Here is a 57,671-nt window from a genome sequence, read left to right as displayed (position 1 = left end):
TTGTTTTTATCCCGGAATATACGGCTTTTCTATAAACTTTTACTTTTCGTTGCTTCCTGGTACGGTTGATGTTCTGTTAGTGTACTTTCGTGCAGTGTACTTTCGCACGGCTAGTGCTTTCGCTTTTGTCTGTTGTGCAGGCAAGCTCACCTCACAGAGCATACGGAAAAAAAGAACGATTATGACTTTTAAGGTCTGCCTGCTTCAAAAATCTGAAAATTGCTTTAAAAAACCTGAAGCTCACTCTAGAAGCTTCAGGTATTTTTCCCTGAACTCGGGGTTTCTCATAAGGCAGCATTTTGCGTTATATGCCGGATCGTCCCTTATTTTTTTCCAGACATCCTTTATTTTATCCCTGTGGACATTTCCATAGGGAATGGGGATACAGGCACAGGGGTGAATATTTCCTTCAGGCGTGATGTGCAGCCATTTTCTGCCTGCCATACAGCCTGTGGTCTTCATAACCTGTGGAATTGGAAAAACTCTGGGTCCTTCCTTTTCCCTGGTCTGGGACACAAAATTGTCAAATTTCCTGAGGTCTTTTGGGGTCATGATCTCGGAAGCATGGTCCATCCACCTGCCTGTTGGCACTATCTCATAGAAAGAGAGTTCATGGATTCCAAGATCCGTTGCAAGGGTATAGAGTTCATCAAGCTCATTGACATTGTCCCTTGAAAGCACCACATATATGTTTACAAGCAGCCCAGCCGCAAGTCCGTTTTTGACTGCTTCAACTGCACTTTTGAAAACTCCTTTCCTGCCCCTTACATAATCATGCTTTTCCTCATATGCGCTGTCAAAACTAACTGTAAGGGAATACAGCCCTGCAGCTTTAAGGCTCCGTGCGCGTTCTTCTGTTAGTCCGACTCCTGAGGTGAACATCCCGGTAATAGCTTTTTCAGGGGCAACGTAGCTTATCAGGGCTTCCAGACCAGGGTAGGTCAGGGGTTCTCCCCCATCAAAAATCACAAAGGTTGTGCCCATTTCGAGCACCTGATCAATTACATCTTTAATGGTTTCGGGTGCAAGTTTTGCCCTGTTCTTTGTATCGGGGAGGGCACAGTGGATGCAGTTGTTGGGGCAGTCCTCGGTAATTGAGATTGTTACCTGGTCAGGCATATTTTTTCCGAACATTGATGACAACTGGCTCTTCACAAGCCGGTCAAAGCCCGGACTTGGAATCGGAGGCATCCAGGTAGAATAGATCAGGCGGTCAGCTTCTACATTCGCAGGCTTTTCGCCGTCAAAGATCGAGATGTTTGCCGCAAGGGCTTTTTTCATGAGTGGAGAGGCTACTCCACCGGTTTTCATCTTCAAGCACCCATCTTCAATTTCGGCATAAACCCTGAAAAGGGGATTTTTATAAAACTCGTACTGCATATTTTCCCTGCATCTGGCTTTCTGGTAGTTTTTTCTTTTCTTTATTTTCCTTTCTTTATTTTCCGTTCTATTTTTCCGTTCTATTTTTTCTGGTTTTGTCTTTCTTTTTTATCTTATCCCTTTTTCAGTCCTATTTTTTCCAGCTTGCCTTTCGTCTCCAGTTTACTTGTCCCTCAGGAATGCTCTGTATTTTAGCATAGCTGAAGGTTTTTTCTTCAACGTGAAGATAAATACCTGCATAGCCTGTTCAAAGGCGCTGCCGTGGATAAAGGACAGGTCTTCTTTTTCAAACACCCTTACCATTTCATCGATTTCTCTGTCCGTCATCTTCCTGAGGGTCTCAAGCCCTATACGGCCCAGGTAATGCTCGACCTTAAACTCCTTTTCCCAGGTTTTCCGGTATTCCGAAAGAGTACTTTTTGAGACGTCTCCCTTTTTTACAGCATCTGCCGCCACGTCTCCGCATATCTGACCTGCCCTCATTGCATAGCCTATCCCGGACTGGCCTGCAGCTCCTCCAGCTACCATTATCCCATCAGTTATGTACTCACCTGGGATAGTAACAATAGGGTCCCCCCCGGAAAGTTTTCTTACAACTTCAAGTTCTTCGAGCCCTTTAAGCTTTTTGAAACGCTCCACCCAGGCGTTCAGGTAAGGAGTGGCATCCTTCCCACATCTGCGCACATAAGCCCCAATCGCAGCATTATCGCCTCCTCTGGGTGCATATGTGGTCTTCCAGCCGGGAGCATGGTTTCCTACATAGTACTCAAACATTTCAGGCTTCCCGAGCCCAGGAGCCCTGACGTCCAGCTCAATTCCCCAGGCAATATCCTCGGGGTGTTTCATTGTTTTCAGACCTAGAAGGGATGCCATTTTTGAATTGATGCCGTCGGAAATTACTACAAGTCTCGACCTGAACACCCCTGCCGAAGTACTGATCGCAAATTCTCCCCCTTCCTTCCGGATACTGTTTACTCCTATCCCTGTTCTGAGATCAACACCGGTTTTTATTACCTTTTCAGTATAAAACCGGTCAAATCTCGTTTTATCGATAGAATAACCAGGTGTTTCTACTATAACTTCGCGTCCTTCCGGGGAGATAATCTTCATTCCCTTGAGGTAATGCACAACATAAGACGGGTCTACCTTTTCTCCGCACCTGTCAAGCATCCCCTTAAAAAAAGAGTTTGCAGGGTGTGGCGGATTCCCGATCTCTTCCTTTTTTTCCAACAAAAGGACATCCGCACCCTTTTCACAGGCATTTCTGGCAGCCATGAGCCCTGCAGGGGACGCCCCGATTACAATAATGTCCGCATCCATTTTTTTCTATCCTTTTTTCACCAGATAATGGAGGTATAAGATCCAAGATATATGCAGAGCACCACGTCCAGGATCATTGACCCGAACATTATTGCTCTGTAGTTTGAGCCGTTAAGGAAAAGCGCGCCGCCCCTCTCAGGAGTTGGATGTTTGATAAAATCAAAACACTGGGCAAGCATCCAGAGCCCTGAGGCAAGAGCGCCTGCAAAAAATACCGGGCCGAGTCTGGCTGACCAGCCTATTATAACTGAAGCAATAACTCCGACAATCCACCAGAATGTCACAAACCTGGCGGTAAAGGGAATTCCAAAGGTTACGGGCAGTGTAGGGGCCCCTTTTAGCCGGTCTCCTTCCACATCTCTGGCAACGCCTCCCAGAGTAAAAGCCCAGTCCGTAACGCACATCATGAGCCCGAAACAGATTGCCGGAAGGGGTAAAATCACTCCGTCGCTGCCTTTCAGGATTCCTGCGGGGTCAAATGCAAGCCATACCCCGATAGGTACGAGTCCGTAGGAGATGCCGACAGGCAGGAAGCTCAGGAAGGTGCTGCGCTTTGCAAAGATTGAGTAAATGGTGATAGTTGCAGCTGCGACAAATAGGACTGCAAGGGATTCCGGGTTCAAGTACGTGGCTGCGGCACCTGCGATAAGTAAAAGCAAGAGAGCGTACATCATTGCCGAGTTCTTTGAGACCCTCGACGCAGGCAGGGGGCGGTCCGGGATATTTATGGTGTCTATATCGACATCGCAGCAGTCATTGAAAACATATGAACTGGTTATGGCCGCAAAGCCTCCTATCACGGCAATCAAGAAGGGGACAAGTAAGGGCAGCCCTCCGGTTGCCAGGTAGGAAGCAAGGATCGCGCTTGCGGCGGGGAGGGTCAGGTCCATGTAGTAGAGTTCGGGTCTCAGCAATCGGAGGTAGGGGCTGAGCTCCCCGATTCTTGCTGTAAGGGACAATCTTTTCACCTGTGCTTTTCTGGTTTGTATTGGGGGTTGGTTATATTTCGGGAATTGTCAGGTTTTTAGTGTTATCAGGGATTTTTACAGTTAGTCCTATAAACATTGGCATCTCAAAAAAGTTTCCTTTTTCTCTTTTTCAGGAGAATCCTGCCATGAAAAGGTAACTGAGGGGTTTACGAGATGCATGAGAACCCCTGGAACAATTAAAGAATCCATGAAAAATCCAGGCCCCTTTAAGGGGCTATGAGATGCTTATTCTTTTTTCCAGGCATCCCTGTAGACCAGTTCAGCCTTTTCTTTTATTTTTTCGAGCAGGGGATGCTCGAACGCCCGCTCACAGACAAAGGTAAACTTCGCTTTCGGGTTAAGCTCTATCAGTTTAAGGGTATTTGAAAGGGCGGTGCTGAGAGCTTCGTAATCCGGAAACTTTGAGACCTCGGCATTGAATGGGTATACCTCTTCCATTTCTGCAGGGAATGCCCCGAAAGGTGCTTTGAAGATAAGGAGCTGGTCATAGCTTCTTTCCCCTTTCACTGGAGTTGTGCGGATAATTGCCGAACCTTCAAGGCTGAACCTTTCCAGCCGCTTTCCGAAGCGCAGGACTTCTGGGCGGGAGGCGGATTCGGGTCCGCAGTAGAAATAGGTGCCTTTGGTGGCAGGGTCTAACTGTTCCAGCCAGGGAGAATGGGTGTAGAGCTTTTTCAGCCCGTCAAGAAGTTTCGGGTGGGCACGGCAGCGTTGTTCAACAAGCTCGAGCAGTTTTCCGTCCTTTATGCACTGCTTGATCAGCCGGATTTCCGCAAAGGTTGCGTAGAGGTTGTGCCTTCCCAGGAGTTCGTCCCGGTTTTTGGCTTTTCTCAACTCATCTGCAGTATATTTAGAACAGATAGGGCAGGAGCAGGGCAGGTAGTTCAGTTTTTCTATGTGATAAGTCCCGTTTACAGTAATATAACGCCCGTCCTTGGCATAGAGGGCATAAGCCGCCGAGTCAAAAAGGTCACAGCCAAGCGCGACTGCAAGAGCAAACATCATAGGGTGCCCTGCCCCGAAAAGGTGTACTGGTGAGGTCGGAGACAGACCTTTTTTGGCTGCGGCAATTACATCCACAAGCTCTGCGTAACGATAGGATTCCATTAGCGGGACAACGGCTCCCAGGGGATAAACATCAAAGTTCAGGTCTTTCAGGTGGGATGCAGCCTTTTCCCTGAGTTCGGGATAGGTCGATCCCTGGACCGGGCCTGCAAGGAGCTGTTCGCCCTGAATGAATTTGCGGGCAGCTTCCAGGCGTTCGGTAGTGATTACAAGTTCTTCTTCCGCCCTCCTGTAGTGAACGTCCGGAGGAGTCGGGATATCAAGTGGGACTATGATGTCGCTCCCGATTTTCTGCTGGAAAGCGAGGATCTCTTCGTTTGTAACTTCCACTGACCCGTATACTGAAAGTTGAAAAGAGCCCGAGTCTGTCATAATTGGCCCGTCAAAGCCAAGGAGCCCGTGCAGCCCTTTTTCAAGGGCGACACTTCGCAGTTCTTCCTTCCGGTAAATGATATAGGAATTGGTGATCAGAATCTCTGCCCCGAAGCTTTTCATCTCTTTCGGGGAGATAAGCTGGATGTTCGGATTTACTACAGGCATGACAGTAGGTGTCTCAACAGTCCCGTGAGGGGTCTTGAGTTTACCTATCCTGCCGCCTGCGTCCTTGTCGAGAATTTCAAATGTCGCTGACATGCCGGGGGTATAGATGCCTCTCAGATATATTTATCTTTGGGGGCTTACAGGAGTCCGGGGTGGGGCGAATTTGACAGGATTTTTTTCAAAGGGGCCCTGTACTTTTTTTCAGTTTTCCTCTTTGCCTTTAGTTTTTCCGGGATATTTTGGTTTCTTTTCGCATGTGACGTTCTCTGTTTTGGATAGTTTTGTATCACTCATGCACAACCGTTATATATCTCAAGAATTCATGGTTATATACAAGATACATACAGGTGATTACATGACTGAAGACCCGAAAAAATTGTTATTTGATTTTACGGCCGGACTTGGTGAGTTTGCTTCCGAAACCGAAGTTCAGGGAAAGCAGGCTGCAGCGTTTATAGGCATGGTCGGAGCAAGCTTTGAAACTTCGGTTCTTGACTTCAAAACCAAGGAATTGATTGCTATAGGTGTTGCCCTCTACCACCGCTGCCCTTACTGTATCTCTCTGCACGCCTTCAATGCCCTTGAGGCCGGAGCAACAAAAGAGGAAATTATGCAGGCTGCCATGGTTTCAGTTTCTTTTGGCGGCGGACCTTCGATGTCCTTTGCAGTGACCCTCCTGAAGAACGCGGTTGAGACCTTCCAGGGCGAGTCCTTCACCAAAGAAGACCGGATGGAGATTCTCAAAAGGCTTGGGATGGCTTAATTTTTTTAAAATAGAAATGGACTGGCTTTTTGAGGCCGGGGTCCATACTCTTTTTATTTTCTGTGCTCTTCTATTTCTTCTCTTTTCAGTCTTCTTTTGCTCTCGGCATTGCAATTATTTCCCTTACCTGAAGGGAGAAGAAATCATTGCTGTGAGCCGGCCTTAGTACAAGAGCCACATCTGCACCCCACCTTGTGCCTCCTATGGCTATGATTTCAGTATCGTTTGAGACCGGGATATGGCCTGAGTCTGCTGCCATAATGGCAACCTCTATCGCTACCTTGAAGCCTTTTCCGAAAAGGGAACGCAGGGTATCTGCAATTACTTCGATCCTTGAATAGCCTCCGAACTTCTTTGTGACCGAACGCTCTATTCCGGAAAACATATGTGATTGGGTAGTGATTACTGCTCCAAGTTCTTCGAGCTTCTTTTTGTATTCTTCTTCTACTTCCCACTCGCCTTTCTCTTTCTGCCCGTACTGGTGGCTTACTCCAATTACTTTTATGGCGCTGCCCTTTACTGCCTCTGCCATTTTAAGAGCAGTTTTCCCGCTGGTACTGGCAACTACAATGTGGGATATTCCAAGTTCTGCTGCCCTTTTTGCTGCAGCTTCAATAACAGCTTCCGTGTTTGCTTCCCCTACGCTGTCCAGATAAAGAATTGGTTTTTCCATAAATTACTTCCTCCTATGTTTGATTTTAATTTTCTTTTACGAACTTCTTTCATTAATTATTTTATCAACTTTTTAAGTTTATTTCTGTCCGCTTTTCCGTCTTTTTTCTGGTATCTTCTTTCTTTTCTATGAAACTTTTTTCCCTCTCTTTTTCTTACCTTCATCAACACAGTTTGCATTCAGCAAACATTTAGCGGAGAAGGCATCGTAATTAGAATAAACGCTTCTGATCTGAATTATTTTTTCTCTGTCATGAGAAAAGATATATATTAAAAGGATTCTCTTTTAATAAAAAAGAGGGTTATGGCATTCGGAATCCCGGATTCGTCGATATTTTTTTTATTGATGTCTGTGCAGAAGGTCACGCAGACCCGGGCTGGCGAGAAACTTGTTTATTTAGGATTAGCAGATATAATCATAGGGGTTTTATTTCATTGAGGTGGTTTTTTTGTCAACTACTACAGACTATGACAACAACGACGTGAAGATTATTACCAAACCTGTGCAGTCAAAAAACCCTGTTTTGATTGAAGGTTTTCCCGGAATCGGGCTTGTGGGGAATATAGCAAGTCAGCACATGATCGAAGAGATGAATATGGAGTATATAGGCTCCATTGAGTCCAGGTATTTCCCTTCAATTGCGGTGCTTTATGAGGGGCTTATAAACATGCCTGTAAGGATCTACGAAAACGTGGAGCACAACCTCATTATAGTCATCTCCGATATTCCGATCAGTCACTCGGTCTCATACGATGTAAGCAACGCTCTCGTGGACTGGGCTGAGTCTATCAATGTTAGGGAGGTTGCTTCCATTGCAGGAATTGCCATTATGGACGGGGGACATAAGGTTTTCGGGGCAGCAACCACGTCGGAAATGCTGGATAAAATCAGGGACAAGGTAGAAATTTTCCAGATGGGGACTATTTCCGGGATTTCAGGCAGCGTAATGGCCGAATGCCTGTTGCGCGGGATTCCTGCAATTAGTCTACTCGGGGCTACAAAAACCCAGAACCCTGATCCGAGAGCCGCTTCTGCCGTGATTGGAGTCCTTAATGAACTGTACGGGCTTTCGGTCAGCACTGATAGGCTTATAGAACAGGCTGAGCGCATAGAAATCGAGCTCCATAAGCTTGCTGAAGACGTTCAGACTACCGAGCAGAAAGGAGAAGTAAAGAAGGAATTCCCAATGTACGGGTGATTCCATGGAGTACATCGCGTTAACAGGAATTGCTGATTCCGTGATTGAGGTCCTGAAGAAACACGAGCTCAGGACTCTTGAGATCCGGACTCCGCAGAACTTCTTCGGAGTACTCGGGCTCAATGCAGGAGATAATGTTCTCCTTACTTCTGCGAGCCTTCAGGACCTTACAGATGGAACTTCAGCTCTTATAGCAAAGATTGTGCAGATGCAGATCTCTGTTCATTCTATTGTCAGCTCAAACGATATCTATTGTGAAGAACGAGAAGCCATGTCAGCTCGTATTCAGCTTGAGTGCAGGTGCATGGCACGGGTGAAAAGCGTCGTTTCAAACGAACTCGGAAAACCAGTGAGAGTCGACGCAAGAGAACTTTCCTGCTACGAAGCCAGGTAATAATTTCGTTAATTACGTTAGTTATTTAAAAACGGCTCCAAAAACGGCTTTTCTTATTCTCCTGGCATTCCAATGTCAGACGATACCTATGTGTTTTAAAGAGACTATTATTTTCTGGCCTTTGATGCTTCTTTTCTAGAAAAGGATTCTTTTCCTCTGAAATAAATGCCACTGTTCTGAAAAACACCAATGCTCTGAAAAATACTTCTACTCTGAAAGAAGACTCTTTTGAAAATTGGAAAAACGAACGGAAAAGAAAGGTTCCGGAAAGTTGGAATTCTCTCCGGTAACCCTGGATTCATATTTTTGAATTATTTACATATCTTCTGGCATTTCGCCGCCCGGACCTGCGCCTGGACCTGCTCTCATGCCTGAGGATGCGATTACGTCGTCAATCCTGAGGATCATGATTGCAGCTTCGGTAGCAGCGTTGATTGCCTGGGTCTTGATCCTGAGGGGTTCGACAACGTTGTTTTCGAACATATCCTCGATCTTTCCGCTGTAGACGTTGAGCCCTGCACGCTTGTTGCCTTTCTCGTGCTGGGAGCGCATTTCCACGAGCATGTCGATTGGGTCAAGCCCTGCGTTTTCTGCAAGGGTTTTCGGAATGACTTCGAGAGCTTCGGCATAGACCTTAACTGCAAGCTGTTCTCTGCCTTTAAGGGTTGCTGCGTATTCCTGGAGTCTGAGGGATAATTCGATTTCAGGTGAGCCGCCGCCCACAACAATCTTCTGGTCTTCGAGAGCAACGCCCACAACTCTGAGGGCATCTTCAAGGGCTCTCTCAATTCCTTCAACTACATGCTCGGTTCCGCCGCGAAGCAGAATTGAGGTGGTCTTACTGTCCTTGCAGCCTGTGACGAAGGTCATTCTGGAACCTGTGACGTCCTTCTCTTCCACAAGGCCTGCATAGCCGAGGTCGGACTCCTCGATTTCATCCATGCTTGTGATTACCTTTGCACCTGTTGCCCTGGAGAGTTTGTCCATGTCACTCTTCTTGATTCTGCGGATCGCGAAAATGCCTGCCTTTGTCATGTAGTACTGGGCAAGGTCGTCAATGCCCTTCTGGCAGAAGACTACATTTGCACCTGTCCTGATTACTTTTTCCACAATTTCCTTGAGCATGGCTTCTTCCTGGTCAAGGAAAAGCTGCATCTGGTCAGGGGCGGTGATCTTTATCTCGGCTTTTGTTTCGGTTTTCTTGAGTTCAATGGGCACGCTCAAGAGCAGGACTTTTGCATCTTTCACTATTTCCGGCATTCCGGTGTGGACACGTTCTTTATCAATGATTACGCCTTCGATAATCTCGGAGTCTTTGATGCTTCCGCCGGGCCTCTTTTCGATCTTGATGTCCTCGATGTCCACTGTGATCTTCCCATCTTCACTTACCTCAACAACTGATTTAACGGCCTTGACTGCAAGTTTGGAAAGGTGATCCTTTTGAGCCTCTGCGCCTTTTCCTGTAATGGCTGTGCCTGCTATTTTCACAAGAGTCTCGGTGTCTTCCGGAGATGCACTGACAGTGATGGTCTCCAGGATCTTTGTAGCCTGGTCTGCTGCAAGCCTGTAGCCGCTTGCGATCACGGTGGGGTGAACGCCGCTTTCAAGCAGGTCTTCTGCCTTTGTCAGGAATTCTCCTGCGAGCACGGCTGCGGTGGTTGTCCCGTCGCCTACTTCGGCATCCTGGGTCTTGGCGACTTCTACGATCATCTTTGCACCTGGGTGCTCGATGTCCATTTCTTTGAGGATTGTTGCTCCGTCGTTGGTGATGACGACGTCTCCCATGGAGTCTACAAGCATCTTGTCCATACCCTTCGGTCCAAGAGTGGTCCTTACTGCCTCAGCTACTGCCTTTGCGGCCATGATGTTGTTGTGCTGGGCGTCGGAACCGTGGGTTCTCTTGCTGCCTTCTCTCAAAATAAAAATCGGTTGTGCTGCCAAAATTTAATCTCCTTTATAATGATATGAATTTCTATGAATTTTTATCAGTAGTATTTCTGAGCACGTTATCTTTGTGCGTAATTTTTCATATTCTTAATGCAAGCACTTCTATATAAGAATTCCTCTGGATGTCAGGTTTTGAATCTTTAAAATGGGGTCTTCTGGTCCTTTTAATACCTTTTTTTTGGTTGGTTTTGAAGGTATCTTAAATCCGGGTGTATTTCTTAGAGTATTTTATTTTCTTCCGGCTTTCAAGGCTTTTTTGCTATCATTCTTTGCTTTTTCTGACTCAACTATTCTTTTTTATTGAAAGAGCCTCCCCTGACGGAACCTATTCTTTTTTCTTCATTCCGATATTTTTTAACTATTGGTTGAAAAAAGAGTTTCTAGAAGCCAAGTTTATAGGTATGAATTTTTTTTTCCCTTGCATGAGGACGATTTTTATTTTTTTAAATACAGGGAGCTTTGTATTTTTCAAAAAAAGGCAGTATGCTAATGGCAGTATGCTAATAATTCTCTTAAAAAAGGTTGGATCGAAGGAATCCCGAAACTTTTCCTCCGATTTTTTGTGTACAGGGTTTTGTACGTTGAATTCTCACTGCTTTTTTGATTCTTTTTTAATGCGTTTTTATGTACTCGATCATCCGCGGAGTAAGCAATGGAATTATCTCGGGCAGCATGTTAGGCATCAGGTTTTCCATGGCTTTTGGCATGAGGTCCGGGAGCTGCTCTCTCATGTAATCAGGCATCGGGACCCGTCTCTCAACAGCCTTAAGCATATCAGGCATGACCTTCGGCATGACAGAAGGCATGAGCATAGGCATCATTATGGGCATCATGGGCTTCATCATGGCGTCCATTCCGGGCACATACTTGACCATCTTCATCATGGCCTGAAGGGGAGCTGGCATTGCGGCCATCATCTGGGGCAGGAGTTCTACCATCAGGTCGGTCATGTTTTCGGGCTGCATGAGGGCGATCATCTTCTCAAAGGGCATCCATGACTGCAGGGCGTAGTTTGTCGTGTCCGGGATGTCATAGCCGAGGCTTCTTGCCACAAGGGCGCCGAGGTCCTGGGATTCTATGTTCATGTTGTTTTTCTCGGCGGCGACACGGAACTGGACCGTACAGCAGGGACACAGGGCCGCAATGATGTCTGCGTTTACATCTACAGCTTCCTGAAGCCTCATGCCTCCAAGTTTATATGCAACCGGTGGCTCGGCAATAAGGCTCACCACTGATCCACAGCAGTGGGCCTGTTCCCTGTTGTGTTCAAGTTCTCTGAACTGGATGCCGGGGATAGCTTTCAAAAGTTCCCTTGGGGGTTCGTATACCTTGCCCCCGGCTCTTCCCAGGTGGCAGGAGTCATGCCAGGCAACCACTTTATTCAGAGGTTTCTTGAATTTGGGCTTCAGAACGTCCAGGCGCTCCACCAGGACTTCGGAATAGTGCTTTGTCTCAAGCCCGTATTCAATGCCCAGTTTTTCCGCCCACTGTGGATAGACCGTGTGCCACATGAGCCAGCAGGCAGGGCAGGAAGTGATCACGGTTTTTACGCCTTTCTTTTTCATGTTCGAGACGTTCATCCGCATGATCTTTTCAAATACATCCCACTTCCCGGCAACGAGCATGGGAATTCCACAGCAGGCCTCCTTGTCTCCCAGCCCTGTGAACTCGATTCCTGCATCGTCGAGCATACGCACAGCCCCGACAGCTACGTCTTTTTCCACAAAGGACGCCGTACAGCCTGCAAAGTAGGCATACTCGGCTTTGTCTTTCATTTTTGCCCTGATGTCGTCAGGAATCCATTTGTCCCTGTCTTTGCTGAGGTTTGCCCAGATGTTTCTCTCCTTCAGAAGGCTTGCAGCCATGATCTCAAAGGGTGGGAAGGTCATCTTTTTCTCTTCATCAACCAGCTTTCCGCGCATTGTCATCCAGGCATGTTCGATTGGCATGTCCAGCTCACAGCGGGCGTCGCACATCTGGCAGGTGGTGCAGGCGAGGAAGGTGTTCGTTTGCCTCTGGTCAAGCTTTTCCCGACCAGCCAGGTATTCCTTGATGAAGAACCATTTTCCCCGGGGCGACTGAGCCTCCCAGCCCCTGCCGTAGTACTGGTCGCACTCGCTCACACAGTATCCGCACTGGGAACAGGAGTAGGCAAGTTCGACAATGTCTGCCGGGATGTCCTTTTCGTCTTTGAAGGAAACTTCTCCGATCCCGGACATATTTCCAACAAGCCTTCCCATGGGTTCGAAGGAAGAGCCGAGGGACACGGCGGTGTTCAGGAGCCCTTTCCCGTCCAGGGTCTCAGGGTTCATGATTCCGTTGGGGTCGAATTCTTTCCTGAGGGCTTCTATTTCCGAAAGCCGGTCTCCAAAGACACTCTTTTTCTTCGAGGCAAAGAATAGGCCGGAAGAATAGGCCCTGCCTCCGTTTTCTTCTGCAATTTTCAGGATGCTCAGGGAAAGGGCAAAGGCCGTATTGAAGAGTAAGGAGCGTTCGGAGTGGCGCATGAAGCAGAGGAGTACAACGTTTCCGTCACTGATAACCATCCCTTCGGTGAGCACCGGGAGTTTTATCCTCTTTTCAATTTCTTCAAAAGCACTATCCATCTTTTCAAGCGGCACCAGGATCTCAGCAGGGATGAAGGAGGGGCCGAGCCTTTTAACCTTCATGGACTTGAACCATTCCTCGGTCTCGTGCTTTGCAATCTCTTCGGGAAGGACCGTTCCACCTGCACTCTCGATTGCTTCTTTGAGGCCGGAGACGTTCCTGGAGGCAGGGTACATGAAGGTACAGACGTAAGCAACAGGCAACACTGGCCTGTGTTTGTCCACGATTTCCCCATAGTGGAGTTTTTGGGGCGATTTGTTTTTCATGTCCGCCCATTCGGGGTTCAGGAATGAGATGGACCAGAGGGGTATGTTCTTTTTCCTTATGGTTTCTACCGCTTTTTTCATGGCTGAAGCGTCGGGGAAGCTGGCGGAAACAGCTTTTCTCTCTTCGAGCTTCTGGACTTTCAGGGTAATTTCGGTGATAATACCCGTGGTCCCCATTGTCCCTATTAACTTCTTGAGTTCGGGGCCGGAAAAGTCCCTTATTTTTGCATTGGGGAGTACAACCCGGGCTTTTTCCATGCTCTCGTAGCCCCAGCCGAATTCATAACTTCCATATCCGGCTCCGCTCTGAGCCAGCCAGCCCCCTACGGTCGAGGATGGAGCGCTTGAAGGGATCGCCCTGACAGAAAGCCCTTTCTCTTTCAGCTTCCTATCTAAATTTTCCCAGATAAGCCCGCTCTGCACCACTGCTTTCTGCCCTTCGGGGTCGATGCTTATGATCTTATTCAGTAATGTGACATCGGCAACTATGCCTCCCTTTGTAGGGATCACTCCGCCATACCCGGAGGACGCCCCTGCACGGGGAACAACCGGAATCTGGTGCCTGTTTGCAAATTCCAGAAGTTTTACTGCATCTTCTTCCGTCCGGATTTTTACAACAGCTGCAGGGTCAGTGTTCCCTATTACTTTCTTGACAAGTGGGGGTAAGGCTCCTATATCGTGGTTATAATAGTGGCGATCGCGTTTGTCAAGATTGACGCATTCCCCGAAGAGTTCGGAGAGTTCTGTTTTCTGGGTTGCTGAAAGTTCAGGTACACTTCTTGCTGTCATATTCTTCTCCTCCTGAATTATGGCCTATTTGTGGACACTGATTTGTGGACACTTTACAGTATGCGCAGATGGTTGCATTAAAGCCAGATTCTGAAAATGTTTTTTGGCTCCCCTATAGTCTATATTATATAATTATAAAATAAAAATATTCGTTTTGTGAGATATGCCGTTTTACCGTTTTTGCGGAAAATAAAAAATACTAAATAAAAAAATAAAAAATATAAATCAGAACTTCAGGGCATCTTTGGGACAGACACTCACACAACGCCCGCATTTGATACAGTCGGGTTTTGTCTCGATCTGGCAGACCTTTAGCTGCATGGGACAGACTTTTTCGCATTTCTTGCAGCTGATGCATTTGTCTTTTTCAAGCTGAAGCTGGTACCTCTTTCCTCCTAGCAGGTTCTGGGCTGTTCCCATTGGACAGAAGGAACACCAGGTCCTCGGGCTCAGGTAGCTGCCGAGAAGGACTGCAATTGCAGTTGTTACAAGGCATATGGTGACAAAGATCATCCCTATCTTTTCAAAGGCGTTCAGGGTTCCGATGACACTTGAAATCCTGTAGCCCATAACGCCCATCATCAGGAGAAAGATAGGAATGCGCACCCACAGGCTCCTTAAGATGCCTGGGATCTTCTTTTTACTTGAAATTTTACTGATCCAGAAATCAGCAAGGCTTCCCCGGGGGCAGAGGTTTCCGCAGAACCATCTGCCTCTGAAGGGGCTGATAAGGAAGATTGCTGCAAAGATAAGCAACATGAAATATCCGAGTGGGGGGTACCAGAGCCCTCCTATGGAAACAATAAGTACAAGGATTCCCAGATAGGGAGTGATTTTGAGCATTTTAAATTAACCTCCGTTTTCCCATTGTTCAAGTTCCTGTCCGAGTCTGTCGGCCCAGGATTGTACAATTTTTAGAATGACATTTTTAATCTGGTTTCTTGAATGGATTTTATAAATGAATACATAGCCTCCTCCGTCAAGGTTCTGCTGTGACCTCTGGAGGATCCCTTTTTCGTGCAGCTTTTTCACGGAACGCTGGACCGTAGAAATATCCAGGTCCAGAGATCTTGAAAGAGTGTCAGTATCAACCCATTTTTCGGGTTCATTTAAGAAGTGCTTCATAACATTCAGATCAGCTTTTGTAAGGCTGAGAGCGCACTTGATCACATCTTCTACTTTGAATTCCTTGCAGGCAAAGTCTATTATTCCAATCCCTCCTCTCTTCTACAGTACTGTAATATTATATCCGGAGTATATATATACTGGCAAGTACGGCATACTACAGGCAAAAATACGAAGTACCGGAATTTCTTTTATCTATTCGCTCTTTTTCAGAGGTTTCCAGTCAATTAAGCTTATGTTCCCAGCATAAGCCATATGCCTTAAATAAAACAAATTTACCTGATTAAAAATAATCCTATTTCTATTTCATTTCTGGTTGTGTTTAGAGAACATTCCTTTCATATAATATTCCGTTTTCCAGAATATTTATGTTTTTTCCTTTTTGTAGAATTTTCTCTTTTTTTCCAGGGTATTTTCTCTAATCTGTCTGGTAATGTATCCGCCCCCTGCCCCCTAGAGATAGATTTTTATACTCCTTTTACAATCTGCAAATTACGGTTTAATGAGCTTGTTTGATTTGAGGTTTTTTTTCCACAAAGAAATCCGGTCTAAAATACGTTTTCTGCTCATTAATATCCACATATACTCCACAAAAAACCGGCAGGTTTCTCCTTTTATCCTGCCGGATACAAACACCTCTTTTAATTAAAGTATACTTGATTCAAAAAAATTTGTATTCTTCTCCATACCTTTTCCACAGGCTCCCTACTTTTCCTTCTGCAGGCAGATCTTTTCCTTATCAGTTTACAGGGGAAACTCGGGAGTTTCCCCGACTGCCAGCACTTACATCCCAAGAGCCGTCTGTGTAATCGTATTTTCTATTTCGTTCTTCAGTTCTTCCGGGATTCCCCTTATCCCAACATCCAGGAAGCCCCTTATGATCATTCCAATGGCTTCTTCTTCGGTAAGCCCTCTTGCCATCAGGTACTCTACCTGGTCTTTGGCAATTTTCCCCACGGCTGCCTCATGAGTAAGCTCTATATCATCTACATTTGCCTCAAGGATGGGGATTGCTAGCTGACTTCCTTTGTCGGTAAGGACAAGCCCTTTGCATTCCAGGTGCCCTTTTGCACCCTTTGCATTGCCTATCATTTCTCCCCGTGCAATTAGTCTCCCGCCGATTGTGATTGTTCTCGATATCAGCTCCGCTCTCGTATCCGGGGCGTTGAAAATTGCCCTGCTTCCAAGGTCAAGTTCGGAACCCAGGTGGGCAATTGCTATGGTGTTGAGCCTTGTCACCGCTCCTTTCCCTTCGAGCATTACAGTTGGGTAGGTCTGTACGGAACGTACGGGTTTCAGGCAAATGTAATTGCTTATGTAAGTCCCACCCTCTTCGACGTGCACAACAGTTCTCGGGCGGACTCCTATCTGTTCAGCCCAGTTATGGATCATTGTGAAATTCAGAGTGGCGCCTTTTTTTACATACATCTCGGATATTCCAAGGTGCAGGCCTTCTTCAACTCCCTTTTTGGCGGTACAGCCTGTGATAATATCAAGACTTGCTCCTTCCTCGACGACTATGATATTATGCACTGTCTGGGATACCTTTTTGCTTCCCAGCATAAGGCAGGTCTGGACAGGCATGGAAGATTTTTTTCCTGCAGGCGCACGGATAAAGTAACCATCCGCATTTTCAAGGTAGGTTTTTGCCGTGTACTTGTCAGCATCCACCTGCACGAGTTTCCAGGAGTAATCTTTGAGCCATTCATACTTTTCAAGGGCTTCATGCGTGGACATTAGTTCCACATTCTCATCTTTCATAGAAGAGTGTGAGACTGCATTATCCAGTACCAGAAAACTGCCGGATCTGCCTTCTTCGCTTGGGATTACCCCTACCTGAAGCAGGGTTCTTTTGCTTTCCTCGTCAAGAGTTTGAAGATCTTCAATAGGCTTGCTGACCTTAGAGCCGTCCTCATATTTTGCCAGTTCAAAATCCTCTCCAAAAGTCGCCTTTTTCTCAGTTGCGCTCTCAGCTCTCTTTTTCAGGCTCACTTCATCAGTCTGCATGTTATACACTCCTGATACCCTTTGTTTTTTATTTCTTCCAGCATTTTCAGGGGATTTCCTGAACACATGACCGTTCCATTACAGAGAATATACCCTTTGTCTGCCTGCACATAATCCAGAATCTGGCCTGTATGAGTAATGATAAGGGCGGATTTTCCCTTTTTGCATCTCTCACCCGGGCAGTCCATACCTTCTTCGAGAAGTCCTTTTATTGTCATTCCGACCTGTTCGATGCTTACAAGATCCACCCCGGACTCAGGCTCGTCCAGAAGGTAGAGGCTCGGATTCTGGGCTGCAAGCTGCAGAAGCTCAGAGCGTTTGATCTCTCCGCCTGAAAAACCCACATTTACATCCCTGTCCAGAAAGCGCTTCATATCAAGGTTTTCGGCAAGTTTTTCAGGATCCTTTTTTCCTTTCGATGCTACTTTTACAAGGTCCCTCAGTTTAATTCCTGACATGTCCGGAGGACGCTGCATCATGATACCCAGTCCGCGGCGGGCTCTTTCATCCACTGGAAGATTGGTAATATCTTCTCCATTGAACAGTATCCTGCCTTTCACAATCCTGTACTCGCTAAAGCCCATGATTGTCCTCATAAGGGCTGACTTTCCGGCTCCGTTTGGCCCGAAAAGTACATTTGTATACCCTTTTTCAACCTCGAGGTTCACGTCATGAAGCAAAATTTTTCCGTTGACCTCTACAGTCAGGTCTTCTATTTTCAGCATCGATGTTTCTCCCTTAATCTCATTTTAGATACGGTTTCCCCGATTTCTTTTTCCGTATCTCAAGAAGTAGCCGTTCAAAGTGCGTTTATTTGAATTATATTATGTATGGCAGAAATAACCATAAAATCAGACTGTTCTGGCAGTCCTGTCTGATTTCCAGTTCTCTGCATAAAGTCCTTTATTCCTGTTGGAGGACATTGTATTTCTAACCATATGTTTTCTCAGTGTCTCCTTAACCTATTTTTAAATTAAAGTGCTAAGGTTAGGGGGGCGTGGGGTTCAGTCACTGAACATCGCAAGCAAGGGGGGCGGTTCTCAAATCTGGACAAAGACGGTAGATGTTTCCGTTTTTCCAGATTTAATCAATAACTCACGGACACTGCCAGTTAGGGATCATGTAATAAATTGAGATTACTATAGGATTAAAACGAAAGTAATTTCTCTTAAGCAGAAATGGTTTTTTGAAAAGAAAGTAATTGTTTGAAAAGAAAGTAATTGTTTGAATAAGAAGTAATTGTTTGAAAAGAAAGTAATTGTTTGAAAAGAAAGTATGTTCCTTTTAATTCGCATTTACTGAAGTTCAAAGCGCATGCCAGCTCGAGTTTCCATATATTTTGAGGGAAAAGCATCTTTTATTTTTTCCTTATGGGTTGTGCAGTGCCCTGCTGCTATCAATTCCATCTCTTTAAGCCTCTCGAACCTATCGCTATCATGCAGCCCTCCAATAATTCCTTTAATATCCCCATAATAAAGGGCAGCATCCATAATTGCATCAATTCCCGGATGAGCACAGCCTGTAAGTACATAGGAACCGTTTTCTGTGCCCAGGACAAGGGACTGTTCTTTGATTTTATCTCCCAGTTCTCCTGTGCTCCAGATCCCATTAGATATCTCTAAGGCTTCCTTTACCTCTACAAGGTCAGCCCTCTTCTTAATTTCCCTTTTGAGTTTCTCTGAAAAAGATGAAGGTACATAAACAGTGAGTCCGGGATTTGCATGAAGGATCTCGGGCAGACCCCCTATATGGTCCCAGTGCTGATGGGAAAGGACCAGTTTACTTATACAGGCAGGACTGATGCCAATTTTCTCCATATGCTTGAGAAGCAGAGTTCCGTCCCATCCAGTATCGAAAAGGAGGATTTCTCTGCCTGTTTCAAGTAGAGCCGAAAATCCCCAGCTTCCTGTAAAACTAGGGTATGCTTCATTATCATACAGCACTGTTAGCCTGAGCATCTGCCTGCCTCAAATTTTGAATATTCTTATTATTATGTTTCTAAACGTATCCGGTCATATTTCTGACATTGTTCGGTAATCCAGTACAGTGGAAATCGGGTTTGTTTCAATTTCAATTCCCGTTTCCTCAAGGGCACAGATCCCGTTAATACCTCCCACTACTGCAACCCCGAACTTTCCTGTTTCAACCGGAGCTCCAAGTAGAAACTCATCAATTTCTCCTGTAGTGATACATCCTGCCAAACCCACCTTTGCTGCCCTTTTCATAATTTCTCCTGCCTTCTCATAGGCCGAAGAATTTATCTGCCGCATATTGGCAAGGATTTTTCCTTCTCCTTTTTCAAGCACCTCAAGGACTGAAGTAGGAGCTCTATTCATGAAAATCTTTATCGGGTCAATGGAAGTCCCGCTGTAGGAGATCAGTTCCAGAAAACGTGCTGGTTTCCTGTTTTCTATCTGGAGGATCCCTCCATAGGCGGGTTCTACAGGAATTCCTGCTTTCAGGAGAAGCCCATCAAAAGTGACGCTACATACGGTAGCTATTCCTATTTTCCCCGGAGGGAGAGGTATTTCAGGTCCTGAATCCTCTTCGAAGATTCTGACCCTCGGGCTTATCATGTACCCGGAGTGGGCTGTATACGAAATCAAATCAATAACCGTTTCGAAATCGTCTTTGTCAAAATAAGAAATATTTGCCACTACATCCCCTGTATCTGTTTCGGGGTTATAAGTGGTCCTGAATGCCATTTCTTCGATCCTGGAGATTACAAAACCAAAACGATCCCCTATGAGGGCATCATTCATCTCATTTTCTCCAAGGTCCGTAAGTGTACGCCCGGCATATCCGTGTTTGTGTGTAAACCCTCTCTCATCCAGGATCCTCAGGTGGTAGCGGACAGCCCGTTCTCCTATATCATAGCCCCGGTTGTTCAGTTCGTCAGCTATGGCCCGGGCACCTATGGGTTTGTCACTTTCGTGAATCACCCTCATGATTTCAATGAGTTTTCGCTCTATTTGCGGATCCATCATGTCTATAACACCGTTATACCCTGTATCAATTCCGTGAACTTTACGGATAATCGTGATAAAACCACAAAGACCACACATTGAATCATTTTGTGAGTGGTCTCAATGAGTAAATTTAAGTGGTTTCAGTAGAAGTTTCAGTAAGTAGTTTTCCGGGACGCCTCAATGAGTTTTTCAGTGAGTTCCGGTTCAGTATAATTATTTTTGAATATAATTGGCTATTTCTTGCTTGCTCCAAACGGATTCAATCCTGCTTTTAAATACTCAATTATAGTAAATCTTTTCGTACTTAATATAAGTTTGTCTTATTCAACTTCATAAAACCTCAGCAGGAAACCCGTTAAATCCTTTGATTTAGCGGGTAGTTGACAATAACTGCTGCTGAAAATCTCGGAAAAGATCATTTTCCAGACAACAAAAAGTTCTTTAACAATCTCTTTATTAACTTTTTCTTTTATCTCTAAGGTGGGAAGACCCCTTTTCCTCAGCATATCCGGTTTACTGGATATGACAGGTAGGGGATGAGCCTGGGGATTTACTGGCAATTGGCCGGAAGTATGAATCCGGAAGCCCGTTAAATCTTTAGATTTAGCGGGTAGTTCACACCAGCTTTACAATTCCAGGTTCGGGAGAATAAAGCTCTCCTGTTTCCAGAAGTTTCTTCAAAATTAAATCAAATTTCTCCTGACTTATCCCTTTTTCCATAGCTTTCTCACAAAACTCTTCAATTCCGATTTTCCCATCCGAAACCTTAAGGATCTCATTGAGGATCGATTTCTGGTCTTTTTTCGCGGCTGTGCTTCCAGAAGAAGTTCCGGGTCCCGGTTGAGCTGTTCCTTTCAGGGCCTGGTCTCCGGGGTTTGAGTTTCCGGCTTCTTTCGGAAAGGTTTTCAGGGAAAAAGTTTCTTTTCCGTTTCCGGAAAGTTCAGCCTGCAAGCGAGTTCTGAAGTCCACAGCTTCGGACAATTCTTCGAAAGAGCCGAATATTCTGAGTTTTCGCGCCTGCAGGAGGGCTCCGCAGTGCTGGCATCTAAGGGTTTTCTTCCCGGTCTCTGTTATTTGGGCCTGCTGCCTGCATTTAGGGCACACTACCACAACATAACGTGAGTCTCCGGGGTTTTCTCCAAACTCCATCTCTTCTCACCTTCCGTACCTTCTCTGCCTTTTCTGAAAATCCCTTATCACTCTCATAAGGTCTATTTTTCGTACATCTTCCCAGTTGACATCCGTAAAATAGAGTTCCGAATATACGGATTGCCAGACAAGGAAATCCGAAAGTTTCTGCCCTCCCGAACGGATCATTATATCAGGTTCATGCTTGACAAGGAGGTGTGATTCAAGCATTTTTTCGTCTACTTCTTCCGGTCTGATACTTCCCGCCTTGATCTCCTCAAGTATAGAAAGTACAGACCTGGTGATTTCCCCTCTTCCTCCAAAACCAAGTGATACATATACAAAAAAATCCCTGCCCCGCCGGCTGCTCTGTATTTCCCCTTCAAGGCCATATATTTCATAACCTGTTCCGGAAAGAAGATCTATGAAACTTTCTTCCAATCTGGTTCCAAGTGTTGACGCAAGCTCGGTTTTCACCGGTTGATCAGTCTTAAGAATATCAACATAAATGCTCACGAGTTCTACCTTAAACTTTTTAAACGTGAGAAGCGCGGCCAGAAGTTTTTCCATTCCTTTAGGGTCAAGGAGATCGGTTTCCTTGAGTATGATAGCCACATGCGCCGGGGTCTTTGTAGTTGACCTCGTTATTTGCCAGGCCAGGTACCTCTCATAGAGGGGATAACCAAAAGAAAGCAGATCCATCGAGTATTCATCCTAAAAAAGCCTTAAATGGCCTGGTATTTATTTCTCATTGTTTTTATCCGGTTTCAGGTTTTTCTCAGGTATGCAGTTTTTTAGGCTCGTTTTACAACCAGTTATTTTGCAGTAGAGACGATTTTGATTACATCCCCATTTTTCAGCTCGTGTTTTTCACCAAGTCTGAGTCTCGTCCTTGCATCCACAGCATACAGGAAACGATCTCCTATCTCGGTATGGATCTGGTATGCAAGGTCATGGCAGGTAGAACCTCTTTTCATAAGGTAAGCATCTGGCAGCATATTCCCTACTTTGTCGGACCATTTTCCTTCGTCTTCTACGGGATATACTACAATAAGGTCCAGAAGTTCAAAGACAGTCCTGTTTATGCACTCCTGAACCCCGGTGGTGCCAAGCCGTTCAACTACTTTATGGATGGCTTCAAGCCCTTTCTTCTGGGCATTTGTAAGATCTTCCGTAAGCACCTCGAAGTCTCCATTTCCTGGCGTGTACTTGATTATTCCACTTTTTGCAGCGGATTTCAAAGCCAGTTCGGCTGCTGCACTCGTAGGTACTACTATCCTGTCAAGTTCTTTGAGTTTTTTCAGGTTTTCTCCTGGGGCAATATCTGCCTTATTTGCAGCGATAAGGAGAGGTTTACTGAACTCTCTCATAGTATCACAGAGCCGGATCATGTCTTCTTCAGTCCATTTTATATGATCCACCCTTGCAAGCCCTGTGTCAATTAAGGCAGCATTTACGTGAGATTCCTTTATCCCTGCCCCCGCAAGCTGTTCTGAAATTACGATTTCAAGCTTTAACCCTTCTGCCTGGATCTTCCTGGAAAGCTTCACCCAGTTCCTTTCCAGAATTCCATAGAGCCACATGGTAATTTCCCTGTTCAGGAAAGCTACATCCTCAAGAGGGTCATGGTCTCCTATTTCTACAGGGTTGCCCTCAGCGTCTGTCCCGCCCGAGGCATCTACAACATGAATGATTGCCTGAGCCTGCCGGAGCTCGTCCAGGAAAGTGTTTCCAAGTCCTCTCCCTTTGCATGCGTCCGGCACAAGCCCTGCAACGTCAATGATATCAATCGGAACATGTCTGATTCCGTCCACACACTTTCCGCATGTTTTTTCCTTCTCTTTACAGGGGCACTCAGCCTGAACATATGTGACACCGTGGTTGGCGTTTATAGTTGTGAAGGGATAATTTGCAATCTCAACATCTGCGAGGGTAGCTGCTTTGAAGACGGTGGACTTGCCCGCATTGGGCTTTCCTGCAAGGCCTATGGTCATCGACATAAATTATAAAAACGAACTTGTTGCATTTAATCTTTATTGATATTGAAGCCTTAGAAACAGGGTTTTTTCCTCAATTTTCAGGGAAAACGGACAGATGCATTGCAGATTCAGCCGTATCTTGAGTAACAAAGTTTATATGCTAGAATGTGCTTATCAATGGTACTCGCTTGCGTCCCGATAGGGTAGTGGATATCCTTGAGGCCTGCGGAGCCTTAGACCTGAGTTCAAGTCTCAGTCGGGACGTAAATTCTTATTTTCATTTATTCTTCTTTGATTATTCACCGCATGTTCATCTGGATTTTTGTCTCTTATGACTTTTTGTACCCTGCTATTCTTTTTACTACTTTTTTACCGGATCTTTTGATTTGGTCGTCTTCGCTATGTAGTTGATATCTCGGTATTAAAGCTCCCAGCAAGATTATTGAGTTTTTTTTCAACTGTACGCAGGCGAGGGAAACCTTGCGCTGAGGGCGAGATAAAACGTGAGATCATATTTGCAGTCATTTCGGAATAGTACCTGCCAATTAATCAGGGAGTTCCTTAAGATTATATGTGCATGGATTTCGAAATGATTTACGGTTTGAATTTAAAATCAACGTCACCAGTTATTCAATTGTAAAATTTGTTTGAATTTTAAGACGGTATTTACTTCTATTTATCTAAGTATTTATCTTTTTTGAACAAATCCGTGTTATTTTTTTATAAGAATTGCTTAAATGGTAATTATTTTTCTTTTTATTAACAAAAACTATTTTTATTTAAAATATCTTACGATACTTTTTATGCTTAAAACATATAAAACTTTTCGAGATTTGATGTAAATTTCATAAAACAGTCTCTGCAGCAGTTCTCAATACTATAAGATTTTTTTGTATAACCGGAGCAACAAGAATGAAACCCAATGCGTTCTCTGCGCTGGCACTAGCAGCGATAATAATGGTTTCTATTTTCAGTCCCGCAGTAATGGCTTCAACAGTCTACGGGCCTGCACAATTTGAACGAGAGGATGGAAAACCCGTTAGAGTAAACGATAGTTTTTCACTGGATCATGTTCATGAGAATTATACCCTCTGTATCAGAAACGGTGACGGAGCAATAAATACAAGCAGCAGTTCTTTTATTTTTTTGAACGGGGTCCCCGTAGTCGGGCCGGCAGACTTCAACCAGAACGTAGACTTGATCCAGAAGAGTATATCTCTTGAACCTGAAAACGACATTAATATTGAAGTTGAAATGCGGAGTGTTCCCGGAAGCCAGATTACGCTCTGGATAGAAGACGAATCTCCTTTTATTACGATTAATTCTCCTTCCGATGACACGTTTTCCTCCGGAACTGTTGATGTTTCGGGTTTTGTTGACACTCTAATAACTTCCGATATCAGTCTTACCTTCAATGGAATAACTTCTGTTCTTCCTCTGGAAAACGGGAATTTCTCTACCGAACTGAACCTTACAGGCCCCGCTAATATTACTGTTTCAGGAAGCGATCTCGCTGGCCGGGTGCACTCGGCAACTCTCCTGCTGGACGGGGACATGCTGCCGGAATCTTATGAATACCTGCTGGGCTTTGACCCCCCTGAACCCCGACTCCGACTCAACCATGACCCCTGAAAACGAGGCCGGAAACGGGATTTCTGACGGGATGGAAATGCTTGGTGGCCAGCTACCTGCGTTTGTAAAGTCCCGTATAGGAGCTTCCCCCTTTGAAGAGGATACGGACTCCGACGGGCTTTCAGATTATTTCGAACTTATGAAACTGGGTCTCCTGACAGATGTAAATTTAGGGGACTCAAACGGAGACGGAGTGTCTGATGCGCAGGAAGACCCTGATTCGGACGGCCTTACTAACCTGGAAGAGCAGGAGTACGGAACCGATCCCCTGAACCCGGACAGCGACGAAGACACGCTTTCCGACGGCTTTGAGATAAATTCCTCGGGTACAGATCCGCTTTTACCGGATACTGACAACGACGGGCTTTCCGACGACAGTGAATTGCGCCTCGGGACCGATCCCCTGAACCCTGACAGCGATGGGGATGGGATACCTGACGGGAATGAAACTTATGTCTCCTCCCTGACTGATGACGAACTCGGAGTCATGGTCGAAATAGAGGGCACTGGAGACCTTGCAAAAGAAGTTGTCATATACGAGGAAACCTCGGAACTGTTTACCAACGTTTCGGCACTTGTGAGCCCTGTTGTGGACTTGAGCCTGGAGAACAGGACTTTTGAGAATGCACAGGTAACAATCCCCTACGACCCTGCAAAAGTGCCTGACCCGGCAAACCTGTCCGTATTTTATTTCAATGAGAGTGCCGGCACTTTCGAGCCCGTGGAATCCACTGTTGACCCGGCAAACCATACCGTAACAGGCCTCACGTCCCACTTCTCGACCTTTGCGATCTTCTATGTCCCTACCTGGAACGCCCTTTTCGACGCCGAGATGAACCTTGGCAGGGGAGGAGGCGGTGGAGTCGATGTGGTCTATGTGGACGTCATGTTTGCAATGGACAGTTCGGGCAGCATGAGCTGGAACGACCCCTACGGTTACCGGAAAACCGCTGCAAAGAACTTCGTTGGGGCTCTCCTCCCCGGGGACCGGGCAGGAGTCGTCGACTTTGACTCTTATTCAAGGCTTATCCGTCCCCTTACCAGCGACTTCGATGCCGTAAATTCTTCCATAAACAGCCTTGATGCCTCCGGCGGAACGAACATCGGCGCCGGTATGAACACCGCAAACAGCCACCTTATCAATTCCGGGGATTCCGAACACGCCTGGATGGTAATCCTGCTCACCGACGGTCAGGGCACCTACAGCAATACCTACACCCAGCAGGCAATAAACAACAACATCACCGTCTACACCGTCGGCCTTGGTAGCGATGTGGACACCGCTCTGCTCACAGGTATTGCAACTGCCACAGGTGGCCAGTATTTCTCCGTTTCAACTGCCGAAGACCTTCCTGATGTCTTCCGGACGATCTCTGAAGAAATCGAGCCAACCGACACCGACGGAGACGGCATCCCCGATATCACCGAAACCACCGGTTTCAGGGACGGCTTTGGTAATTGGTACACCACTGATCCTGAGAATCCTGATACTGACGGGGACGGACTGCTTGACGGGGAGGAAGCCGGTAAACTCGCCAATTGTGACGGCAAACAATACTTCCAACTATTCAGTGATCCGACTACAGAACATAGCGATGGTGATTTCCTTGACGACCTGGAAGAATATGAACTAGGTACGAACCCCTTCTCTGAAGATACGGATGGGGACGGGCTTTCCGACTCTGAAGACGAGTATCCCCTCTCCCCTACCAGCATCGAACCCGAAATCGGAGTTCTTGAAATCGGCCGCGCAATCGTTCTTGGCGCAGTCTTCGGGGAATGCGGCATTGAAGGCGGAAGTTTAGCTGGGTTTGTTGATAGTGAGATCGCATCTTCTGCATACTACCTTGTGGGCTGGATTGGCTTTTCACTGGTTCCGGTTGCCGGGGCTGTAGCTGATGCAAGAGATGCTGTGCAGGCTCTCATCAACGGTGACGAATTGGGCGCTGCCCTGAATGCCGCAGGTGCATTGTCAGGTGTAGGAGACGGGGTGAAAACAGGTGCAGCCATCAGTCTCTTCGTTTCTAAATATCCCACAAAAATCTTTGAGGTCTGTAAAGTACTGAGTAAAGTTCTTGATGATTTGCCGCCCTATACTGCATTAAAAGTAATGGATTCCCTGTGTGATGATGCAGCTTCTGCTTTGCATACTGCTCACAGCGTTTCAGTCGATACGCTCATAAAACTTTTCGATAAAGGCGTGGACCTGAATAAAGTCCGAACTTTACTGGAAAAAGTGTATACAGGTGTTTGGTCACCTGGAAATATAGGATCAGCTGCGAATCTGGATTATCATTTTGCAAAACATGGGCAAAAACTCAGTTTAAGCGGAAATCCGTCTGATCTAGTTGGGAAACAACAGTATGTTGATATGGCGATGGCACTGATCAATGAACAAGTCGGTGTGGAAAAATACTATGATACTTTGCATGGCACATTAGGGGTGTACGAACGTTCCACGGGAAAATTCGTAGCAGGAAATAAAGACGGCCAGATTGCAACCCTGTTTATAAGAGCTGCCAAGGAAATAGATAACAATCCAAACAGATTTATTCGGCTTATATGAAGGTGAATAAATGGACAAAAAGTATCTCTTAGATGCGCTTAGACGATATCTAGAGTATTATCGGGATTCTATAACTGAAATGAAAACAGATCCAAAAAAAGTGGGACCCTATGGAGTTAAAACTCCATTTTTTCCATTATACAATAGAAAAGGAATATTCTGGATATTAGATTCTCTTGGGAAAATAGGATGTAACACAAGCCAATTTGAGAGAGAAGTATCAAAAATAGATGAAGAGTTTAAGGCTTATGAGAAAGACTATAAAGAGGATTTTTTAAATCCTCTTTACAATGATTTAAAGGGCTTAATTGGTACGTACGAAGAATATTTCTCGGATTTTCAAAAATATAAAGATATTTTTAGGGCAAACGAAGAACTCGATCCATTATATAAAGAATATTTTCTCAATAGGAATAAAGGACTATTTTTTGCTGATGAGTATGAATTTGACATACTAATTAGCGTTAGAACGTATATAGAAATATTATTTGAATATTTGGATGGAAAACTCAACATTGAAGGATTAAAGAACAAAGTCCAAGAAATGGATAATATTTTCAAAAAGGACCTTGATGACATTTTAAAATGTATGGGTCTTGACGAATACCCTTCTTATGAACCATTTGCCCCTGCCAAATATTGGTGGCTGCATATAAATTGATGATTGTGGGTTACAGAAAATATTCTGTTTACCCTTACCCGGTGTATATCATTTTATTAAAAGTACGCTACGGGATGCGGTACAGGCTCTAATTAATGGTGACGAGCTTGGTGCAGCCCTGAATGCGGCAGGTGCTTTATCAGGTATAGGAGATGGAGTAAAAACAGGGGCAGCACTCACTCTTTTCCTCGGGAAGTATTCTTCGAAGCTCAATGACGTCCAGAAAGTAGTGGTCCCACTTCTTAAGTATGTGCCACTGAATCAGGCGAAAAAGGTTATTCTTGATGTTCTGTTTGACAATGCAGCTACGAGATTACTGAATTTGAACCTTGGGGCACATGTAGATGATTTGATAGTATTAGCTGAACGAGGAGTCGACTTACAAAAAACTATGGGTGTTTTGAGGGCTTGCGATGGAAGACTTGCATGGCTTGGAGAAGGACTTGAAAATTCATGGGGGTGGTTGCATATTATTAGAGAGAAACGATTGCAGCAAATAAGAGATAAATTTGGACCAGTACCACTAGAAAAGGTTGAACAAATGATTTATGAGACAATGAAAGATGGGCAGGTCACCAAATATGTCCCCGGAGATCGCATAACATATACAAAAGAATTCCCCGATAAAAATGGAGTATTAGCACCGTTTAGTGTAGGTGTAAGTGATAGGTCAACTGGTATAAGCCCTGGTAGAGTAATGACTGCGCACGCAGATGATTAATTACACGATAAACCTAACTTCTGCCCCTTTTTAGGTGCAAAAATTCTATTGACATCGAGTTAATATGCTTATAGAATAGATACATGCGCTTAAATTTTGGGAATCCAGGAAGAAAATATGGTGGATAATTACTATGAAACAATATGGAGTGAATGTAAAAATTCTTCAAGTAGATAAAAATGAAGAAACCTATGAAGAGGAAATCGTAATTGGAATAAATACCTTTAAACTGAATTGTTTCATTTCTGATTACCTTACTGAAGGAGATTTTGTGAAAGGAGAAATGATGGAGATACAATTGTCATTAATGACAACTGAACTTGATATAATAAATTGTGGAGAAAAAAATATTGTTTCTACAGAGCATTTTGAAGCTCATTGCAGGTTGTCAGGAGAAATAAAGGAGTTTTTCCCAATAATTTACAAGTATTATAAGGACGGTATTTGGTACGATGAAGAGGCAACAGGTTACAAGCATGGAATCGTCGATTGCGGGATTTTTGTCGCAGTACAAATCCCCAAAAAATCGGATCTCAAAATTGGTGACTATGTAAAAGCTGAAGGGCGTCTGGATGCTCGTAAAGTCAAAAAGGAAAACTGATATTTTGATTTAAAAAAGAGTTTTGTAAGGACCTTCGGATTTCAGGCACTTTCGGGCCAACTTCACGACTAAAAGCCTATGTATTGCAAATTGAACAAACAGATTCAACTTCAATTGAAATTGGATCTGCAATCTCTTTTTTATTCACACCAGATAAGTAGTGCTCCTACAGTGATTCCTACACCCAGCAGGCAATCGCTAACAACATCACCGTCTACACCGTCGGCCTTGGTAGCGATGTGGACACCGCTTTACTCACAGGCATTGCAACGGCCACAGGCGGACAGTATTTCTCCGTTTCGACTGCCGAAGACCTGCCTGACGTCTTCCGGACGATCTCTGAAGAAATCGAGCCAACAGATACAGATGATGATGGCATTCCCGACATCACGGAAACCACCGGTTTCAGGGACGGGCTTGGCAACTGGTACTATACCGACTCCAATAATTCGGATACTGATGGGGACGGGCTGCTTGACGGGGAAGAAGCCGGCAAACTCGTCGAGTATAACGGCAAACAATACTTCCAACTATTCAGCGATCCGACCACAGAACATAGCGATGATGATTTCCTTGACGACCTGGAAGAATATGAACTTGGCACGAACCCCTTCTCTGAAGATACTGACGGGGACGGGCTTTCCGACTCCGAAGACGAGTATCTCCTCTCTCCTACCAGCATCGAACCCGAATCCGGTACCCTTGAAATCGGTCGTGCAATTGTTCTTGGCGCAGTCTTTGGGGAATGTGGTATTGAAGGTGGGAGCCCTGCACCCTGTATTTTTTCTTTTATCTTTTGTACCGAATTTTTTGGTTTAAAACTCCTGAAATTCCCTTACTTTCTATCTAATTTTTGATCTTATTCCTTGTTTTTCCCGCTTCTTTCTCACTAATTTCTTAAGTCTATCAAAAAGATAATGAATATCAGTTCCCTTATAAATAAAGGCTAAAAGATGGTGATATTCATGAAAGGAAAAATTCTGGTTTTACTTCTGGTGTTTGTGTTCTTATTTTCCTCAGGTTGTTCTGGGAAAGATACGGGACCTGTGACTGATGAATCCAATACTCCGGCTCCGGAAGCCGGTGTAACGGAGCAGGAAGAAAATGTGCCCTTAGGGGCTGGAGAGGAGCATATTGTCCGCCTTGAGTATTATAAAGTAATAAGGCCTTCAGAACTGGATGTCCAGGCAGGGGACACAGTTTCCTGGTGGAGCGGCAAAAGGCAGGGGACCTATGTCCTTGTAAGTGAAGAAGGACTCTTTTCTGATCAGGAAATGGCTTACAGTGTTCCTTATAGCTATACTTTTAACACTCCCGGGACCTACCTTTTCACTATAAAAGACACTCCGGAAATGAACGTAACTATCAGGGTGAACTGAGAACCTCTTTTCTCCCTTATTTTAAAAACACCGCTTTTTTTCTATTGATATCCGTCTTCTGCGCGGTCGGGCAAAGTTTTATGAGGCAGAGTTTCAGGATTAACCAGTAATGATTACAGATGAATGACCGTCATACTACCCGTTCACAGGCCGAAGTATCAGGCTTTTTATGAACCCATATGAAAAAAAAAGCATTACAGGATTGTTTTAAGAAAGCTCTCTTAAAGCTCTCTTCGGAAAAGGAGCCTTCTACTGCTTGCGGGGGCAGTACCTTTTAAGAGCTGATCTGTTTAAACGCTGATCTGTTTAAAGAGTTATTTAATCTGGAATTTTAATGGAGGTGAGATTCCTCTCAGACCCTTGTAATCGGCCTTGCCATGCCTTTATAATGGTCAAAAAGTTCTTTTCCCCATTTAAGTGCGCTGTCGTCAAAACTTACCAGGTTATGGTTGTAATAGATCCCGCTATTGCAAAAGAGGGATAGGGCCATAAATTTCTCTGTAACTATGCTTGATGCGATTTTCATATTATTGTTGTTGCAGACATAGAGTTTAGTGTATTTTAAGTTCAGGAAATGTTCAAGCTCTTTTTTGTAGTCGTTGAGCATCCTGTCATAAACATACTCCGTGAATACAAGTGTAATATCCGTACCCTTTGCTGCAAGCTCTATACAGAGCGAAGGATAAATCGGAAGGAAAAATGAAGATGAGATCATTACCTTCTCGGATTCGGAAAGGTGTTTTACGACTTCTTTTGGGTACTCGAACACATGGTTTCGGTCAGGGTTTACTTCACTATAGTCTCCAAGCTTTCCGATACTATCCAGGAATTCAGGAGGAATTGACGTCATATCCTGGTTTATCCAGTAATCGTGGTTTTTATCGAAGACATTAAAAGTTTCAAGGATTGCTCTCATCTTGGGGACAAGAATCTCTCCGATACTGGAAAGTTTGTAGAGCCGGTCGTTTTCGACAATTAAGTCCTGCTTCATCAGGATCTTTATCTGGGTCATTATGGGGCTTGAGCGCACATCGAGTGTATTTTTAATCTCTTCGATGTTCTTTGGTCCGTCCAGAAGCAGTAGAAGGAGGTTTTTCCTTTTTTCTGAAAGAAAGAGAACATCCAGTAATGATGACTCCATCTAATTCCCTCTCTTATTTTTCATCTTATTATATCTAACATTGTATATATCTCTATACCCAGAATCTGTGCACCTGTCATGCTTTACTCGCAAAATTGATATTCTTTCCATAGATTGGCTTTCAGAGCATGAGCGCGGGGACAGATCGAAAATTGCCATTTTTTTATGCAACGGATTACTAATATAATTATTTTTCATTATCTTTATTAGTTGTAGGGTTCATCTGCATATTTTCTCTTTTATGGGTCTTCTTCAGATCAGATCTCTTTTACCTGCCTGGAAAGCCTTTTGAAATAATCGAATAATTCCTGGCCCCACCGAAGAGCGCTGGGCTCAAAGCTCATAATAAATTGCTGGTCAAATTTCCCATTCTTATCGAAGAGCCCCAGGAGCATTATTCTGTCAGTTACTGTAATTTCTGTAATTTTTACTCCTTCTTTGGAAACATACAGACTTACATTATCCATGCCCATTACTTCTTTTATCATATTTGAGTGCTCGTTTGAGAGATGGTCCCAGACTGACTGTGTGAAATTCAGAGAAATCTCGGCATCTTTTCTTCCGAGTTCAACATACAGAGGTAGATAGGCAGGATTGAAATAAGAAGCAAGGGTCGAAGCTCGCTTTGCATTGACCATACTGTCTATTATTTTTGGAGATGGTTCATATATGTGATTCAGGTCGGGTTCGACAAGGGTACAGTCTCCAAGCTCGGATATTCGCTCCAGAAGATGGCGGGGAATTGAGTTCAGGTCGTGGTTTGTCCAGTAACAGTTATTTTTTTCCACGACTTCAAGGGCACTTATCAGTGGCTTTACCTTCTTGATGATAAACTCTCCCAGCACTGTGAGTTTGTACATCCTGTCTTCCTGCACTATAAGGTCACTGTCTATGAGTTTCTTTATCTGTGGAAGAATCGACGTGGCGGTAACATCAAGTTCTGTCCTGACCTCATCAATGCTTTTTGAGCCTCCATCCAGCAGTATAAGAAGGTTTTTTCTTTTATCGGAGCGGAAAACAAGATCAATAAGTGAAGATTCCATATCTCCTTACTTCCTGTGGTGTACTATCTTGCTATATGCCGCCGATCCTTTTTCCCGGCAGGCTGCTTCTTGGCTGTTCAATGTCAACTTCCGCATTTCTCCGGAGTTTTTCAAGTCAATCATTTTTACACGGGGATACAGAATTGTCAATTTTAATCCTTTGAAAAACCAGGTGCACAGACTCCTACAAAGGTCATCTTTGTCTCCATTGGCGTATGCTTCCAGCCGGGTGGAGAGAGATACTCTATGCTGGTGTCTATCTTTATTGAGCTGGCCGGAAGCCCGAAATCTTTCATTGAATCCAGAATAAGTTCTTCTCCGACCTTGTGAGCGTATTCCACTGCTCCCCTGTACTGCTCGAATTTTTTCCTTCCAGCCGGGGTAAACACCAGAAAATTCTGGTCCGGATTTTCCATTAAATTGGGCCTTATAGTTATTTCAATTCTTTTGATTCCTTTTCCCACAAGGGCTCCAACCGCATTGCCTACTCTAGCCTGTTCAGGGACTATGATTTCTGCATCAATCAGAGCCTTCAGTTCTTCATGATAGGCTTTTACCGGCCCTCCCAGCAGGACGATGGGGATATTTATCTTATACTGGGCGGGGACTTCTCCCTCCAGCATCTTCTTTATTCCGTCTTTTCCCCTTCCTTCCATAATAAAGGACATCAGGCTGTAAGCCATGTTTCTGGCAACCTGCTGCTTCACTTTTTTGCAGAAGGCATGGACCCCCATCTGAGTAAAGCGGGAAAGTTTTTTGGCTCCTATCTGTGCGGTTTCGACATCCCATTCCGTATATTCCCCAAGGACATGGAGGGCATCCGTAGGTGTGAAGCCTATTGCATGGATCAGCCGCTGTTGCATCAGTGAGTCGAGAACTGCAGGAGAGGGGAAACGTTTCATTTTATTTAGGATATCATGAATGGAAAGAGGTTCGTTTCCTATAACTTCCAGTAATTTCTTCTCACTTTCGGTGGGGTTGATGGGTGTAACACCAGTGCTGACAAAGAACTTTGTTGGCTGGATATGCTCATTGAGCATGGTTCTAAGGGGTACCGGGTTTTTTTCAAGTTTCTCCTTGAAATTGGGGTACTTTACTGCAGCAAAGCAGAGGGGCATGACTCTCCTTGGGCCTATCCTCACGCACTTCTTGAACCATACATGGCTGTCTCCCCCGTTTGCAGAGCTTTCCATTTTGATAGCCTTTACCCGGGTCTGCCAGCCTCCCACGATAGCGCCTCTCTCACAAAGTTTAGGGATTCCGTTTTCTATTATAGATACATCGGTGCTTGTCCCGCCTACATCGATTACGGCACATGTGTCAAGTCCTGAAAGGTGTGAGGCTCCCATAATACTTGCAGCAGGGCCTGAAAATATCGTTTCGATGGGGCGCAGTTTTGCTCCTTTTATGTCTATGACTGAGCCGTCACATTTCAGCATGAGGACCTTCGCATCAAGATCTCTTTCCTTTACTTCGGCGATAATTGAATGGATAAACTGATAGGTTATGGGAATTAACTGGGCGTTCAGGACCGCGGTTGCTGCCCTTTCGTAGGCTCCCAGTTCCTGGGATAGGTCATGCCCGCAGACCACAGGATGCCCTGTCAGTTTAAGGATTACATTCTTTATCTTGAGCTCATGTTCCGGGTTTCTGGTACTGAAATAGGAAGAAACGGCAAATGCAGAGACTTTCTTTTTCATACTCACAGCAAACTGTTCTACCGCAGTTATGTCAAGCGGGTGGAGTTCCTCTCCGTTGCTATCATGTCCGCCTCTCACCGTAATGCAGTAGTCGGCTGGGAGTTCCTTGGGGATTGTGTAATCTCCTACAAGGATCAGGCCCACAGGATACCCTGTCCTTTCCAGGATGGTATTTGTTGAAAGAGTTGTGGAAACCGACACAAGTTTTACTTTCTTCAGGTATTCCGGATTCAACTTATCCATTGCATTTCGAATTCCGGTCATAAGGTCCGGATAGGTGGTAACCGCTTTGCTTGTATCAAGGATCCGGCTGTCCGAATCCCTTAAGATAACTGCATCAGTGTATGTTCCACCTGCGTCAATACCCAGACTATATTGCATTGTCAAAACAGCCCCATTTTTTACTCTATTTTAAGTAATCTATATCTTTTTTTAGCTGTATTCATTTCTCTTTTTAGCCGGATGTATTAAGATATTGCTTCAGATATATATATCCCTGCTTATAAATTTCTATCACGAAAGTTTGTTTTATTCTTTTCCTTTCAGCCTGTTACTGTGTTTTTCGGAACGCCGACCCCTACAAAAACAAGTTTTGTTTCCAGAGGCACATCTGTCCAGCCGCTGGGCGCCAGGTGCTTCCTGCTGACATCTATCTTTATGTCCTCTTTTTCAAGCCCTGCACTGATCATGTAATCCATGACAAGCTGTCTCCCCAGCTTTTCTGCATATTCCAGAGCTTCGCCGTATATTTCAAATTTCTTCCTTTCTGAAGGGGAAAATACAATAAACTCGTTTTTCTTTTCTTGCCGAAGAGCACTTTCTATAATTTCACTCTCCGGAGCTATGCCGTATTCCTCATCATCTTCAGGTTTTTCTTCCCCTGACCTGGAAACAAGTCTTGTTTTTATGAGAATCTCTGCCCTTTTGATTCCTTTCCCAACAAGGGCGCCAACTGCATTGCCAACATCAGCGTGTTCGGGAACTATGAACCCGGCATTAATCAGTCTACTCAGTTCTTCCACATATGCCCATGCAGGCCCTCCTAGAAGGACCACAGGAATTTCTATTCTAAACCGCGTAAAGTTCTTTCCCATAAGTACTCTGTCAATCTCGGACCTGGGCATTCCTTCTATCAGATATGCGATAAGATCTTCGGCAATGTTGTGCGCAACTCTGCGCTTTACTTCAGCACTGAAAGCCTCCGGGCTTAGCTTCAGCGGCCTTCCGAGCATGTAAGCCCCTATCCTTGCAGTTTCTACATCCCATTCGGTATATTCCCCAAGGACATGCAGGGCATCGGTGGGTGTAAAACCTATAGCCTGAATCAGCCTTTTCTGTATAAGTGAATCGAGCATTGAAGGCGAGGGGCGTTTTTTCAGTGCTATTAGCAGGTCTCCGAAGGAAACAGGCTCTTTTCCGATATGCCTGTATATCTCCCGTTCTCCTGCTTTCAGCTCAATAGGCCTGAAATCCGTACGAACAAAAAATTTCGTTACCTGGATGTTTTCACAGAGATAACCTTTTGCTACCCTGTTATGCTTAAGTTTCTCCCTGAATTCGGGATATATAGCAGAAGCCCTGCAGAGAGGAATAACCCGGCGGGGGCCTAAGTTTATCCGGTCGCCCTTAAGCCATATATGGCTGTCTCCTCCGGTTGCTGAGGTCTCCATACGGATAGCTTTTACACGGGTCTGCCAGCCTCCGACTACCGCACCTGCGCTGCTGAGTTGTGGGAGCCCGTTCTGCATCATGGCTACGTCCGTACTCGTGCCCCCAACATCAATAACAGCGCATGTGTCAAGCCTGCTGAGGTGAGAGGCCCCCACAAGGCTCGCGGCAGGCCCTGAAAAGATAGTTTCAATGGGTTTTTCCAGAGCCTCTTCGATTCCAACTACTGACCCGTCGCATTTTAGCATCAGCATGTTTGCGCTGATCCCGCGGCTTTCAAATTCTTTGATTATTGACTGGATAAACTTATGGGTAATCGGGATTAGCTGAGCGTTTAGAAAAGCAGTTATGGCCCTTTCATAGGCTCCAAGATCCTGGGACAACTCATGGCCGCAAACAACCGGGTGCCTGGTAAGTTCCTTTACAGCTTTTTTGACGGCAAGCTCGTGCTCGGGATTTCGGTTGCTGAAATACGAAGAAACCGCAAAAGCAGAAACTTTATTCTGTACTTTGAGGGCGAATTCTTCTACTGAATCAAGGTCCAGGGTTTTTAGTTCTTCTCCATCGCTGTTATGCCCGCCTGAGACTGCTACCCAGTAGTCTGTTGGAAGTTTCTCCGGGATCACATAGTCTCCGATCATGATCAGCCCTACCGGAAATCCGGTGTTTTCCAGAATCGTATTTGTGGACAGGGTGGTGGAGACGGATACGAGCTTTATGTCTTTAAGATAGCCGGGGTCCAGTCTGTCGATTGCATTTTTCATTCCCGGCAGGGGGTCGGGGTAGGTCGTCAGAGCTTTGCTCGCCTCAACTACTTCTCCATCAGAATCCCTTATGATAACGGCATCAGTATAGGTGCCCCCTGCATCGATTCCAAGACTGAAGTGCATTTTCTTACTTACCTCTTTTGTGAATTGGATAGCGGCTTCTTCAGGCGTTTCGGAAAGTTATTAGTTTCTAGTAATGTTTCTGTTAAGATACTATTAAACAACCTGGCCAGTTTTCGGGCTCTGGCTCATGGTCAGATTCCGGCTGGTTAAAGCTTGTTATTATTATTTTAATCTGAATAGTTGTTAAACATGTAGTAGCTAAATGGATATCCGATTTCAGAACTTCTTATCTTTTTCTGGAAAAAACAATTTCTCTCAAGGGCAGGTTCTGCTTTTATAAGGGTATATATGCCCTACCCATAGGCTGTTTTCAGTCTCGTTTCCACCAGGTCTGCAATCTCTGCAACTTCCTGAATGTTCAGAGAGTTATTTACAGTAATACAAGCATTAATTGCTATCCCGTTTCCTATCCTCCTTGTTTTAAGCTCGCCGGAATCCAGTACTCCTTCGGTTCTGTTTATTATCTCCCTGATCTTCCGATTGTTTTCTTCATCAAGGGAAGCTTCTATGAGTTCGTTGGCAGTACCATAGAGGAGCTTGCTCGAGGTTCCGAGAAGGTAAAGGCTTAAAAGAACTGCAATAAGAGATTCAGCTATAGCCCAATTTTTTCCGGGGAGAAACGTGCATCCTATGCCCAGAGTAACAAAACATGAAAAAAATAGACTTCTGATGTGAGTTTTTCTGGTATAAGAGTCAATTTCTGAGGAAATACCCTCAGTTTGCTTTCCGGCTCTCCTATTAAAAAAATGAATAATTTCTTTTGATACAAGGGTAAAAGCAGTTGCGTAGAGTGCAAACATTTCAGGGGTTTCTGTCCCTCTTCCCTGTATAAACATAAGTAGCTCTCCTGAAGCTAGAGTTAATGATTGTACTCCAGCAAAAAGAAGCACACATGCTCCTGCTCCCGTAAAGAGGGTCGTAATTTTTCCATATCCATAATTATGGTTCCAGTCTTCGGGTTTGCTGGTAATAAAATGGTCCAGAAGTTTTACGGATTCGCCGATTAACTCTGAAAAGGAACGGATTGCATCCGCAAGAAGTGCTGTGCTGTTTCCCAACAGTCCTGCAATCAATTTAACAAAAGTTAGTACGAGACTAAAAAAAAGGCCGGTATATGATCTGTTCCGGAGGTTATTCAAATTTTTGTCCGCTTTCATCCGAAATTCCCCTTAATGATTGTTTTAATCCTCCTTTATAAAGCGGGCCCATTTGACCGGGTTGAAAAGAGATTGCTTTATTATTGAAATAATTTTAAAAATTTATAAGACCTCGAAGGCCTACATTTTCCCTGCCGCGGTACATAACGCAGCATTTTCAGCCACTAAAATCCAGATATCTCGGAGAGGGTGAGTATATTGAAAACACAGATTTATAACCTGTGTCTTCAAGGGTTGAGAACTTTTTCGGGTTTTCGGTCCTGTTTTTGCCCTGTCGTTTTTGTGGGTTTTGTAGGCCGTCGAGGTTGGTGTAGGTATTCCTCAGATACCTTTTTTTACTGAGGGTTTTATGCTGTCATTACTTTATCTTCAGAGTGGAGCAACTGTCTTTCCATGAACTTCATTCATTACCATGGCAAGAGCCGTATACAGAGATCCAAGACCCATAATAAGTCCAACGTATCCAGCCACTACAAGCAGCCCGGTACTTCCGGTTGCGTTTACAACGGCAAGCAGCATAAATAGTATAAATAATGTCACAAATACAAACTGAAGGGCTCTGACTCCGATCTTCATTGTAATGATCAACATAACAAAGGTGTACACACCCCAGATGAAGAGATATGCGGCCATAGCGGTTCCAGAAGAGGCTTCCGCCCAGCCCATTGCAGGCATTACAAGCAGTCCGGCCAGTGAGAACCAGAAAAGGCCGAATGCCGAAAATGCAGTTCCTGCAAAAATATCTCCTTTCTTCCAGGACATGATTCCTGCAAACACCTGGGCAAATCCTCCCAGGAATATTGCCATGGAGACAATCATTGACTCCACAGGGTATACGCCGATGTAGCTCAGACTCAACAGGACTGCAGCGAGGCCCAGGCCGGTAAAGCCGAGAGGGGCGGCATTTGCAGTTTTGTCGATTATTATGGTAGAAGTTCCTACGTTTTCGCTCATGATCATTCCCCTGAAGCCATTTTTTAAAAAATTAAAAAAAGAAGTTTAGGGCTTAGAGCCCATAGTTTTCAGGTCTGAAAACTGCAACTTCCTGTTTGTATTTAGTCAGGCTTTCACTCATGAACTTTTCAGCATCATCGGTAAGGGCTACAAGGTCGGCTTTAACCTTTGCAAGAGCATTGGTTTCGAACCTTGTAAGTCTGAGCTTGCCGGAGTTGATGCCTTCTTCTACAATGTTACAGCACTCAATTGCAGCATTCTTGGAACGGAGGTAGTTGTTGTTTCCGTCCTTTGCAATTGCCTGGCCTACCTTGTAGGCGTTGTCATAGGCGAGGACATATCCCTGTGGGTCTCTGTACTTGTCAGAGAGTGTGAGGATGTCCCTGAGGTCCTTTCCTTTTCCGAGTTTCAGAGCGGTGTTCATCATGGAACAGTCGTATGCAAGAGTCTCGGACCAGCACTGAACTGTGGTACCGCCGAATTCACCGTGGTATTCAACGGATTCGTTGGACCAGAGGTCACAGCACTGCATGGTCAGGTTACCCATTACGTCAGAGTGGGCGCAGGTGGAAGTCTTACCTTCCTGAGCAATTGGTACACCAGAGATGGATTTTATGATGGTGTTTTCGTATCCGCAGTCCTTCCCGGGGCCAGTTGCGCCTGCTTCATATGCACAGAGGGACCTTGATGCAGATATTGCCCTTGCAACGATTGCAGTTGTGTGGGCAAGGTTCTTGTCAAGCAGACCGCCTGCGATGAACATTGCAGTGTTTGCCTGGGCACAGTCTGTGTCACCGGCTGCAACTACTCCGTTCTTCTTTGCAATGTCTGCAATGTCGGACCAGATCATTTCCATGTCCATGCTGCCGAGCACACCGATACCGAAGAGGATACCTGCAGTGTCGTTCCTGAGGATAGAGTAGTCGAATACTTCCTTACCACCCATGCTCTCTACGGAAAGCATGTCAGCACCGTTCTGGGCACACTGTTCAAAGGCTTCCATAAAGGTTGTGTACTTGTCTCCTCTGAGCTGGAGATAGTCACGGTCTTCACGGATGTCACCGATTGTGTGGCGGAGTGCGCACTTTATGCCGTATTCATCGTGGTATTCTTCCATGATGGTCTTCTGGGCATGTGCAACAGCGCCTCCCCAGTCGGGGTTGTTGGACATCTGCTCGACGTGTTCGGTTTCGAGTACGATTGAAGGTGCACCGATCTGGACCATTCTTGCCATTGCGTCGGTGGTAATCCTTTCGTATTCTTTAATGAGTTTGTCTTTAGATTTGCCTGCCTGAGGTCTCGGGGCATAGTTCAGTTCAGGAGTTGTGTATCCAGCACCGATCTCGAGGCCAAGGCCTGCCTTTACGGGGTATTTTGAGTTCCCGAAAAGCATGTCATCTGCTTTAGCGTAAGCCATTGAAGTGTATTTCTTTACCATTTTGCTCCCTCCCTTAGTGCTTGTGGAATTCTGCTCTTAACTTCTCTATGTCGTTCCCACTGGCAAGGATTGCATCAGCAATCTTCACAGCGTCTGAAGCTTCTTCACCATAAACTCCGAGGTCATATTGTGCAACGAAGTCCTGGTTCACAGCACCGCCACCACATGCAAAGGGCAGTTTTAATCCCTTTTCAAGGAGCTTGTCATTGATTTCCTTGAATGCATACATGGTGGTTGTCATGAGAGCAGTACCTGTAAGCAGTATTGGTTTATCTTTTACAACAGCTTCAATGACTTCGTCAACAGGGACATCTCTGCCCAGGTCAGTTACGTCATAGCCGGCTGCTCTCAGGAGGGCAGCAACAATGTTCTTTCCGATGTCATGCACGTCACCTTCTGCAACATGGCAGACAACTGTGCCCTTGGGCTCGGGTACTTCGGTGGTCTGGGATTTGCAGAATTCAATACCATTCAGCATTGCATCAGCAGACATCATAACATTGGGGAGGAAAATGATACCATCGTCGTAGAGCTTGGATACAACACCCATGCCTACCATCAGAGCATCATTGATAAGGTCGATTGGTTTCTTGCCTGCAGCGATTGCGGCTTTGAGTCCGTCAACCACGTCGTCTTCTTCTCCCTCATAGATTGATTTTGCAATCGGGTAGATGAGTTCATCCTTCGGGTAAAGCTCTTCTGCTGCTTCGTCAGGAGTCATTTCCTTTTCGAGGGCGACGTTGTAGCGTACTAATATGCCATCGATGTCTTCCAGTTTCAAATCCAACATATTTTAACCTCCATTTTATAATGAAGAGATCTCAGATTGCTCAGATCTTCGATCCTGCAAGTTGCATCTTCCTGAACTTTCAGGTATTTCTTCCGAAATACTTTCTGAAACAATGTAAATGAATTCGAAAACCTCCAGATCGAATTCTTTCCATTGTGGGGGTATGGATAACCTCTTGATGGTGTACTGGTTGCACAAAAGTGCTGAATTACAGGTCAATTTTCCTGTTTTTCAGGCTCCTCAGGAATGTTACTGATTTCCCGGAATTCCGGATTTCCAGTTCCTATTTTTCCGGTGCCAGTAGACCTTTTTTCCCAGTTAACTTATGAAAGGTGTACTCCCTTTACTATTCGGGAATTCACTTGCAATTTAAAGTTAGATTTCCTCGCATATACCTTCATCTATGCTAATTTTTGCGCAGCTATAATTTTATAGTTGTCACTCCAATTTTCTCCGCAAATGATTTTATAAAAAAGAATTGTTTTTTTGTTTCCATTGATTTGATCAATGGTATCAAAATTTATAGAGCAATTATCCTCTTTTCAGGGATATCTCTGATTGCGGATATTGAAGATATACAGACTTTTATTTGAGCTATGGAAGTTAATCAAGTGGATTTGTTTTTTCTGGAATATTTAATAAGGCAAAATAAGGTTCTTCTGGATTTTATCTTGAACGCATGCAAGTATAGTTTACATGCTCAATTGTTTTTCTTCATTTTCGATATATTTTATTTTCTTCCTAATATATAACTGGATTCTCAAAGTTCAGGTCTTTAAATTGTTCCTGAATCTGGTTAAATCCTATTTTTTGCTTTTTTTCCACCGTTTTTAAAAATGTGGGCGAACTTTTCCCTGGTAAGTTATTGCATCTCTGTTTTTAATTTCTTCTTATGCTAACTTCCAAATATTTTCGGTAAATTTATTGCCCTCCAGAAGCCAGGTTTTTCCGGACGGCTGAAAGAGTACTTTACCTCTCTATATAAGGGGTTTCTTTCGGGTAAGGATCGAGGACAATTCGATCCTATATAAAGTTGTTGTATGTCCGGTCAAGGCTTCCCTTGACCTGAAACGTATTTCCGTCAGAGGTTACTCTGCTTAAAGGGGCTTATTGTGGCCTGATGGTGTCCGTGGTCTCTTTTTTCCATCTTTACATATGAAAGTTGCCTGTTTTCCAGTTGCCCGGTTACTGCCACATCCACGGCTTTAACCAGTTCTTCCCTGGGTACGGACGTTATTGCCGAAAGTACTTTTATCCTTGACCTGGGATTTCCTTCTTTTTTAAGCACTTCTATTGCAGGGTTTTCATGCGCTGAGGTCACACTTCCCTTTACAAAGTTTCCGTTGTGGGTAAAGGAAAGCTTTATGTGCCCTACGAATTCGGGGTTAAGTTCTTTTGCTCTGTTTCTTATATTCTCCAGGATCTGCTCGGAAACAGAGACTGCGGTTTCAAGGGGAATTTCCTGTGAAGTGATCTCAAATTCGGAGGAATATGCCGAAACTCCGGACATCTCGATTGAGTTTTTCGCTTCAAGAACTGTTTTTTCCTGGCTGTCTCCTCCAAGCAGTTCCAGCATTTTGTCAAAGTTTTCTCCTCCCTGCCTGGCTGAGAAATGAACCATCCTTGATTTCGGGTTCAGTTTGCGCAGGAGTCTGCAGACCTCAAGGAGTTTCTCAGGTCCGATGAGATCAACTTTGTTGATGCCAAGGATCTCTGCGTCTTCTATCTGGTTTTTCATGAAATTGGGGATGTCTTCCGGGTCGGAGCCCAGACGGCTGGCATCTACGAGGTTCGCTATGGGAGCGAAGGTTATCCCCGGCAGATCCATGCTTTCTATATTGCTTTTGAGCTGTCTCGGAAAGGCTATCCCTGTAGGCTCTATTATTATAGTATCCGGACGGTAGGAATTTCTAAGGCTTTTTATGGTGTGCTCCATGCTGATTCTAAGAGTACAGCAAACGCATCCGCTTGTAATTTCTCTGGTTTCCACTCCGCCTTCCGAGATCGTGTCCCCGTCTATCCCTATCTCTCCGATCTCGTTGACGATAATTGCTGTTCGCTGCCCCTGTGCTCCAAGGTATTCGATAAGTTTTCTTATTGTAGTAGTCTTGCCGCTTCCAAGGAAGCCGCCGATTATCATGCACTTCATAAAACCTCAGCAGGAAACCCCGGAGTCTTTAGCTCAGGGAAGGAATGCGTCAACTTCTACATCCTGCTCTATTGAATTAGTTTTTTATCAATGTAATGAGGGCGAATAAATCACCCTCCCTCTCGTTTACCAATTTTCTTAAGGCTTATTGTACATGATCGGAAGACTGCCCCCTTCCTGCCATGAGGATTCCGGCATAGAGGGCATACCGATCTTACTGGTCTCAGGTTTTAAAGTCTTTTTTCTTAACTCTTTAAATGGCAAAAAGGGCCTGAAAAGTACCTTTTTCCTGATTCTTACGGTACTCTTTTACTTGCCATAAGGCTTGAAGTTGGGAGCACCGAACCATATTTTCTGATTTTTGGCTGACATTTGACCGGAGAATGGCAAAACCAGGTCTCAGCCGCCTTTTTTTGATTTTTTTGATATAGGTTTTTTCCGGGAGGCACATTTAAAATGGCAAATCTGTGTCTTCCGGAAAGACATTGAAGGTCTAACTTCTTTTTTGGGTATGATAACAATGCCAAGATGAGAGGGTGAGGCATTGCAATCAGTGTGATATCATCTCTTCGGGACGATTTCATCAATTCTTAGCACGTTTCTTGCTGTTTCTGTACCTGCGATAATGGCGAGTTTCTTGACCGTTGCAGAATCGTATACTTTCGGCCCCTTATCAGTTACCTTTCGTGAGAGGTCTATCCTTGCCTCTATCCCTCTTGAATATGAATTCCTCATCTGCGCCATTGCATCAATTGCATTCATTCCCATATTTCTGGCAAGAATCGTGGGGATTTTTTCGAGGGCTTCTGCATACGCCTGGATTGCAAGCTGTTTCTTTCCTGTCTGTGTTGCCGCAAACAGCCTGACCATGTGCGCCAGTTCAAACTCTATTGCTCCTCCTCCATTCACGATTTCCCTGTTTTTCATAAGGAATGCCGCATTATTCAGGGCATCGTCTATCGCTTCTTCGACCTTGTCAAGCCCATATTTGACAGGTTCCCAGATCAGGATGGTGGCTATTGCCTTCTCTTTCACGGCGATGAAAACAAAGTTTTCTCCGTTCCTTCTTTCAACCTTTATGCTGTCTGCCTTTCCGAGGTCGTAAGGGAGAATCTCATCCTGAAATACTTTCAGGGTTGTGCCTGTTGCTTCTGCAAGTTTATCGAGGTCTTTCGCTTTCAGTTTCTTGAAAGCCAGCATATCATTGTCCCGGAGCAGAGTTTCGATATAAGGGTCGATATCTCCCTCACAGAAAAGGACGTTTGCTCCAGAATCAATGATCTTTTGGGCAATTTCCCTGCACATCTCCTTCTTTCTCTCCTCATACAGGAGCGCCGTCTGTACCGAGTCCATTTTCAGGTTGTGCTGAGGGTTTAAGTATCCGCTTTTAATCTTGAGGTCATAATTTATGATCAGGACGGCAGGGTTCTGGAAACATTTCGGCATATCCTCCCTTGCCGGGTTTTCATCCATGATCAGACCTTCTATTGCAACGATTTCCGGTCCGCCTTTCTTTTTGAGGATTTTGACGTTCCTGTTAAGGTCAATTCTTCCATCCTGTTTTTCGCTCAAATGTCTTACAACTTTCAGGACAACTTCAGTTATTGCCTCTGCCTGATACCTTTCGACTCCTTTTCCCGTTGCAGAGCACATAATTGTTGTGCGTACGTCTTCTTCTCCAGCCTGCTTTATGCTGTACTGGAGCATTTCATACGCTTTTTGAAGGGCAAGCTCATACCCCTCTATAACTGTTGTAGGGTGTATCCCTGCTCTTATAAGCTGGATTGCGTTTTTTATAAGGTTGCTTGCAAAAATAACAGCTGTCTTTGTACCGTCTCCGCAAGCTTTGTCCATTGATTCGGCAAGCTTTTTGAGGGTAGTTACTATCGGGTGGAGTACATCCATTTCCTTTAAAATTACCTTCCCGTCGCTAGTAACAAAAATGTCCCCTACAGGGTTTACTATTATCTTGTTCATGCCTTTCGGCCCGAGAGATGAACCCAGCAGCTCATCAATTTCTATGGCTGCTCTTTCGAGCTGGTCTACCAGCTCATCTTCTTTTACCGGTTCGTCAATGAGGATCTTGTCTTTTATAGTCCGGGCCAGTTTTGCCATTCCATCCTGGCTTTCCAGGTCAGGTGTTTTTAATTCGCTTGCCATGTTTTTCCCATTTGCTGCGGTTGACATTCATAAAGCATTATTAATATTAGTATTTATATTAATTCTACTACTAATACTAATTGTGAATTTTTGATGATTCGGAGAGCCTTCCTGTGTATTCGAGATAGATATCGGGATCTTCCATTGTAAGGTCCACTTCTGCGGGTAGATCGGAACATCTGGAGTCCGCGTATATATCTGTATATTCATCTGTATATTCTATCGATCCCGGGGCTAAGCTCGATTCATAGTTCACAGGACTTATTTCAATAACTGAGTAACGGAAGAGGAACCTCTGAGATGAATGGTTCAACTCCAGCTTATAGGTCGCAGGGTGTACAGGACTAGAATAAAACCTTTTTTCCTCAGTTCCGGGTACTTTCTGATATCCCATCCGGTTTCACCTCTTTTACCAGGATAGTTAAAAAGGTTCTCTGCCATCTTCTGCGGAAATTTTTACGTTTTTCGGCCCAAATGTGGTTTTATTCGTTTTTTATTCTCGTTTTTCTTCCTTCCCAATGCCTTTTCTATCGTTTTTAGTCGCTTGCACTTTTTGAGGCAAAGGGTGCAGGAAATAGTGAGAACCCGAATTTTTTATTGTGATAAAATAAAAAGAGGATGGGCCGGAAGCCCATCCCGTACCTGGCAAGCCCAGGTTTACCTTTTTCTTAGGAAATGGCTTCAGCGGGTTTATCCCATGATCTTTTTGTAGAGTTCCGGACCCTTCTCTGCCACGGTGTATGTCTGGGCAGTGATGGAGTCACAGGGTGCTCCTGGTGGCACTTCACAGCCGGTTGAAATCATGTACTTGGACTGCATGCCGTTCTCTTTGAGGGTGTTCAGGACGCTCTCCTGGAGGGCAACGGTGTTTGCTTTCATGGAGGCGAGGCCTTCTGGGCTGTTGTCCAGGAAGACGATCGGGCTGACTTCTCCGCCGAACATGGTTTTCTTGCCGTGGGTGCTGATCAGGTACTTGTGGTCCTTGGAACCCTTGTTGACTTCATCAGGGTAGAAGGTGTAGCTGTAGTACTCCGTGTTCCACTTGTCGATGAGGTCCCAGTGTGGGGCATCGGAACAGTTGTGGATAACAACTGGCTTGTTGTACTTCTTGTACAGTGGAGCGATCCTGTTCTGCATGACCTGGCCTTCGGACTTCATGTACTCGTCAGCGCCGAGGATGACGTTGTTGGTCCAGAGGGTAACCATACAGAGGTTGTCCGGCTGAGCTTCCTCGAACATGCCCTTCATGATTTCTTCTACGTAGGTTGTGGTCTTGTCAAGGGCCTTGAGGACGACATCAGGGTTGGTCCTCAGGTCGGAAAGGATGCGGGTTGCTCCCATGATCTGGGTCAGAGCGACCATTGGGCCTTCGATCAGGGCAGTCATGGGTGCGCCGAGGGCATGTGCCTTCTCTGTTGCAATCTTGTTGCCCTGGATAAGGTTGTATGCACGGGTGCCTTCCTTAAGTTCGGGGATTTCAAGCTTATCGTAGTCTTCGAGGTGGCCGATTGCTGCAGGGGTATCTTCCTCAGGGTACCTGATTGTTGCACCGAAGTCTGCTGCGTCGACACAGAGGTCGGTCAGGCCGACGAAGGTGTCCATGTTGAAGTACTTTATACCTGCTTCGACACAGTCTGCGTACTTTTCGGCACTTGTTGAGTAGTCCTTGTAAGAGCAGGGCACGAACTTTCTGGATACACCGCAGGCGAGAGGTGCTACAGGGAGCCTGTCGACCTTCTTGTCCTGGAAGGCAGAGCCAAATCTCTCTGCTTTGGTCATGGTTTCCGTGAACTTCGGGACCACTGAGTCGAATTCGGCTTTGACTTTTTCAGCGGTTATGAGCCCTACATCGATCTTTTCCTTGCCGCCTTTCTGTGCGAGGGATTCCTTGTACTTCATCTTGCTTGCTGCAATTGAGGAATCGCTCCATAAATCGGTAGGAAGCTCGCTTACAAGAGAGGAAAGAGTCTCAACTGCCGCGCTTGCATCAAGGGCTGTGCCGTCTGCACCAATGCTGTCTGCAAAGGTCTTGGAAACAGGTGCACCGCCTACCATGACAACGAGGGAGTCTCTTATGCCTCCTTCCTGGAGCTGCTCGATAACGGTTTCCATGCCACCCATTGTTGTGGTCATCAGAGTGCTCATTGAGATTGCAGTTGCCTTGTTTTCCTTTGCTGCTTCTGCGAACTTGTCAAGGGGCACGTCACAGCCGAGGTCGATCATGTTGAAGCCGGCTGCGGTCATCATGGTCTTGACAAGGTTCTTGCCAATATCGTGTACGTCTCCTTCAACGGTACCGATAATAACATTTCTGGGGACTGAGGTTCCGTCTAATTTAATGTAAGGGGTAAGGATGTCCATTCCGGCATACATTGCATCTGCTGCGAGCAGAAGGCTGGGGACAAAGGCTTCTCCCTTCTCGTACATATCACTGATAATCTTCATGCCTTTTGCAAGGCCGTCAACGATTGCTTCATATGCGTCGAGGTCTTCATCAAGGACTTTCTGTGCGAATTCTTCTGCAAGTTCATCGTCGCCTTCAACGACAGCATCAGCTAAAGCGTTCAGAATATCTTCTTTTGCCATTGAAAAATCTCCTTTTTTTTAGTGACGGACCCAGATAGCCAGTTTTCGTCCTGCTTTTCCGGATCTCTATCTACTTTTACTTAGATCCTTAACGGGTTCCACAGCCCGTCAATTCCCTAAATCCAATAATATACTCCTTAATTCACAATATGGCCATTTTTCCTGAAAATCAGAATCTTCCGGCCGCGGTACAGGCTGGAATTTCACCTGAATTTAGTCCAGGTTATTCTTTCATTTCAGGTTTAAATGGTCACTATTGACAGATTAACTCAATGGTATATAGCTTAACCGACAGTGCTTTTTAGTTCAGTGCCAATTTTTTCTCTCCCGGTGAAATATAGTTTTCCTCATATTTTGTATGGGCCTGATTTTTATCGGGCTTCTTATTTCAGGGACCGGGGAAATTTGTTGTATCTTTACTTTTTAAGTTCACAGCCTTTTTGCAAACATGAGATTTTTACCGGGGGATGGAAAATTCCTTCCCCTTGAATAATAAAAACCATTGAATATTAGGGGGGCACATAAAAATGAGGGGTATTGAAAATTTGAGGGTAACTATCGGGAAAATACAGGTTGAAAGATCACAGATGCCGTCCCGCCGGCTGGTCCGCCCTTTTGAGCCCATGGCATTTATATTATTCGGTGTGAAAACAGATCTTTTGTTTCTCAGTTATACTGAAAACAATAAAATATCTCTGATGTTTGCTTTATATCTTTTGATTTTTTGCTTATTCTGATACTTTAAATATAATATCTATAGTTTGTGTTATGCTGATCAGAATCATACTTTAAATATAATGCTCGTAATATAATTGATATGATTTTTATCTAAAGAGATTTTCCATTTTTAGATTAAAATTTTATATTGAAAATATGTTGATAACCACTCCTTTAATGAGGTGTATAACAACAAGAGCTAAAGTTTCAAAACGCTTTATTATACGGGGCAATAATAATCCCGGTAAAGTACTGGATTTATCCAGTAATGCTCTTGGCTAAATGTTGAAGCTATCCTTCCCGGAGGACTGAGGTGGGTTATGGGTAAAGCTCCGGAAAACGGTAGTCCGACTTAACATAACAGATGATGGTTGGAAGCGGATAAATATGAGTTCCCTTATAGACTTGATTTTCTTCTCTGAAAAACGAAAAAATCTCCTTGTCCAGTTAGCTAATGGGCCGATGTATATTGATGAGATCAAGGACACCCTTAATGTAAAGGCATGTGCGGTAATGCCGCAGATAAAAAAACTGAAAGATATGGATATCATCGTGCAGAAGGGAAATGCCTATGAACTCTCGGATATCGGAGAAGTTATAGTTGAAAAGATGCTTCCCCTTACTTCTCTTCTTGATGTTTTTGACGGAAACAAGGATTACTGGTCAAAACATGACAGGTCTCCGATCCCAAGGCACCTGATTAAGAAGATGGATATGTTGGGAAAATGTACTCTGGACGAGCCTGATCTGGACCACCTCTTTGAATTCCCAAGACATTTGCGGGACAGACTTTACAGCTCAAAAACCCTCAAGTCATTCTACTCTTATTTCTGTCCTGACTGCCCTTCTATACAGGCAAGCTGTGCAGAGAAAGGAGCTGAAGTGCACCTGATTCTCGATGAAAAGGTCTATAACAGGCTGAAAAATGACTTCGAGGAGGAATATAATACCTGCCTGGAAAATAAGGTGTCTCTTTACATCTATTCTGGAAAATTAAGACCATCTTCTTTTATGGTTGCGGACACTTTTATGATGCTGAAGCTCTTTGGAAAAGATGGAGAATTCGACCACAGGAAAATCATGAGTTTTACTCCGAGTGCTCTGGAATGGGGCAATGAACTTGCCCAGTATTATATAGACCACTCAGAGAAAATCAATTAAAAAGCGTTACTATCTGTCGGCCAGAATCATTTCTGGCAATTATTTACGGCAGCCAGGCCGGACCTTTCGGAAAAAAATATTTTTGAAAATGGCGGAGCGGGAACACTTTTAATCTGACTCGCCCTTTTCTTTCTTCTTATTTTTCCCTGCCTTTAATACTCACGATTCTCTGTACATGTCCATGCTGTTCATGTTTGTGATATCCATGTCCATGCTTCTGGCCGTGTTCTTGATCATGTCTGGCTTTATGCACGTCTATTCCCCTTTTCTCAAAGGTTTCCTGTACCGAGCTGTTCACAGCATCTTTTAGAGTTTCCTTCTCAACGTTTGAGACTGCTGAGAGGATCTTGAATGTCGGCACAGCTCCTTCTTTTGATTTGATGATCTCTTCCTGTGGCTCTTCGTAATAAATAGTAATGCTCTGTTTCACGGTTTCAAATCCATTGTCCAGGAAGAGTTTGATATGGCCTACAAATTCGGGGTTTAGCTCCAGAACCTTTTCTTTTATTGTGTTCATTAATTCAGTAGTGAGCTCCCTTGCTGTTTCCGTGCTCAGGCTTTCTCCTTCCTTTATTGCAAATTCTGCAGCATAGCTGCCAACTCCGGAGGCTTCGATGGAATTTTCGGTTTCCTGAGATTCAGAAAGTTTGGACTTTTCTTCTGTGGTGGTTACTTGAGCTTTTTCCGGAACTTCTTTGATATCAGGGAGAACTACCTGCATGAAACTTTCAAATCTTTCCCCGGTATCCTTTCCTGAAAGCAGAACCACCCTGGCTTTAGGGTTCAGCTGCTGGACTGAAGCTTCCAGAATGGGGATTCTGATAGGTTCGATCAGATCTACCTTGTTTATTCCCAGAATCTCGGCATCTATAATCTGTCTCATGGCAAATTCTTTTACCTCTTTGATCAGATGCTTGAAGCGGCTGCCATCAATCAGGGTCACGAGGGGCGCGACTTTCACCTTATCTCCAAGATTCATAAGCTCGACTTCGTTCCTGATAATGTGTGGGAAAGCAATTCCTGTGGGCTCGATCATCAGGATATCGGGTTTGTATTCATTTGCGAGGAGGGTGATTGTTGTCCTCAGCCCTACTTTCAGAGAGCAGCAGATGCAGCCGCTTGTGATCTCCTTGGTATCGAATCCGAACCTTTTGATCACGTCCCCGTCAATCCCTATTTCCCCTATCTCATTCACGATGATGGCAACTTTTTTTCCTTTTTCTGCCAGGTATTTACCCATATTGATAATAGTGGTTGTCTTCCCGCTTCCCAGGAAACCACCCACAACAATGACATCCACTTTCTTTCCTCCGTTTTCTGCCGCTTTCTGCTTATTTCCCTTTTCTTTCCTGTCATTCTAGAATGAATTGTAAACCCCCAGACCTCTGCTCCGGAGATATAAGCGTCAATTTTTCTATTCTCAAAGTATATTGTTTTATCTCTAAATCGGGGGTGATCAAAATCTTTTTTGTGTCTCTCAATCCGTTTTTGGCATCTATTCCCTCCGGGTTTATCCCGGCTTTCAGAGTAAAACAGTTCAAAATTAAAAGAAACATAATAAAGTCAAAAATTAAAAGCAACTGAACAAACTTCGTGGGTACAAACAAAAAATAACTCTAGTTTTGAAGGTAAATATTTACGAGAAAGAAGGGAGAAAGCTCCTATGCTTTAGCTAGGAGTAGTTCACTCACTCGACATCTTCTGACCACGGAAAATGAAGCAGTAAGCCCGCAAACTTTAGTTCACGGGCATTCCACTTTATTTCATTTTTAATAAGTTTTTCTTACCTTCTTTTTTCCTTCTCAGTTGCCTGCAACAGTCAGGTTTTCCCATTTGAACCTGTCATCCGGGCAGGCATGCAGGCAGCGCTGGCAGTTTGCTCCGTCACAGAGGTCGGTCCTTATTTTTACAGTCCCGTTGTCTTCCATCCTGAGAGCTCCGTTGGGGCATACCTTTGCACACTGTTTACAGCCTGTGCAGTCTTCGATGACCATGGTAAGGTAGGTCCCGACTTTTTCAAGCACTTCAAGTCCTTCTTCTCCGAGTTCAGGAATATCCCTTTCAACCTGACGGTCGATTTTAAGGAGCGTTGAAGGCTCGCTGATCATGGGGAGGTTTTTCTTTTTCAGGAACTTCTGTAGCATCTTGAATGCCATGCCCTCGTTCCAGTAGGCAAGTTCAAGCATATATGCTTCCTTAAAGGCCTCGGAGGTTGCGAACATCACATGCGTGCCCAGGATTTCCTTTGCAATTGCCTGCAGTTCCCGGAGCCTGTCTTCAGAAAGCAGGATTTCCCGGGCAACAGTCAGGGAAGTGTTCCCTATCTGGGAGACATAATTTGCGTTGTAAGGGATCATCCCTACCTGGTGAGCTTTTGCGGCATCCATGTAAGTCCCGGCAGCTCCTGACATGTGAGCTATCTTGAGGTCTTCCATCTCAATGCCTGCAGCTGCACAGAGGGTAATGTGCCCTGCCCTGAGTGCCCCTATGGCTCTTCCGGCCGCGATAAGGTCTTTATCCGTAAACTTGATCCCATCCTGGAGGTGAATGATGCCCTCAGGAGTCTTAATTTTTGGCAGAACTATCAGTTTGTTCCTTATCCCGGCTTCGATAAGGGCAATAACTCCTGTCCCTGTAATGCCTTTTGCAGTGACCTCTCCCTTTTCCACAACATCTCCTGTCTTCGGGTTTACGAGGTCTCCCATGGCTGTTTTCATATCCCTGTCGAGCACGTAACAGCGCAAGTTTTCTCCTTCAAATTCGACATCGCAGATGGTATGCGGGGATGCAATGGACCCGCATTCGATTTCCTGACCTTCGAGAGCTGGCCCGGCAGCAGCCGATCCGGTGTAAATAATCCCGTTTGATTTCAGGGCCATTTCGGCGTTTGTCCCGTAGTCCGTAGCGATCGCAATCTCATCACTCTCGATCATGCCTGCCTTTACTATAAGGGCAAGTGCATCGGCTCCAACCTCGTGTTTTATGGAGGGGGGTACAAACAGTTTGCAGTTCTTAAACTCCTCAAATCCCTTAATTTCGGTCAGAGGTACGACTCGAGCGTCTCTGTTTTGTTCTTCAATATGATACTTCTGTTTCTTACGCTCGCCTGCGTATGCCAGGTCTTCAATGGGAATTTCCTGAAAGATAGAAAGCTGGATAGGGTTTCCGCAGATTGAGAACTTCTCCATCTCTTCGGGTTTTACTCCGAGTTCCGTAATGATATTTTTTACTGCCGTTGCCGAGAGCCCGTGAGCTTTGTCAAGCCCGTAATGGATTGCAAAGTCAAGGTGGTCCATTACGTTTGCTCCCGGCAGGGGGTTCCGGAGAGTTATCACGGTTTTCTTAATCTTGCTGTTTTCCAGGTCAATTTTCTGGGCCCTGAATCCGCTGGTTCCCAGGTCAATTGCAACTCCTGTTCTCATATCTTAACCTCCTCCAAAAAAGTTTAAGACTTACTCAACAATTATCTCAGCATTTGTTGTTTCTAATAAATTTCAAGAAGTTTTGTGGCGAATAAGCTGTTCCGGTGAGTTTTGCTGAATCTCTTGCCTGGATTGAGCCTCCTAAAATAACAGCCTGTTAGGGGCCTGGTTCCGGATCTCCTCATTCCTGAGATTCCTTCCTGGCAAAGTAAAAAAATATGAATCGGGACAGAACATCCCGAAGTTCTAATTGTTTTAGAGCTCCGGGATTTGCCCCTAAAAAAATAAAGAAATCTTTTGTGCCTTTTCAGGCGTAGTATTCGTCTCTTGCTGCGACCATGGCTTTGATGTTCTCGAGTGGGGTCATGGGTGCAATTCCACAGCCTGGTGCGAGCACATCGATACCGTCTGCAAGAGCCTGCTTGGCTTCGGCGTTGATCTTGTCAACAGGTCCGGGCAGCAGGGTGAACGGACTGGAGATGTTTCCTACTAACCTTGCTCTGGTTCCGATGATTTCCTTTGCCTTCTTTACGCTGCCGATTTTTTCTTCAACGCTGAGGCCTTCAAATCCGCAGTCTGCCATATAGTCGAGAACTGCGTTCACGTTTCCACAGATGTGAAGGATGGTTACGGAGTTCACGCTGGCGGAGAACTTCTGCAGCCTTGGCTGGAGATACTGCTTAAAGGAGTCAGGGCTCATGAGGTCAGGGGAAGCGACAGGGTCTGCAATGGCAATGACATCTGCGCCTGCTTCGACCATTGCGTTTGCATAGATGATTGAGGCTTCAGTTGCGAGGTCCAGGGCCTGTTCGAAGAGTTCAGGTTTTTTGATGGACCATTTCATGAAGGATTTTACACTTATAAGGTCGGAAGCGACTGTGATAGGGCCTTCCATACCGCCAACGATTGGCACATCAGGACCTACTTTTTCCCTGACGATCTTGATTGCTTCAAGTACTGCTGGAATTCTGCCTCTCTGAAGGAGGTCTGCAGGGATTGTTGCGCCTTCAATTTCTTTGGGGTAGGGGTGACCGGTGACGGAGGGCTGCCTGTTCTTGGTGCCCATATTGATCTCACAGCCCATGGCTTCGACCAGGACGGTAAGGCAGTAGGGGACCCTTACAGCTTCAAGTCCGCTGAGCTCGTAGTTGGCGATTGCCAGCTTTGCCATAAGTTCAGGGTTGGTGTGGGCTTCAGGCCAGGGGGCTCCGACTTCATCCATTAATTCCACAATCCCGGTCTGGGTCACGGAACAAACTGGCGTTTTGTCAACGGGCTTGCCTTCAAGGGCAGCTAAAAGTCTTGTTTTAAGTGTGAATTCGCTCATATCGGTCATACCTTTTTTACTTCTATTCTTATACATATATTTTTATTCCAATTTAATTGTCTACTTGACAATATTATATAGACCTTTTCAATCCAAAATGTTTCACACTCTGGACAAGAGTATCCAGAGTTTAAAATATATTAAAAAACTGTAGTTCTTACTGATGAATAGAGCCAGCTAGTCCTTATGAATCAGCTTTTTTGTCTTGCCTGAGCAGGAGTGAGAATTATGGCAGTAAAAACAATTCTCTAGCCTCTCAATCGAGTTAGGATACGAATATTTTTTTTAGTTAACAAATTATAAAAGCTAATTGCCGAGAATTTTTTTTTGCCTTTTTTTTAATAAATCATGTAATAAATTTTAACTATATTATCCAGGTTCTTCATTTCTTCCAATCGTTTTCCATCCTCTATTTTCTACTATCTGGTTCTGTAATCGGTAAAAGCTCTATTAAATACCAGCCTCGGATAATTGATTATTCTGGATTTTTGAAGTAATTCGGCAGATTCGTAACGTTAAGTTTCTTATTCTCGCGTCACATTGAACTATAGGGGATTCGATGGAAAAGGAATTGGCTGGAAATAAAAATAGGGTATGCTCTCCGCTGGGTGATGAACATCTTATTTCTCTTCCTGAATTTCTAAAAAGGTTCGAAACGGACGAAAACGGGCTCAATGAACAGGAAGCTACACGAAGGCTTCAGGAATGCGGGCCAAATATCCTCGAAGAAGCAGGAAAGGAAAGCATACTTAAGAGATACGTCCGTCAGTTCCGAAATTTTTTCGCTGTCCTGCTGACTGTAGGAGCGCTCCTCTCTTTTCTTGGCGAGTACCTTGATCCCGGGCAGGGAAATATCTATATAGGGGTTGCTCTTTTCGCAGTCGTTCTCCTTAACGGGACTTTCACGTTTGTGCAGGAGTATCAGGCTGCAAAGACAATGGAAAGCTTCCGGCAGCTTCTACCTCCTCATGCAAAGGTCTTCAGGGATGGAAAAGTAAGGGATGTCCTGGCTTCGGAACTTGTGGCAGGGGATGTCGTCCTTATTGAAGAGGGGGATAAGGTTCCTGCAGATGGGCGTCTGATTGAAACCAATTCCCTGAAAGTGGACAATTCAACCCTGACCGGGGAGTCAGAGCCGCAGTTGCGTTCTCTTGAATGCACTAATTCGAATCTGCTGGAATGCCGGAATATGGTTTTTTCCGGAACTCTCGTACAGAGCGGGAACGGTAAAGCCGTTATTTTCGGGACCGGACAGGATACCCAGATCGGAAGCCTCGCAACGCTTACAGAGCAGACATTATCCGTGGACACCCCTATCCGAAAAGAACTCAACCATTTCATAAAGATTATTTCAGCAATTGCGATTTTCCTTGGAATTACCTTTTTCCTGCTCGCATTCTTTCTCCAGAATATTTTTCTCGCAAGCCTTATCTTTGCCATAGGAATCATTGTTGCCAATGTTCCTGAAGGGCTTTTGCCCACAGTTACGCTTGCCCTCAGCCTTGCTTCCCGAAGAATGGCCTCCCGGAATGCCCTTATAAAACAGCTTGAGTCTGTGGAAACCCTGGGCTCGACTACTGTGATTTGTACGGACAAAACCGGGACCCTTACTCAGAACAGGATGGCAGTAAATTCTCTTATCGTAGGGTTTGAAACTCTGGAGCCGGAAAAACCTTCCCTTTCTCAAGAAGGCTCTGCAGGGCAGGATGCAGAAGATGGTACAAAAAAAGGTCTTGCGGAGAAAGGTACTGACTCAGGTGCAAGAGGAGTTCCTGTTACAGGAAATCCCGTGTGGAATCCGGAAAAGATTCCTCCGGTTTTTATAAGGGTTGCAGGGCTCTGCAATAACGCGAAACTTTACGACTCGCCTCCCGGATACACTGGCGACCCGACAGAAGGTGCGCTTCTTGTTTTTGCGAACAGTTTCGTAGATGTAAAAAATGTAAAAGAACTCCAGCAAGAGTATCCGAGGCTGGAGGAGTTTCCTTTCGATTCCCTTACCCGGCGCATGGAAGTTGTCTGCCGCACTCCCGAAGGCAAACTTGAGGTATACCTTAAAGGCGCTCCGGAAGTGGTTGTGGAAATGTGCGGGTCAGTTATGGAGTCCGGAGAAATCCGAAAACTGGATGAAGCCGGGCAAAAAGAGCTTCTGGAAAGGCACCTGAGGCTGGCAGAAAAAGGCGAAAGGATAATTGCCCTTGCGTTCAGGCAGGCAGAAGCACAGAACGAGTATACCGGAGATTTTATTTTTCTGGGTTTCATCGGGATTGTAGACCCACCGCGCCCTGAAGCCAGAGAAGCTATTGCGAAATGTCATGCTGCCGGGATTAAGGTTGTCATGATCACAGGTGACCACCCGGTTACCGCAGAGTCAATTGCCAGGGATGTAGGACTTGCGGTATCCGGAAAACCTGAGATTATTACCGGAGACGAGCTGAAATCCCTCTCCCGTACAGAGCTTGCTTCCCGGCTCAAAAACCCGAGTATTGTTTTTGCCCGAACCTCTCCTGTACAGAAGTTGAAAATAGTACAGCTCTTCCAGGCAGAAGGAGAGATCGTTACCATGACCGGAGACGGGGTAAACGATGCTCCTGCTATCAAGAATGCCGATATGGGGGTCGCTATGGGCAGCGGCACGGATGTGGCTCGTGAAGCCGCAGACATGGTGC

General features: G+C 45.0%; 44 protein-coding genes and 1 tRNA gene. 13 read left to right on the top strand and 32 right to left on the bottom strand.

What is annotated here, in order from left to right; all coding sequences use genetic code 11:
• Nucleotides 1-240 precede the first annotated feature (240 nt).
• From EO95_RS07380 to tgtA, 4 genes are all read right to left on the bottom strand, one after another.
• Nucleotides 241-1,380, bottom strand: coding sequence for a radical SAM protein (locus EO95_RS07380; protein ID WP_048133577.1), 1,140 nt, complete (start codon nt 1,378-1,380; stop codon nt 241-243).
• A 162-nt stretch (nt 1,381-1,542) separates the two neighbouring features.
• Nucleotides 1,543-2,700, bottom strand: coding sequence for an NAD(P)/FAD-dependent oxidoreductase (locus EO95_RS07375; protein ID WP_048133576.1), 1,158 nt, complete (start codon nt 2,698-2,700; stop codon nt 1,543-1,545).
• 17 nt (nt 2,701-2,717) lie between these two features.
• Nucleotides 2,718-3,659 (bottom strand): UbiA family prenyltransferase, encoded by a 942-nt coding sequence (locus EO95_RS07370; RefSeq protein ID WP_048133575.1) that lies wholly within the window; start codon nt 3,657-3,659, stop codon nt 2,718-2,720.
• Between the two features lie 255 nt (nt 3,660-3,914).
• The gene (gene tgtA / locus EO95_RS07365) at nt 3,915-5,387 is read right to left on the bottom strand and encodes a tRNA guanosine(15) transglycosylase TgtA (RefSeq protein WP_048133574.1); all 1,473 of its coding nucleotides are present in this window, start codon (nt 5,385-5,387) and stop codon (nt 3,915-3,917) included.
• Nucleotides 5,388-5,616: 229 nt separating this feature from the next.
• Here tgtA and EO95_RS07360 point away from each other — a divergent pair, with 229 nt between their 5' ends.
• Nucleotides 5,617-6,057 (top strand): carboxymuconolactone decarboxylase family protein, encoded by a 441-nt coding sequence (locus EO95_RS07360; RefSeq protein ID WP_200895017.1) that lies wholly within the window; start codon nt 5,617-5,619, stop codon nt 6,055-6,057.
• 85 nt (nt 6,058-6,142) lie between these two features.
• On the opposite strand, the gene EO95_RS07355 is transcribed toward EO95_RS07360, so the two are convergent.
• Entirely contained in the window at nt 6,143-6,730 is a 588-nt protein-coding gene (locus EO95_RS07355; RefSeq protein WP_048133572.1) for a pyruvate kinase alpha/beta domain-containing protein, read from the bottom strand.
• Between the two features lie 448 nt (nt 6,731-7,178).
• Here EO95_RS07355 and EO95_RS07350 point away from each other — a divergent pair, with 448 nt between their 5' ends.
• Both EO95_RS07350 and EO95_RS07345 read left to right on the top strand, forming a co-directional pair.
• Nucleotides 7,179-7,928, top strand: coding sequence for a proteasome assembly chaperone family protein (locus EO95_RS07350; protein WP_048133571.1), 750 nt, complete (start codon nt 7,179-7,181; stop codon nt 7,926-7,928).
• 4 nt (nt 7,929-7,932) lie between these two features.
• On the top strand, nt 7,933-8,322 hold the full coding sequence (locus EO95_RS07345) for a DUF473 domain-containing protein (protein WP_048133570.1): 390 nt from the start codon (nt 7,933-7,935) through the stop codon (nt 8,320-8,322).
• A gap of 315 nt (nt 8,323-8,637) precedes the next feature.
• On the opposite strand, the gene thsB is transcribed toward EO95_RS07345, so the two are convergent.
• The 12 genes from thsB to EO95_RS07280 form a co-directional block, all read right to left on the bottom strand.
• Nucleotides 8,638-10,263 (bottom strand): thermosome subunit beta, encoded by a 1,626-nt coding sequence (thsB, locus tag EO95_RS07335; RefSeq protein WP_048133568.1) that lies wholly within the window; start codon nt 10,261-10,263, stop codon nt 8,638-8,640.
• A 617-nt stretch (nt 10,264-10,880) separates the two neighbouring features.
• Nucleotides 10,881-13,931, bottom strand: coding sequence for an FAD-binding and (Fe-S)-binding domain-containing protein (locus EO95_RS07330; protein ID WP_048133567.1), 3,051 nt, complete (start codon nt 13,929-13,931; stop codon nt 10,881-10,883).
• A 225-nt stretch (nt 13,932-14,156) separates the two neighbouring features.
• Nucleotides 14,157-14,774 (bottom strand): 4Fe-4S binding protein, encoded by a 618-nt coding sequence (locus EO95_RS07325; RefSeq protein ID WP_200895016.1) that lies wholly within the window; start codon nt 14,772-14,774, stop codon nt 14,157-14,159.
• A gap of 6 nt (nt 14,775-14,780) precedes the next feature.
• A complete protein-coding gene (locus EO95_RS07320) occupies nt 14,781-15,140 on the bottom strand; it encodes a TrmB family transcriptional regulator (RefSeq protein ID WP_048133566.1) in 360 nt (119 codons plus the stop codon).
• A 699-nt stretch (nt 15,141-15,839) separates the two neighbouring features.
• Nucleotides 15,840-17,063 carry a SufD family Fe-S cluster assembly protein gene (locus EO95_RS07315; RefSeq protein ID WP_048133565.1) on the bottom strand — a complete coding sequence of 408 codons (1,224 nt, stop codon included), beginning with the start codon at nt 17,061-17,063 and terminating at the stop codon, nt 15,840-15,842.
• Nucleotides 17,045-17,788: an ABC transporter ATP-binding protein gene (locus EO95_RS07310; protein WP_048133564.1), complete on the bottom strand. Its 744-nt coding sequence runs from the start codon at nt 17,786-17,788 to the stop codon at nt 17,045-17,047. Before EO95_RS07310 ends, EO95_RS07315 begins: the two co-directional genes overlap by 19 nt.
• Before the next feature lie 570 nt (nt 17,789-18,358).
• Nucleotides 18,359-19,021 carry an MBL fold metallo-hydrolase gene (locus EO95_RS07305; protein ID WP_048133563.1) on the bottom strand — a complete coding sequence of 221 codons (663 nt, stop codon included), beginning with the start codon at nt 19,019-19,021 and terminating at the stop codon, nt 18,359-18,361.
• A gap of 54 nt (nt 19,022-19,075) precedes the next feature.
• Nucleotides 19,076-20,050 (bottom strand): DUF128 domain-containing protein, encoded by a 975-nt coding sequence (locus EO95_RS07300; protein ID WP_048133562.1) that lies wholly within the window; start codon nt 20,048-20,050, stop codon nt 19,076-19,078.
• A gap of 302 nt (nt 20,051-20,352) precedes the next feature.
• Nucleotides 20,353-20,592: a hypothetical protein gene (locus EO95_RS07295; protein WP_156164008.1), complete on the bottom strand. Its 240-nt coding sequence runs from the start codon at nt 20,590-20,592 to the stop codon at nt 20,353-20,355.
• Nucleotides 20,593-20,647: 55 nt separating this feature from the next.
• Entirely contained in the window at nt 20,648-21,181 is a 534-nt protein-coding gene (locus EO95_RS07290) for a DUF5817 domain-containing protein (RefSeq protein WP_048133560.1), read from the bottom strand.
• Nucleotides 21,182-21,187: 6 nt separating this feature from the next.
• The gene (locus EO95_RS07285) at nt 21,188-21,862 is read right to left on the bottom strand and encodes an undecaprenyl diphosphate synthase family protein (RefSeq protein ID WP_048133559.1); all 675 of its coding nucleotides are present in this window, start codon (nt 21,860-21,862) and stop codon (nt 21,188-21,190) included.
• 113 nt (nt 21,863-21,975) lie between these two features.
• Nucleotides 21,976-23,160 carry a redox-regulated ATPase YchF gene (locus EO95_RS07280; RefSeq protein WP_048133558.1) on the bottom strand — a complete coding sequence of 395 codons (1,185 nt, stop codon included), beginning with the start codon at nt 23,158-23,160 and terminating at the stop codon, nt 21,976-21,978.
• Between the two features lie 171 nt (nt 23,161-23,331).
• On the opposite strand from EO95_RS07280, the gene EO95_RS07275 reads away from it, so the two are divergent.
• The 8 genes from EO95_RS07275 to EO95_RS07240 all read left to right on the top strand — a co-directional run bounded on the left by EO95_RS07275 (nt 23,332) and on the right by EO95_RS07240 (nt 30,699).
• A tRNA-Arg gene (locus EO95_RS07275) sits at nt 23,332-23,403 on the top strand.
• Between the two features lie 648 nt (nt 23,404-24,051).
• A complete protein-coding gene (locus EO95_RS07270) occupies nt 24,052-24,771 on the top strand; it encodes a hypothetical protein (RefSeq protein ID WP_048133557.1) in 720 nt (239 codons plus the stop codon).
• Complete coding sequence (locus EO95_RS07265) at nt 24,710-27,337, top strand: VWA domain-containing protein (RefSeq protein WP_082105964.1); 2,628 nt, start codon at nt 24,710-24,712, stop codon at nt 27,335-27,337. Before EO95_RS07270 ends, EO95_RS07265 begins: the two co-directional genes overlap by 62 nt.
• A 10-nt stretch (nt 27,338-27,347) precedes the next feature.
• Entirely contained in the window at nt 27,348-27,998 is a 651-nt protein-coding gene (locus tag EO95_RS07260) for a hypothetical protein (RefSeq protein WP_048133556.1), read from the top strand.
• 229 nt (nt 27,999-28,227) lie between these two features.
• Complete coding sequence (locus EO95_RS07255) at nt 28,228-28,719, top strand: hypothetical protein (protein ID WP_048133555.1); 492 nt, start codon at nt 28,228-28,230, stop codon at nt 28,717-28,719.
• Between the two features lie 133 nt (nt 28,720-28,852).
• Nucleotides 28,853-29,320, top strand: coding sequence for a hypothetical protein (locus tag EO95_RS07250; protein ID WP_048133554.1), 468 nt, complete (start codon nt 28,853-28,855; stop codon nt 29,318-29,320).
• A gap of 239 nt (nt 29,321-29,559) precedes the next feature.
• Nucleotides 29,560-30,177 carry a hypothetical protein gene (locus EO95_RS07245; RefSeq protein ID WP_048133553.1) on the top strand — a complete coding sequence of 206 codons (618 nt, stop codon included), beginning with the start codon at nt 29,560-29,562 and terminating at the stop codon, nt 30,175-30,177.
• 108 nt (nt 30,178-30,285) lie between these two features.
• The gene (locus EO95_RS07240; protein ID WP_048133552.1) at nt 30,286-30,699 is read left to right on the top strand and encodes a cell surface lipoprotein; all 414 of its coding nucleotides are present in this window, start codon (nt 30,286-30,288) and stop codon (nt 30,697-30,699) included.
• A gap of 352 nt (nt 30,700-31,051) precedes the next feature.
• On the opposite strand, the gene EO95_RS07235 is transcribed toward EO95_RS07240, so the two are convergent.
• The 12 genes from EO95_RS07235 to EO95_RS07175 all read right to left on the bottom strand — a co-directional run bounded on the left by EO95_RS07235 (nt 31,052) and on the right by EO95_RS07175 (nt 48,375).
• The gene (locus EO95_RS07235) at nt 31,052-31,840 is read right to left on the bottom strand and encodes a winged helix-turn-helix domain-containing protein (protein ID WP_048133551.1); all 789 of its coding nucleotides are present in this window, start codon (nt 31,838-31,840) and stop codon (nt 31,052-31,054) included.
• Between the two features lie 257 nt (nt 31,841-32,097).
• Nucleotides 32,098-32,883: a winged helix-turn-helix domain-containing protein gene (locus EO95_RS07230; protein WP_048133550.1), complete on the bottom strand. Its 786-nt coding sequence runs from the start codon at nt 32,881-32,883 to the stop codon at nt 32,098-32,100.
• 152 nt (nt 32,884-33,035) lie between these two features.
• Entirely contained in the window at nt 33,036-34,964 is a 1,929-nt protein-coding gene (locus EO95_RS07225; RefSeq protein ID WP_048133549.1) for a hydantoinase/oxoprolinase N-terminal domain-containing protein, read from the bottom strand.
• Nucleotides 34,965-35,125: 161 nt separating this feature from the next.
• Nucleotides 35,126-37,141 carry a hydantoinase/oxoprolinase family protein gene (locus tag EO95_RS07220; protein WP_048133548.1) on the bottom strand — a complete coding sequence of 672 codons (2,016 nt, stop codon included), beginning with the start codon at nt 37,139-37,141 and terminating at the stop codon, nt 35,126-35,128.
• 293 nt (nt 37,142-37,434) lie between these two features.
• Entirely contained in the window at nt 37,435-38,199 is a 765-nt protein-coding gene (locus tag EO95_RS07215; RefSeq protein WP_235282903.1) for a cation diffusion facilitator family transporter, read from the bottom strand.
• Between the two features lie 468 nt (nt 38,200-38,667).
• On the bottom strand, nt 38,668-39,252 hold the full coding sequence (locus EO95_RS07210) for an acetate uptake transporter (protein ID WP_048133547.1): 585 nt from the start codon (nt 39,250-39,252) through the stop codon (nt 38,668-38,670).
• 52 nt (nt 39,253-39,304) lie between these two features.
• Nucleotides 39,305-40,690, bottom strand: a complete 1,386-nt coding sequence (mtaB, locus tag EO95_RS07205) for a methanol--corrinoid protein co-methyltransferase MtaB (protein WP_048133546.1) — start codon at nt 40,688-40,690, stop codon at nt 39,305-39,307.
• Nucleotides 40,691-40,703: 13 nt separating this feature from the next.
• Nucleotides 40,704-41,480, bottom strand: a complete 777-nt coding sequence (gene mtaC, locus EO95_RS07200) for a methanol--corrinoid protein MtaC (RefSeq protein ID WP_048133545.1) — start codon at nt 41,478-41,480, stop codon at nt 40,704-40,706.
• 1,081 nt (nt 41,481-42,561) lie between these two features.
• Complete coding sequence (locus tag EO95_RS07195; RefSeq protein ID WP_048133544.1) at nt 42,562-43,629, bottom strand: GTP-binding protein; 1,068 nt, start codon at nt 43,627-43,629, stop codon at nt 42,562-42,564.
• Between the two features lie 561 nt (nt 43,630-44,190).
• The gene (locus tag EO95_RS07185) at nt 44,191-45,816 is read right to left on the bottom strand and encodes a TCP-1/cpn60 chaperonin family protein (RefSeq protein ID WP_235282902.1); all 1,626 of its coding nucleotides are present in this window, start codon (nt 45,814-45,816) and stop codon (nt 44,191-44,193) included.
• A gap of 49 nt (nt 45,817-45,865) precedes the next feature.
• Entirely contained in the window at nt 45,866-46,183 is a 318-nt protein-coding gene (locus EO95_RS07180) for a hypothetical protein (RefSeq protein WP_048133541.1), read from the bottom strand.
• Nucleotides 46,184-46,479: 296 nt separating this feature from the next.
• Nucleotides 46,480-48,375: a uroporphyrinogen decarboxylase family protein gene (locus EO95_RS07175; RefSeq protein WP_048133540.1), complete on the bottom strand. Its 1,896-nt coding sequence runs from the start codon at nt 48,373-48,375 to the stop codon at nt 46,480-46,482.
• Between the two features lie 1,104 nt (nt 48,376-49,479).
• Here EO95_RS07175 and EO95_RS07165 point away from each other — a divergent pair.
• On the top strand, nt 49,480-50,253 hold the full coding sequence (locus EO95_RS07165) for a winged helix-turn-helix domain-containing protein (protein WP_048133538.1): 774 nt from the start codon (nt 49,480-49,482) through the stop codon (nt 50,251-50,253).
• Between the two features lie 136 nt (nt 50,254-50,389).
• Here EO95_RS07165 and EO95_RS07160 read toward each other — a convergent pair whose 3' ends face one another.
• From EO95_RS07160 to mtaA, 3 genes are all read right to left on the bottom strand, one after another.
• Nucleotides 50,390-51,553, bottom strand: a complete 1,164-nt coding sequence (locus tag EO95_RS07160; RefSeq protein ID WP_048133537.1) for a GTP-binding protein — start codon at nt 51,551-51,553, stop codon at nt 50,390-50,392.
• Nucleotides 51,554-52,055: 502 nt separating this feature from the next.
• Nucleotides 52,056-53,675: a methylamine methyltransferase corrinoid protein reductive activase gene (locus EO95_RS07150; RefSeq protein ID WP_048133535.1), complete on the bottom strand. Its 1,620-nt coding sequence runs from the start codon at nt 53,673-53,675 to the stop codon at nt 52,056-52,058.
• A 307-nt stretch (nt 53,676-53,982) separates the two neighbouring features.
• Nucleotides 53,983-55,002 (bottom strand): methylcobamide:CoM methyltransferase MtaA, encoded by a 1,020-nt coding sequence (mtaA, locus tag EO95_RS07145; RefSeq protein WP_200895019.1) that lies wholly within the window; start codon nt 55,000-55,002, stop codon nt 53,983-53,985.
• 559 nt (nt 55,003-55,561) lie between these two features.
• Here mtaA and EO95_RS07140 point away from each other — a divergent pair.
• The coding region (locus EO95_RS07140; protein WP_048133533.1) for a cation-transporting P-type ATPase at nt 55,562-57,671 on the top strand (2,110 nt) is incomplete at its 3' end.

The organism is Methanosarcina sp. 1.H.T.1A.1 (assembly GCF_000979295.1).
In the GTDB taxonomy this organism is placed as follows: Archaea; Halobacteriota; Methanosarcinia; order Methanosarcinales; family Methanosarcinaceae; genus Methanosarcina.
Note: the sequence above shows the minus strand (reverse complement) of the source record. Positions and strands in the feature narration are given on the sequence as shown.

What these genes read in the sequence shown, in the direction of transcription:
- EO95_RS07380 (WP_048133577.1), bottom strand. Translation starts at nt 1,380, where the DNA reads ATGCAGTACGAGTTTTATAAAAATCCCCTTTTCAGGGTTTATGCCGAA.
- EO95_RS07375 (WP_048133576.1), bottom strand. Translation starts at nt 2,700, where the DNA reads ATGGATGCGGACATTATTGTAATCGGGGCGTCCCCTGCAGGGCTCATG.
- tgtA (WP_048133574.1), bottom strand. Translation starts at nt 5,387, where the DNA reads ATGTCAGCGACATTTGAAATTCTCGACAAGGACGCAGGCGGCAGGATA.
- EO95_RS07360 (WP_200895017.1), top strand. Translation starts at nt 5,617, where the DNA reads ATGGTTATATACAAGATACATACAGGTGATTACATGACTGAAGACCCG.
- EO95_RS07355 (WP_048133572.1), bottom strand. Translation starts at nt 6,730, where the DNA reads ATGGAAAAACCAATTCTTTATCTGGACAGCGTAGGGGAAGCAAACACG.
- EO95_RS07345 (WP_048133570.1), top strand. Translation starts at nt 7,933, where the DNA reads ATGGAGTACATCGCGTTAACAGGAATTGCTGATTCCGTGATTGAGGTC.
- EO95_RS07330 (WP_048133567.1), bottom strand. Translation starts at nt 13,931, where the DNA reads ATGACAGCAAGAAGTGTACCTGAACTTTCAGCAACCCAGAAAACAGAA.
- EO95_RS07325 (WP_200895016.1), bottom strand. Translation starts at nt 14,774, where the DNA reads ATGCTCAAAATCACTCCCTATCTGGGAATCCTTGTACTTATTGTTTCC.
- EO95_RS07315 (WP_048133565.1), bottom strand. Translation starts at nt 17,063, where the DNA reads ATGCAGACTGATGAAGTGAGCCTGAAAAAGAGAGCTGAGAGCGCAACT.
- EO95_RS07310 (WP_048133564.1), bottom strand. Translation starts at nt 17,788, where the DNA reads ATGCTGAAAATAGAAGACCTGACTGTAGAGGTCAACGGAAAAATTTTG.
- EO95_RS07305 (WP_048133563.1), bottom strand. Translation starts at nt 19,021, where the DNA reads ATGCTCAGGCTAACAGTGCTGTATGATAATGAAGCATACCCTAGTTTT.
- EO95_RS07300 (WP_048133562.1), bottom strand. Translation starts at nt 20,050, where the DNA reads ATGATGGATCCGCAAATAGAGCGAAAACTCATTGAAATCATGAGGGTG.
- EO95_RS07290 (WP_048133560.1), bottom strand. Translation starts at nt 21,181, where the DNA reads ATGGAGTTTGGAGAAAACCCCGGAGACTCACGTTATGTTGTGGTAGTG.
- EO95_RS07285 (WP_048133559.1), bottom strand. Translation starts at nt 21,862, where the DNA reads ATGGATCTGCTTTCTTTTGGTTATCCCCTCTATGAGAGGTACCTGGCC.
- EO95_RS07280 (WP_048133558.1), bottom strand. Translation starts at nt 23,160, where the DNA reads ATGTCGATGACCATAGGCCTTGCAGGAAAGCCCAATGCGGGCAAGTCC.
- EO95_RS07270 (WP_048133557.1), top strand. Translation starts at nt 24,052, where the DNA reads ATGAAACCCAATGCGTTCTCTGCGCTGGCACTAGCAGCGATAATAATG.
- EO95_RS07265 (WP_082105964.1), top strand. Translation starts at nt 24,710, where the DNA reads ATGAATACCTGCTGGGCTTTGACCCCCCTGAACCCCGACTCCGACTCA.
- EO95_RS07260 (WP_048133556.1), top strand. Translation starts at nt 27,348, where the DNA reads ATGGACAAAAAGTATCTCTTAGATGCGCTTAGACGATATCTAGAGTAT.
- EO95_RS07250 (WP_048133554.1), top strand. Translation starts at nt 28,853, where the DNA reads ATGAAACAATATGGAGTGAATGTAAAAATTCTTCAAGTAGATAAAAAT.
- EO95_RS07240 (WP_048133552.1), top strand. Translation starts at nt 30,286, where the DNA reads ATGAAAGGAAAAATTCTGGTTTTACTTCTGGTGTTTGTGTTCTTATTT.
- EO95_RS07235 (WP_048133551.1), bottom strand. Translation starts at nt 31,840, where the DNA reads ATGGAGTCATCATTACTGGATGTTCTCTTTCTTTCAGAAAAAAGGAAA.
- EO95_RS07230 (WP_048133550.1), bottom strand. Translation starts at nt 32,883, where the DNA reads ATGGAATCTTCACTTATTGATCTTGTTTTCCGCTCCGATAAAAGAAAA.
- EO95_RS07225 (WP_048133549.1), bottom strand. Translation starts at nt 34,964, where the DNA reads ATGCAATATAGTCTGGGTATTGACGCAGGTGGAACATACACTGATGCA.
- EO95_RS07220 (WP_048133548.1), bottom strand. Translation starts at nt 37,141, where the DNA reads ATGCACTTCAGTCTTGGAATCGATGCAGGGGGCACCTATACTGATGCC.
- EO95_RS07210 (WP_048133547.1), bottom strand. Translation starts at nt 39,252, where the DNA reads ATGAGCGAAAACGTAGGAACTTCTACCATAATAATCGACAAAACTGCA.
- mtaB (WP_048133546.1), bottom strand. Translation starts at nt 40,690, where the DNA reads ATGGTAAAGAAATACACTTCAATGGCTTACGCTAAAGCAGATGACATG.
- mtaC (WP_048133545.1), bottom strand. Translation starts at nt 41,480, where the DNA reads ATGTTGGATTTGAAACTGGAAGACATCGATGGCATATTAGTACGCTAC.
- EO95_RS07195 (WP_048133544.1), bottom strand. Translation starts at nt 43,629, where the DNA reads ATGAAGTGCATGATAATCGGCGGCTTCCTTGGAAGCGGCAAGACTACT.
- EO95_RS07185 (WP_235282902.1), bottom strand. Translation starts at nt 45,816, where the DNA reads ATGTCAACCGCAGCAAATGGGAAAAACATGGCAAGCGAATTAAAAACA.
- EO95_RS07180 (WP_048133541.1), bottom strand. Translation starts at nt 46,183, where the DNA reads ATGGGATATCAGAAAGTACCCGGAACTGAGGAAAAAAGGTTTTATTCT.
- EO95_RS07175 (WP_048133540.1), bottom strand. Translation starts at nt 48,375, where the DNA reads ATGGCAAAAGAAGATATTCTGAACGCTTTAGCTGATGCTGTCGTTGAA.
- EO95_RS07165 (WP_048133538.1), top strand. Translation starts at nt 49,480, where the DNA reads ATGAGTTCCCTTATAGACTTGATTTTCTTCTCTGAAAAACGAAAAAAT.
- EO95_RS07150 (WP_048133535.1), bottom strand. Translation starts at nt 53,675, where the DNA reads ATGAGAACAGGAGTTGCAATTGACCTGGGAACCAGCGGATTCAGGGCC.
- mtaA (WP_200895019.1), bottom strand. Translation starts at nt 55,002, where the DNA reads ATGAGCGAATTCACACTTAAAACAAGACTTTTAGCTGCCCTTGAAGGC.